Genomic DNA, 57,671 nt, shown 5'->3' with positions numbered 1-57,671 from the left:
GGGGAGTTTTTATTGCGGATGGCAACTCTACAACCGGACTGGAATTTTCTGGGTTTGGAAATTCGGGAACCTTTAGTCAAACAGGCAAATGCTTTCGTTGCAGAGTTAGGGTTGACGAATCTTCACTACCTATTTTGCAACGTCAACAACTCCTTACGTCCTCTTTTAGAGTCTCTCCCCCAGGAAACCTTGCAGCGCGTGACTATTCAATTTCCCGATCCTTGGTTCAAAAAGCGACACGCGAAACGCCGCTTAGTGCAGCCAAAATTAGTTGATGATTTAGCTACCTATTTGCTAGCCGCAGGAACAATTTTTCTTCAGTCTGATGTGAAAGACGTAGCCCAGGAAATGTGCGAGCGCTTTGATGAACATTCAGCCTTCCAACGGCAAGGTAACGATTGGCTGGATACCAATCCCTTACCCGTTCCCACCGAACGAGAAACAGGCACTCTTGCTCGTGGCGAACCGGTTTATCGGGCTTTGTTTGGGAAAAACTCCCCACTCCCCTAAATCCAAGAACGGAACCACATCCGCAAGTGGTAACTTTCAAAGGACAAAGGCAACCCTAAGTAAATAGGCAACCAAAACACAAATGCTAGTAAAATTAACCCAATAACGGCTATAGCTGCATTTTGCCGCTGAGAGCGATCGCTATGCAACCATCGGTCTACAATCCAAGCAAGACTCAACCCCGAAAACACCGATGCCCCCATATAGTGATATAAAAAGGTACAGCGACCAACCTTTACCCAAGGCAGCAAGTTCGCCAACCAATTGAATGTCAGATAAAGAGTCATATAGTTCACCGTCGTTGGCAGAAATTTCCCACGCCAACCCAACCAAAGACGCTGAACCAATAGCAACAGCAACAGTAAAATTGCTGCCGTTGACAGCCACCACAGGATAGGATTTCCCATGGCATGGACATCGTAAATAATTTTTCCAGTCCCAGAAGGTAACGGCGGGTAGGCTGGGACTTGTTCGTTGATACTCTGAGCTGTTTGGTAGAAGTAAGCCACAGGTCGAAGCATGAGAATCCAAGTGTACCACCGCGAACAATACGGATGAACATTAGGACCGTCACCAATTTTTTCGTGAAAGGTCAAAATCTTGTACTGCGCTTCCCAGAATCCGGGGTTTGGATTCATAATCAGGTGAGGAATCCAGAGGAAGCTATAGGTCAGCACTGGAATAAGGGCAAAATTTAAAAGAAAGGGAAAAACCTTCACTTCCGTCAAATTTACCAGAGGCGTTTGGAACAGTTTTGAGTGTTGTGCCTTCGCCGCACTCCAGGGTACAAGCCAACCTCTTGACTCCTGATTTTTAACTTTTAACCGCCGCCAACGCAGCGCCCAAGCCACTCCCCAAATCAGATAAACACCCAAAAGGAACCACAAACCATTCCACTTGATGCAGGCACTACTCCCGAAAAAAATACCCGATAGTGCCAGACTCCGCCAGCGCTCTCCCTTCGGTTGACTCAGTGCCACGAGCAAGTACAACTGTCCCAACAGTCCCAGAATAACTAGGTAAACATTATTGAGGGCATAGCGAGATTCCACTAGAAACAGTCCATCTGCGGCTGCGAAAATAGCAGCAATTAAGGCATAGCTACGACGCCGATTGAGCTGATAGGCAATAGCGGCAACTACCAAGGGAATGAAGGAACCGGTTAGGGCGTTCAGCCAACGGTAACTCCAGGTGGAATGCAGGGAACCGGTTAAACCATTGATGTTATCTTGACCGAAAGGCAGGTGAGAGCCAATCCACATCCCGATGGCGATGAAGTACTGGCTTAAGGGGGGATGGGCATTAAAAAAATGGGTATCGGTTAAGTAATTGTTGGCAAATTTAGCGTAATAGACTTCATCAAATACGAGAGCATTAAATCGCCCCAGTCCCCAAAATCGCAGGACGACTGAGCCTAAAAAAATAGCAGTTAAGCCAATGCTAAACCAAGGAATTGAGGAGTAAGACAGCTTCTTGAAGCCAATCATAGGACGCAACATAGACATCAACCTCTGCATTGGTGGGGCTTTCGCCGTGAGCGTCAGTCGAACGGAGACTCCTCAGTGTAAACCGAGTCGCGGAAAGAGGAAGCCCAAAAGGGAATTTATGGAATCCCCGTGCGTTAACGCTGGGAAGGATGTCAATTATCCCTTAATTAAATCGTTTCAGGGTAAAGCACATGAAATTTCTATTGCGGTGTGGATTCTCGCAGGTATTTTTGTGCTGCGATTTGTGATGATAGGGCTAAAAATCGGGGGGTAAGAATAAAAACCAGAGTCTGTAATTAAGCGATCGCAATTAATTCTTACTGTCCACATCGCGATTCTCCCACACACTTTGTTTTAATAATTTTACCTTTTTTGGAAATTTCACCCATCCCCCAATGCAACTGGGTGTCAGTACTCACCGCTTTCAATACCAATGCGTAGGCGTTCCATTCCGACATACACATTAAACCGTCCACCCCGTAAAAATCCCACTAAGGTAATGCCAAACTCTTGCGCCAGTTCCACTGCCAAACTGCTAGGTGCAGAAACTGCACAGACAATTGGCACTCCTGCTGTCAGACATTTCTGCAAAATTTCAAAGCTGGAACGTCCACTTACCATGACAATATGATTGTTTAACGGCAGTTGGTCACTGAGTAAAGCCGAACCTATCAATTTATCCAAGGCATTGTGACGCCCTACATCTTCTCGTACTGATAGTAACTGTCCTTGAGTGTCGAATAAAGCGGCAGCGTGTAATCCTCCGGTGCTTGAGAAGACTCGTTGAGCTTGGCGTAATTTTTCTGGCAGGCTGTAAATTACTTCAGCAGGTACCTCTAGGCTGTCTGAGATAACCGAACATTTCCGCGATCGCAAAGCCTCCAGACTAGCCTTACCACAAATTCCACAGGCACTTGTGGTAAAAAAGTGGCGTTCTAAAGGTTGCAAATCTACACTTAACCCTTCCTTGAGTTGCACATTCACAATGTTGTAGCGCTGTTCTCCATCCACATCCGGATCGACACAGTAGCTGATACGCTGGATATCATCTCGACTTTTTACCACGCCTTCACTGTAGAGGAAACCTGCTGCCAGTTCAAAATCAGGCCCTGGTGTCCGCATGGTGACAGCGACTGTCTGCTGAGGAGAAACTAAACGAATTTCTAAAGGTTCTTCTGTTGCCAAGTAGTCAGAATACGATCGCACGTTGCCATTCTCCACCACCCAAACCCTAGCTTTCGTCTTGCTTCTAATTGGCGTTTTCATGTTTGCCCTTGAAATTCCTCTGGATCAATGCCCCAATTCACCCAGCGTATTGCATTGATTCTGGGGTAAGTTTGTCGATCATCCTTCAACCTTTTCCAGACACACCAAAGCGTTGTAATTAGGAATATCGACTTCAGGCGATCGCTTATTTGTATCTAACAATACATTCCCTTCGGGCCAATGCACCTGCAAATTCCCCGGTTTCATGGGTGCAGTGTAAACGTGTCCCTTCAACTCACCAAAATCATTCTTGAGAATTACCCCATCTCCCTCTTTCAATCCCAACTTAGAAATATCCTCTCGACTCATCAATACCGCCTCTCGCACCGCACCCGTAATCGCGTCTTTCTTTTCCTGCACCATACTGTTAAACTGCTTACCGCGCCGAGTTGTAACCAAGAAGTATCCCTCTGGTAATTCTTGCTTGGGTGGAGACAATACTGAAAAATGGGCTTTACCATCCGGTGTCGGAAAATTCCAGCCAAAGCAGAGGTGAGAACCGCCATACTGAAATTGGTTTCCCGCTTCTTTTAGGTGCTGAATTCCCGCATACTGAGGGATAATTTGGGCAATTTCTTGACGAATAGCAGCAGTTTCATCAAACTGCAACTTATCGGCTAAATCGAGACGCACTTGCCGCGCCAATTCCATAAATACTTCCCACTCCGGACGCGCTTCAGTGCTGCTTTCACATAATCAGGTTCTGGCAGAACTTCTAAGAAATTCCCACCTACAGAAAACAATACATCCAACTGTCCGGTATGAGCAGCATGAATCATTTCTGAAACGGTTAATCCCTGACAGGTAGGAACCTCAAACCCCCATTGTTCACTCAACTGTGCTGCATTTTCTGGGGTAATTGCCTTGCCACCGGGAAATACCGTCGCGTAGCATCCCATCTCGGCACCCCCTTGCACGCCAGAGTGTCCGCGAATTGGCATTAACCCGCACCCTTCCCTGCCAACAAATCCTTTCGTCAGTGCCAGGTTAATAATTGCTCGCACATTATCTTCGCCGCATTCATGCTGAGTAATTCCCATACTCCAAACAAATACAGCTTTTTCCGCGTCTCCCACCATCTTGGCAAAAGCCAGCATCTCGTCACGGGTTGCGCCGGAAATTTGTTCTAATTCCTCCCAGGATTGGTGATCAAGGGAGGCTTTTAATTCGTCAAAATTTCCGGTATAGTTTTTTATAAAGGAAAAGTCTACCCAATTATTGGCAATTAGATGTTTAAGAGTGCCATTTAAAAAGGCAATATCCCCTCCCATATTGACCAAGAAAAAGTCTTCGGCAAATTTAGTACCGAATAAAGCACTCTCCAGAATCGAAGGCACCCAGTAGCGTTCCATCCCCGGTTCCCGGTAGGTGTTGATCACAGCGTCCAGTCTTTCATTCCACTTGTTCCCAAAGCGCAACCGTCACAAACTCCCTTGTTTAGAATTTCCCAAGCATAGGGTAGTTGCTCGCGGTTTACCCAGGCGGCACGAAACACTTCCCAGTAATTATTAGGGTATTGTTCGCCAATGCCGAAAGGTTTCCAGCTAGCCCAATGGGAGGGAGTCCAGCGCTTTTTAGGTTGACGTATGCCTGGGTATTCCATGGCAGTGCGATCGCTTTCTTCGGGTCAGGCTCACTTTACCATGGAGTTTTCGACCTATCGACAGGTTCGTGCAACTCAACAAATGCAGTTGGTTGCGGTAATGTAGTTAAAGGAGAGATCCCCGACTTCTTTAAGAAGTAGGGGATCTGAACCGCTATCTCTCCTTAAAAAATCATGTAAAGACTTGCTGAATAAGTACGTTTTGAAGAGATTGCCACTCTACAATGACCTACAGCAATCACTAAAGCTCTAACAATGATCAAAGCTTATGCGGCTCATGAACCGGGTGGAGAACTAAAGCCCTTCGAGTATGATCCGGGTTCTCTTGGCGATGAAGAGGTAGAGATTAATGTCGAGTACTGTGGGCTTTGTCACAGTGACTTGAGTATGCTAGACAATGAGTGGGGGATGACGAAGTATCCCTTTGTTCCAGGTCATGAGGTTGTTGGTACAATCGCAGCGTTGGGAGATAGAGTAAGCACGCTGAATGTGGGACAACGAGTTGGATTAGGTTGGTATTCTCGTTCCTGCATGACTTGCGAATGGTGTATGTCTGGCAATCACAACCTCTGTTTGACCGCAGAAGGTACAATTGTCGGTCGTCATGGTGGATTCGCTGATAAGGTTCGCGCTCATCATAGTTGGGTGGTTTCCCTACCAGAGGGGGTTAATTCTGCTACCGCAGGTCCGCTATTCTGTGGCGGCATCACTGTATTTAACCCTATTGTCCAGTTTGATATTAAGCCGACAGATCGAGTGGGTGTGATTGGCATTGGGGGATTGGGTCACATGGCGCTCGGCTTCCTCCATGCTTGGGGATGTGACGTGACGGCTTTTTCGACGAGTCCTGACAAAGAAGCAGAAGCACGGAAGTTGGGAGCCAATCATTTTGTCAACTCTCGTGATCCTAAAGCGCTGGAATCGGTCCAGAATTCCTTTGACTTAATTCTCTCTACGGTTAATGCTGACCTAGACTGGAATGCTTACATTGCGGCATTGCGTCCAAAGGGTCGGTTACACTTAGTTGGGGTAGTTCCTAATCCGCTATCCACTCAGCTTTTCCCCATGATTGCAGGTCAGAAGTCGATTTCGGGTAGTCCACTGGGTAGTCCGGTAACAACTGCTCGGATGATCGACTTTGCGGCACGGCACGGTGTCGAACCGATTACGGAAACGTTCAGCTTTGAGCAGGTGAATGAGGCGATAGAAAAGCTTCGCAATGGTAAGCCCCGTTATCGCTTGGTTTTGAAGCATTATTGACATCCTCACCAAGCGACACCTTAAACCCGAAAACCCACCCAGAGTTAAAACTCCGGGCTAATAGCTTAAGTCCACGCTTTGTGGACTAAAACTCTTATCCAGTCGTATGCCAGACGAATGCCAGCTATGAGCCAGTGGTTTAAACCACTGGCGGTTAGTGAGACTGGTGCAAGATGTGAGTTTAACCCGACATGACATTAAGGGCATATTGTCGAAATCGCTCTAAATCTGCCTCGATAGTAGACTCAACAATACGACCTAGAAACAGATTATCCATTAGCTGACCGAGAATTCCAGGAATATCATAAGCCACAGTCAGCTTAACAATACTGCTGCCATAGCGATCATAGAAGCGAATAGCACCCCGATTGGGTAAGCCATCAATTGATTCCCACTGGATGATCTGGTGAGGCTCCACTTTCAGAATGCGAGAGAGCCAACTAAATTCAAAGCCACCACTGGCAAGTTTCCAGCGGGATAGCTCCGGATTATCTTCTAATATCTGTACCGAGTCAATCCACTTCATCCACTGGGGCATTTGTTCTAGATCAGACCAAAGATTCCACACCACATCAATGGGAACCTCGACTTCAACCTGTACGCTGTGTTCTAACCATTTGGACATTGGAATAGGGAGTGAGGAATAGGTGAAAAAGACATGGATAGACTCAAACGCTGATCGCAGGCGATCGCTCTACTAGGTTCGGAGCATTTTCTAGAATAGCTTTGGCAGCACAACGCCCAGATAGGGTTGCTCCTTCCATACTATCGATATAGTCTTGCTGGGTGTAGCTGCCAGCTAGGAAGAAGTTGCTGATTGGTGTTTTTTGAGCGGGACGGTAGGCATCTGTACCGGGGGATTCTCGATAGAGAGACTGAGCCAACTTAACTACACTGTACCAAGTCATGTGTAGTTCACGAGAGGAAGGGAACAACTCCTGGACTTGCTGAAGAACGTGTTGAGCGATCGCTTCGTTACTCTGTCGGATAAACGGATCACCGGGAGTGAGTACCAATTGCAAGAGTGAGCCCTCTCCCTGGCGGTAATAATCACCGGGACTCGTTAAGGCTAAGTCAGCAAAACAAGAGAAGTCCGCATCAGCGGTATAGAGGAGATTATCGATCCCCACTGCTTTTTCAAGTTGCTTTCGTTTCTGGGCATCGTCAAGTTCCGTTACCCAACCATCAAACCGCAGTTGCACCGTTGCCACGGGTACTGTATCCAGCTTATAGATATTGTCAAACTCCGACCACTTGCGCCATGTTTGGGGTAACAAGCGTTGTACACCAGGGACATCAGAGGCGCAGACGTAGGCATCAGCGACGATAGTTTCTTCGGTGTCACCTTTAGCAATCATCAAACCCGTGACTTTAGCTTGTTCCCTCGCTTCGGTATAGAGGATTTCTCGCACGCGGCGTCTGGTATAAATTTTTGCCCCTCGCGCTTCTAAGTAATTAATAATGGGTTTGTGCAGGTACTCGTGGGGAGAACCTTCCAGCATCCGCAACACTGAAGCTTCCGTTCTAGCGGCAAACAACTGGAAAATCGTCAGCATACAACGGGCAGAGATATTTTCCGTATCAATAAAACCAAGAGCATAGGCGATAGGATTCCACATCCGCTTCAAACTGCCATTAGAACCCCCATGACGCCGAAACCAATCAGCGAAGCTGATCGAGTCGAGTTCTCGAATGGTTTCCATCGCCCCATCAAAGTCAACCAACCCACGAATCAAAGGACTTGTACCGAGAGCGATCGCATTTTGCAACTTATCTTTTACCGATAGCTGAGAAGTGGTAAAAAAGGCTTTCAGTCCGTTGAAAGGCGCACCCGTAATGAAGCGAAAATCCAGCGCCCCCGTGCGTCCGCCTTGATTAATAAAGGTGTGGGAATGCTCTTTCAGGCGCAGATTCTCAAACGCCCCCACCTGCTTCATTAAATCAAACACGTTGTAATAGCAGCCAAAGAAAACGTGCAATCCCATCTCGATAGGATTGCCATCAGCATCAATCCAGCTACCCACCTTTCCACCAACAAAAGGACGGGATTCAAAGAGTTCGACTTCATGTCCGGCATCGACTAATTCAACAGCCGTCGCCATTCCAGCGAGTCCCGCCCCAACAATCGCTACGCGCATTCAGCCTTTCCTTTTCAGTTTCTTTACAGATTGTAATAGAATAGAGCGTCTGAATGCAGCAGATTCCCCACTCCCTACTTAACTTAAGTCCGGCTCAACATCTTAACCAGATTCGGCATACCGGCTCCTTGGTGGTAGCGATCGCGTTTCAAATCCGTACAATGGGACAGAAGAATCTCTTTAACTCGATCAGGATAGCCAATGAATTCCTGACGCACTGAGAGGAAGGCGGCAACAACACCGGAAACATGGGGACAAGCCATACTCGTACCACTCATTCCCACATAGAGGTCTTGTTCCTCTGAAAAATTAGCATTGCACGAAATAATTTGTTCTCCGGGTGCTACCACATCCGGTTTGGCGCGTCCGTCTGCCGTTGGACCACGGGAGGAAAAGTAAGAAATGCCGTAAGTATGAGGTTGTTGCTTATGAACCGAACCCACTGCGATCGCTTCTTCTAAATTAGCCGGATCACCAATAGATAAGTCAAGATTGAGTTCGCTAATGCCTTGTGCCGTTTGAATAATCAGACGCCCTTCATTCCCAGCAGCAATGCAAACTACTACCCCCTGACGCCAGAGACGGCGAAGTTCCCGGCAGATGGGAGAATGACCGCAACCGTACACCGTGGGGTCAAAAGGACCTCCCAGACTCAGATTGACGCCATGAATTACTAAATTGGGCGAGGATTCATTGACACTGGCAATGTGATTGAGTGCTTTGATAATCCAAGCATCGTTGCCATAGCCCTCATCATCCAAAACTTTATAGATATGCAACTGGGTTTCGGGTGCCATACCTCGGAATTTGGCATAAGGACTATCTTCCTTACCCATCCCAGCAATAACGCCAGCAACGTGGGTGCCATGTCCGTGTACGTCTAAGGCTTTACCCTGTCGGGGTTGCCCTACTCCAGTACAATCCCACTGTTGCGCAATGTTTTTATGGGTTTGGAAATGGGGATGGTTGGGTTGAATGCCCGTATCTAGTATCGCCCAGTTAATATCTTTACCCGTTGCCCCATAGCCGAGCTGGGCAGTATAGGCTTGCACTTTGTGAATCGATTGATCCAGCAGGGCAACCTTCCGGGAGTTTTTCCAGATACGGGCAAAGGGCAGATTTTTATAACGGGCTGCTAGCCGTTCAATCTCGGCTGGGGTTAACTCTGCTGCCACGTAGCGCTGCAAGGGGTCAATTTTCGCCTCTTCTTGATTATGGGTAAGTTGCTGAAGTTCTTGAACCAGCGTCTCTCGCTTGGTGTCTAGGGTGGTCGCTGAGGCCCCTCGAAGCGTTGCACCAGTTATCTCGTCACTGAGTTCAATTAGCACAGGCAACCGTTCCACAGGTCCTGCCATCTCCTCTGCTACATCCTTAGCAATCACAAAGGATGCAATGGGTTGGGCAAAGGTTGAACCCACTACCTCTTGTACCGCCCGTTGAACTTCTTTTGTGCCTAAATAGCCAGTTCCAGAATGGGGGTCAAAGTCAAGAAGACTGTCACTTTTGAGATTACGGACAATCGAATCCTTAATCTTGCCAATGGGTGAAAAATCATTGGAGATTCCTTTATCAAAGGCTACCGGATCGAAGCGGTCGGCAAAATTCTGCCAATTCGTCACTCCTGTTGGCACTTTCCAAGGGTGTCCGAGATTGTCTTTAACCGCCTCAATACCCAGAGGGGAACCAATCGTCAGGAATAAGGGAATCGGAATGTCTGAATTCTCTAGCTGACGCAGCACGTCATAGGCGATAATGGAACCCATGCTATGTCCAATGACTAGATACAGTCCGTTTTCGGGAATGAGAATTTGGCGCAAGCGATCGCGAATTTTCTCCCGCTTTTGCTCGTTATAAAAATAAGCGGCTGTATCTTGAATAAAGCTTTTGGTCAGCCATTCGGTAATTTTGCGACGAATGGAGTCAGGCAGCAAACGGAGATCACCACCAAAGAACTGAGTGCTTACCCCACGGCTGGGAGCGTTATTAGCTAGCATTTCCTGCGCTAACTTCTCAGCATAAGCGTGCGCTTCGTTGCTCTCGGGAACAAGCTGTTGACTTTCCTCAATCACTTCCGTATCGGATAGAGGACGTTCGGTTTCCAACGCGGCTATTGCAAATCCTTGGGTTTTGGCAGCAGCAATTGGCTGTGGATACTGAATGTCCGACCAATAAGCCAAGCGGGTACGCGCTCCCATATCTATTCCAAACAGCGCCTTATCCCAACTTCGCTTCAGGACGGCAGGAGCCGGCTGCTCTCCTATACCATGAACGTAAACTACAGTCAAATTATCCATTGTTCAGTGTTTGCTTATCTACGGTTGTGAGTTAAACCCTTCCCCAGCTCAACTGCTGATGAAAGGCTATCACTACCTTAGACAAAAGTCTGACGAGCATGAACGAATTCTCGTTGTTTTGAGCATTGGTGGAGAAGCTGGAAGCCTGATTATACGGTTACTGATTTGCCTTAGTGCGTAAGTCCTGTCCCATTAGGTGTAATATTTCAGTGCTAGGGTAGGGTGAATTAAAGTTTTTGAAAGTATTAGTACAAGCGTTCTATGATAAGTGTATGTAAGGGATTTAATTCCACTCTGATGTATGGCACGTGGCGAAATCCTCAGAAAACTCTTCAGGAGCTTCTCTCACAACGAGAGAGAAGAGTTTTTGGCTGCCGCGATGGAACTTATCGAAGAAGAAAAAAGTAAAAACCATACCCTGCTTGCTAGAGATCTCGAAAAGCTGCTCCACAATGGGAACGGATACACCAAGCGCTTAGCCGCTAACCTTGCCCCCTGGAACCAGTTTCCTGAATTGCCCAAAGACAAAGAAACTGGACTCTCTTTGCTTGAGGTGAAACAATTCGATCTCACTTGGGATCGCATTATCCTCAGTGAAAAAATCTTTGATGTCCTGCAAGAAATTGTCCTCGAAAATCGTAAGCAAGATATCCTCGCAGCCTATAGCCTTAGACCCAAAAGCAAACTTCTCTTTTGTGGGCCTCCTGGCTGTGGCAAAACCCAAACTGCAAAAGTCCTTTCCAGCGTATTGGGACTGCCACTGATTTATGTGAATCTGACGGCTGTATTCTCTTCTTACTTGGGCGAAACGGCGACTAATCTCCAGAAAATTTTCGCCTATATTGAGAAAGGGGAATGGGTTGTTTTATTTGATGAATTTGATGCCATTGCCCGTGATCGCAACACGCAAAATGAACATGGAGAAGTTAAACGACTAGTCAACAGCCTGCTACAGCTCATCGATAATTCAACTAATAATGGTCTGTTTATTGCCGCGACTAATCACGAGAAACTACTTGACAGCGCTATTTGGCGGCGATTTGATGAAGTCCTCTTCTTTGATAACCCATCCGTTGAACTCCGGACGGCTCTTTTGGGTCGTTACCTATCTGCTATACGTTATAGCGGAATTGATCTATCTGCTTTTGCTGCTCGGATTGAGAATGCTACTGGAGCCGACATAGAACGCATTTGCGCTGATGCAACTAAAGCAGTAATTTTGCGGGGCGATCGCATTCTTACGGCTGATGATTTAGAAGTTGCGATTGGGCGCTATCTAGATAGACAACTTATAATATCGAACTCAACAGAATTCTCTACGCCGAGCCAAAATGGTGAGTCAGTTTGAACACCTGAAACTGCCAAAAATCAATATCGAACTTCCAAGGCGCTCTACGGGCGGTGGCGGTGGGATGAAGCGTTCTGATAGCAGCACCCACGGTAGGCAGCTATTAGATCAAATCTCTACCCTGATTCAGCCTATCAAGCAAAAGACTAGTCCCTTTCGTCTTGACCCAAAATTAATTTTCAAGATCAAACTTGCTAAGAAGGGTAATCTTTCAGAAGATGAGTTGACTAAAACAGGGCTGACTTTTCTAGCGCGTGAACCAAATCTCAATAAAGCAATCGTCGTTTTCTCATCCGACAATGAACTTACAGAATTCAAGAAGCGGTTAGAGAACTACAGTGGAATTAAAACTGATTGTAAGTATGAATATTTGGGGGCAATTGATGAGCTAGTACCCCTCGAACCACAGGATCGCATTGGTCGCTTATTGGAACTAGAGCCAGTCCAACCGGGAGAACTAGCTCCTCTAGACTTGGAACTTTGGCACACTGGTGATCGCCAAGAAATGAAACGATCTCTGGATACCATCGCCGAAGTGTTAGAAGGCTTGTCTAGTGATACCACTCAAATGCGAATGAGCGATCGCTATATTGGCAACTATCTATGTATTGCTCGGATTAAAGTTACCCACGACGTTTTAGAGCTTTTGTTACAAGAGGAAATTGTTAAGGAAATTGATCGTCGTCCCAAACCTGCATTTGAGAGTACGGCTGACTATAATCTACCAATTTCCAGTTTTCCGGAAGTGATTCCTCCACCTGAAGACCATTGTGGCGTTCTCGTCATTGACTCTGGTGTGCAACGTGGTCATCCATTAATTGCTCCGGTTCTGGGTGAAGCTGACGTCTTTCCTGACGCACAACGCCAATTTATCAAAGGTGGACCTGATGATGAAGGAGGGCATGGCACCAATGTTGCTGGAATTGCTATCTATGGGAACATCGAGAAATGTATTGAAAAGCGTTCATTCGATCCAACTGCTTGGCTCTTCTCTGCCCGCGTGACAGACGAAAATAACCAATATGACGAAGATCTCCTCGTAGAAACTCAACTTAGTGAAGCTATTCTTGCCTTTATTAAGCAGTATCCAAACTGTAAAGTCATTAATATTTCACTAGGGAATGCTGAACAAATTTACCGAGATGGACTCAAACAATTTCGCCTAGCTGCCAGAATTGATGAAATTGCCTATGAGTATCAATATAAGAACATTGTTTTTGTGGTTTCAGCAGGAAATGCTTATTATCCAGAGGCAACTTCCATAGAACAACTGCGAACTCACTACCCAACTTACCTATCGAATGAGAGCGCTCGAATCATCGATCCTGCAACTTCTGCAATCTCGCTCACTGTTGGTTCTCTCTCTCTTGGTCGCAGCAGCATGACGTACCCTTTAGATGCTCGGCGCAATGCAGTTACTAAACTACCAGGATACCCCTCTCCTTTTACAAGAACAGGTTTTGGGGTTGATGGCATGATTAAGCCTGAAGTTGTAGATCTAGGAGGAGATTGGGTTCTTGATGGCAGCAGGGTAGTTCAAGATAATCAAGCAGGAGTTTCTATTCTGACGCTATCAAAAGATTACGCAACCTCATTGTTTCGACTGTCTAGTGGCACAAGCTTTGCGGCTCCTCGTGTTGCCAACTTAGCCGCTCAACTTTTTACAAAATATCCAGATGCTAGCTCGAATCTAATACGGGTACTTATTGCAAACTCTGCTGCCCTGCCCCCCAATATTCCTCCTGAGTTTCAGGGGAAACAGCCCAAACAAATCAAGCAGCGACTAGCCATCTATGGCTATGGACAGGCTGATTTGCAACGTGCAATGTATTCTGCTGAAAACTATGTGATTTTGCAAGAAGACAATATCTTGATTCCTGTCGGTAATTTTCATATTTATGAGATTCCCTTACTCCCACCTGAGTTTTTTCAGACCGAAGGCACCCGAATTTTATCTATTGCTCTAGCATTTGACCCACCGACTCGACCGACTCGTGGAGACTCATACTTAGGAGTCACAATGGAATTCAACCTTTTCAAGAGGATTGATCGTGAAAGTATTGTGAATGCTTATGTAGCTGCTGGTAAAACAGCTTCGCCTGAGCAGTTTACAGAAATCTCTATGAAAAACTTAAAGAAAAAGCATGGCTCTGGCATTGTTGTCGAGTTATCCCCAGGTGCTAACTTGCGAAAAAAAGGAACCTTGCAAAGGGGACAAATCCAAATTATCAAATCAAAGGGCTATGAAAATAATCCCATGTACCTGGTTGTAAGTTGTAATCGCAAATGGGCAAAGCCAGATGAAATTGATATGCAACGCTACGCCTTAGTTGCTTGCATTAGTCATTCCGATCCTAAAGTTGATTTATACAATCGTTTGAAACTTCAGGTTGCCCAGAGAGCGAGGAGCCGAGGGAGAGTTTAACTAAACCAACAATTAAGCTATTTGCTAGAGTGGATTAGTAGGTAATTAAGTAATCAAATTCTGAACTTCTTACTCATTCATATTCCGATAAGTAGCCACCGCTGAAGGAGATATCCGATTTAAGTAGCGGAAAATCCAATATTTAATCACGGAATCTAAGATCACGGGAAACGTGGCAATAAACAAAAAGATGAAGTCCCGACTTTCAGGTATTCCCAGATGTCGGGAAACTGCTTCAAGAATGACTTCCCATCCGTGGGGTGAGTGGAACCCCACAAACATATCCGTAAACAAAATAATGATAAAGGCTTTGGCACTATCGCTCAAGCCGTAGACAATATCATCCATAAAGGATTTTAAAATAGCCAAATCTGGTTTGCTATTAACAATTACTAATGCAAACGCTAATAAAGAAAAAAGGTCTGCAAAAATATTTTTAATAGCATTAGAACTGCGACTGCGATATTCTTCTGCCAGTTCACCTGCTTTTTCTTTAACTTGTTCTTTCAGTGCTTCCTCTGACAGTTTAGGAGTGAGTCCTAGCATACTTTTGAAGTGTAGTTCTTCTTCAAATCTATGTAACTCACTCAACGCCTCTTCTTCCATATCTATATTTAAAAAGATGGTGGCTTCTGGTTCACGCCTAAAGTTTTCAACAAGTGGACTAATTAAGAAGGTTTTAGTCACCTGTTGAGTTAAAATAGGAACAATGATTAAAGTCAGGATAAATTTAATAGAAATTAAGGTTTTATCTCTAGAGCTGCGAAATTTTTTAACGACTTCTTCTTCAGCTTTAGGGTCTAATTCTCGCTGAAGTCTGCTGACTGTCCTTAAAATCGAGCGAGGAACTACTCCAGTTTTATCAGAGATGGTTTCAATCTTTTCCAGGGGATCTCCGTTGACATTCCTATCGTCTTGCCAAGAGCGAGAATCATTTCTAAAATTATTACCAGCCACTTGCTTAGAATTAGATTTAATAACATCGGTTTGCGATAGCGGGATTAGTGAAACTGATCGTTTCAATTGGGGACGAGGTGAATATTTTCTGAGTATCTTATCGATGAAATCTAATTTTTCAACAATAATCGACTGTTTTTCACTTAAATCAACTGGCTCGTATCGTCCAAAATTAGTCATTGTCTCTCCATTGAGAGTCTCAACCCCTTGAGAATTCAAATTATTAAAGACAGACCGATACGCTCTAAATTCTGTAAGTCTGACCTTAATGGTTTTTAAATATTTGTTTAAGTCAGCATCGAAATATGATAAAACACTGTCACTATAGTTACTGGAATCAGCCGATATTTTTTGACCATTAAAATGCTCATCTTCAATGGCTTTAATCATTAAAGCCGCTCTGTATGCTTGATCTAATGCTCTGTCCGGTGTATCAGAGAACCATTGATTGGCAAGACGAAAAATAGCTTGTAGCTTCATTGAAACAGCTAATATCTCATTCAAGAAAAAACACTACCAACGAGTTCTGGCTTGTCGGACTGCCAGAAGCTTTAATTCCTGTTTATTGTGGTATGTTAGCAGATTTAACTAAAGGAAAATTCATGCTTCTCACTTCGCTCTGGATTGTCGGCTCGACTCGCAGCGGCAAAACGGCTCGACTTGTTGCTCAGTTTTGTCAATGGGTGGAAGCGGGATTGGGACGATCGCCTCAGCTATCTCGCTCAACCCCACGCAGGACTTGGCGCGATCGCCAAATGGCACCCGCTATCTTAGTTTTGGCTGCGAATGACGATAATCGCCGGAGTTTTGCCGATCGCCTCACGGCAGCGCTACAGGGGCGGTATCCGGTGCTTTGCAAGACGCCATTGGGTTTTTTTCAGGATGAAGTGATGTTATTTTGGCCCTTGATCATCAAGCGGCTGAATCTGAGGGCGCAATTTCCAGTACGGTTGCGCCCAGAAACTGAGCAGGAGTTAGCCACTCAATTATGGCGCGACAACCTGGATAATGATCTTCTCCAGCTACCGGGTGCGAACGAATCCGTGCGAGTGCGCCGCCTCCTGGACTTATTCCAGTTAGCCGCCGTGAGTGGGACACCAGTTGAAGACATTCCCAGTATTCTCGCAGAAGGAGTGGTAGAACTGGAAAAGACACCAGAACTCTGGCAGTCTATCGGACAACTGCTGTTAGACTGGCGGCACTGGTGCTTGGAGCGGGGATTGCTGACTTACGGTATTATTTGCGAACTGTACTGGCACGAACTCTTATCTGACTCAACCTACCTAGAATACTTGAGCCAGCGCTATCGAGCAGTTTTAGCAGATGATGTGGATGATTATCCTGCGATCGCTCGTGACTTATTCGAGATTCTCTTAGATCAAGGTGCAGTGGGAGCCTTTAGCTACAATCAAGACGGTGAAGTGCGATTGGGTTTAAATGCTGACCCTAATTATCTGGCAGGATTAGCATCTCGCTGCCAAGTGGAAACCCTGACAGGTTCAGGGAATGACTCTTTGGCAGAAGAGTTATCGAGTTTGGCGATTGAATTCATTAGCGACCCCATCGTTCTATCCGGTTTGCCGGAAACCGTACAATCGATTCAAACCACCTCCCGCGCCCAACTGCTGCGGCAAACGGCTGGGGCAATTGTAGAAGCCGTGAAGTTAGGGCAAGTACAACCTGCTGATATTGCTATTATTGCGCCCGGTTTAGATGCGATCGCTCGCTACACCCTCACCGAAATTCTCACCAGCCAAGGCATACCTGTAGAACCCCTCAACGACCAGCGTCCCCTAATTAGCTCCCCAATGATTCGGGCATTATTAACCTTACTGGCTCTAGTTTATCCGGGTTTGGGGCGCTTGGTAGACCGAGACGCGATCGCAGAAATGCTAGTCATCCTCAGTCGAAAACCCGAACTATCGACAGAAACACCTGAAAATTCCCCACTTTCCACTCCCTACATTGATCCTGTACGAGCCGGTTTACTCGTCGATCACTGCTATTCCCCCGACCCCGAACACCCCCGCTTGTTGTCTGTAGAAACCTTTGCCCGTTGGGATAGGTTGGGACATCGGGCAACAACGGCTTACACGGAAATCGTGGAATGGCTGGAGGTGCAGCGAGAACAACAGCAACAGCGTCTAGTTCCCTCCTGCGTCGCCGTTCTCGACCGAGCCATTCAGAAATTTTTGTGGAATGGCAGCCACCTGCCCTATGAGCAACTCGCGGCACTGCGGGAACTCATGGAAACTGCCCAACATTACTGGGAGGTAGACGGACGCTTACGAAAAGTTTCCTTAAGAGAGGGGGAGACTATTACCCCAATTACAAGCATCAGAAGGAATGCCCCCGCCCACACCACCATTGCCCAATTTATTCAACTGCTGCGTTGCGGCACGATTACGGCCAATCCCTACCCCGTCCGTCGTCTTCCCGCCGTAGCCCATAATGGCGTCACCCTAGCCACCATCTTTCAATATCGCGCCTATCGCAGCTTCCATCCCTGGCATTTTTGGCTCGATGCTGGTTCTCATCTCTGGAGTATCGGCGGTGCTGCCACCCTGTTTGCTGCCCCGTTATTTCTCAAAGATTGGTCAGGACGCCCTTTAACGGAGGAGGATAAAATTAAAGCGGATGAGGAGCGCTTGCAGCGGATTTTACGAGATTTATTCGGTCGAGTTGGACAACGGCTATACTTGTGTCACAGTGACTTAGCCGTGAATGGTAATGAGCAGACGGGTCCACTGTTGACATTGGTTCATGCCTCAGTAGATTTGGCGGCTGAGGTAGTCTGAAAGCGGGTTGTAAAGAAGACAGAAGGACAAAAGTGCCTCAAAAACCATGGGCGATAAAGAAAAACACGAGTAACCACATCATCAGACTTATCGGTATTCCCAAGAGAATTCCGGCGATCGCCCAACCCCGTTGATGGGCTTTAAACTGCTCAATACTGTTCCAACGACGGCTTTTCCATGCCCATTCGTTACCCTTGGCTCCCATTGCGATTGCCATCAACCAACCCACTTGCGGCACCCACGATAGCAGTCCCAGCCAAACGTGATTGGTAAAGGGCCAAAACCCAGATAGCAGAAACGCTCCCCAATTCCACCCCTTAATTTCATCGGGTACCGACACCACCGGGTCGAATAAATTACCCTGCCCAGAGTTATTCTCAAAGGGGATTAGCTCTCTTCTGACAACCCTCCTGTTCAGTGTCATGCCCATGCCGTATTCCAATGCTGAAATAGCCTCAGCCGCACTCTTAAATCGTTCCTCTGGGGCAGGTTCGATCAGCTTGCCAAGCCAGTTTACCAAGCTGGGACTGAGACTCACTTGATTTTCAAAGCAAATCCGCAAATTCCGCTGCGGCAAGTCAGCCGGAGCCGTACCGGTGAGTAAGTGAACCAATGTGGCTCCCAAGGCGTAAAGATCAGATGCTGGAACTGCCCTACCCCCAAACTGTTCCATCGGTGCGTATCCGTAAGTTCCCACTACGGTAAAGGTTGCACCTTCCGTTGCTGCCCGATCCTGCACTGCCCCAAAATCCACTAAGTAAATGCATTCATCCTCTCCCCAAATTAAGTTGCTGGGCTTAATATCCCGATGCAGTACTGCCGGATTAAGCTGATGGAGAAACTGGAGGATATTCAGGATTTCGACTGCAATTTGGCGAATTTCCGGTTCGGTGAAGCGCTTGCCCTGCACCAGCAGCTCTTTGAGTGAGATACCGGGAATGTATTCTTGGACTAAGCCAAACCAGAGCGATCGCTCATCAATGTGGAAATAATCGCAATACTTGGGAATTCGACAATGATCGAGCTGTTTGAGAACTTGTGCTTCCCGCTCAAACAATCTCAAATCTTCCCATTGCACCTCACCCCCAAATGCCAGCAGTTTAACAATAACGGGTTGAGGGGGTGACATCGCTAGATCGTCTGCCAGCCATGTTTGACGCCGGGGATTGGAACTTAGTTTTTGCTTGAGCTGGTAGCGATCGCGTAATACCTGTTCGAGTTGCAGCATCTTAGCATAGATTCCTTAGGGACTCATTCTTCTAATCTAGCTAGAACTTCCACAGATATTCGGGAGTAGGGAGTGGGCTTTGCCGTGAGCGTTTAGCCGAACGGGAGTGGGGAATAGGGAATAAAGTCTCAATTTATCTCCTGCTTATCGAGATAATCCGTTGTCCCAGGACTGCAACTCAGTGTTCCATTATCATAGGTTGGCGGTGGAGGTGTCGTTATACCTCGCTTGTTCGCTTCGCACAGGATGGAAATCGTTGTCATTCCCTTCTCAGCCGTTGAAGAATACAATTCAGTCACAGGTACTAAAAAGACTCCTCCTACATAGCTCTTGACGTCAGATCGCTGAGATATAGCATAGTTGAATACAGCTTTAGCCTTGGCATGAGTTGAATAGTTGTAGTTTGCAGTTTGAGTGGAAATGCCGAGTTCAAGCTCTGGAATGGAATTGGAAAAGGTATTGTTTTCTAAATAGTAAGCTTGTTGGGCACGGTTCATCGAGCCAATATAGGTTTTCGCTTCTGATTGTTTAGCTTTATAGGCTCCTCCAAACATCCTAAAATGTATCCAAACGAAAGCACCAACAATAATGAGCTGCATTGATACTAAGCAAAACAGACGACCATACCGAACTGAACTTATAGCTGACTGACTGGCTTGCCTGCCAACCGAGTTTGATTTTTTACAAGTTTCCAGAGCAAGAAGTGCTTGACGGGCTGAGTTAAATCGTCGTTCCGGGGCGGGTTCTGTGAGAATTTCTAGCCATTGGACAAAATTGGGCGTCAGGCTAACCTTGTCGCTAAATTGAATACGCATTTGGCGCTGAGGCAAATCGGCTGGCGAAATACCCGTTAACAAGTGAATCAACGTAGCACCCAGCGCATACAAATCGGAAGCGGGTACTGCCCGTCCCCAAAGCTGTTCGGGTGGGGCATAGCCGTTAGTCCCAACAACTGTAAACGTAACACCTTCAGCCGTAGCTCGGTCTTGGACTGCGCCAAAATCGACTAAGTAAACTTGCCCGTCACTATCTAAAATGAGGTTACTGGGTTTGATATCCCGGTGCAAGACTGGTGGTGAGAGTTCGTGGAGGTAAATTAGAATGTCTAAGACGCTGGTGGCAATTTGACAAACTTCCTTTTCTGTAAATCGTTTACCCCGATCCAATAACGTTTGTATAGAGTCCCCCGTAAGAAATTCCTGTACCAACCCAAACCAAGGTAAACCCTCACCCGCTTGCTGATCAACTGAAAAATAATCAAGATAGCGAGGAATTCGGGAATGGTTGAGATGTTTAAGAACTTGAGCTTCCCGTTCAAACAGTTTCAGTTCATCCCAATGCATCTGGGGATTAAATGCTAGTAATTTTACAATAACGGGTTGGGATGGGGACTGACTCACGTCTAGTGCTAGCCAGGTTTGACGCCCTGCATTCTGCCCCAGTCGGGTTTGGAGTTGATAGCGTCCATGGAGAAGTTGTGAATTTTTGAGCATAATTAATGACTAGGTGTTATGGTGACAAATTTCATCATTCATCATTCATCATTCATCATTCATCAAGCCAGTTTTGAAGCTCATGAGTTAACCAGCGGCGTTCGTTTTCTGTTAATTCTTGACCGAAGGAATAGCTAACCATCTGAGTTTCTAGGACAAGTTCCATAAAAGGAATTTGATTCACCTTTTGTATCTCTGAGGTTTGACCGACATGACGCAGGTAACTTAAGCCAAAAAGTTCCTGTTCGATGATAAAATGTTGTCGATCAAGGTAAAGGCAATGGTGTCCAAAGAGATGGCGGAGTGCGTGAGCCACTTCCTCTTGCAATTTTCCTAACTCTCGATTTGTATCCCGCAACAACCAACCCATCAACAGAATCAAAGGCAGCAATATAAAAAGTACAGCAGGACTATATACTAGGGCTGCAAATAAACCAATTCCTAACACTAGCAGAATAGAACCCAACACTAACAAAAGAGGGAGCGAGCATACTGTTAGAAACAAGTTACCGCCGAGTTTGATAACACTGAGAAGCGATCGCTTGGGCTTGGGAATTTTAATGGATAACTGCCGAGTTGATTTTTTTAACTTAACCCGACTGCCAGGGGGCTGAGGATTGGTGATAATGGCAATTTTGGGGGAACGATTACTGCGGAGGGCTGCCAGCGCCTCAGAAGCATTAGTGAATCGCTGTTCTAAGTCCGGTGCAGTCAGAACTTTAATCCAATCGGTAAAATGAGGGTCGATAGAAACGCGATCGCTAAACTGAATCCGTAAATCCTGCTGGGGCAAATCAGCCGGTGGTGTCCCCGTCAGCAAGTGAATGAGGGTTGCACCCAAGGCGTAAAGGTCGGATGCGGGTACAGCCTTACCCCAAAACTGTTCTAAGGGCGCATAACCTGTCGTTCCCACTACAGTAAAGGTAACGCCTTCGGTTGCCGCACTATTTTGCACCGCTCCAAAATCAACCAGGTAAACTTGCTCATCATCTCCCAAAATTAAGTTACTCGGCTTGATATCCCGATGCAGAACCGATGGATTTAAACCGTGCAGGTAAATGAGAATCTCTAAAACTGACTGAGCAATGGTTTTTACCTCAGCTTGAGAAAACCGCTTGCCCCCGTCTAACAACTGGCGCACCGAAGCCCCAGGAATGTGTTGCTGTACTAAGCCGAACCAGTACAACCCACCCCCTACCTGTTGATCCAGGGAAAAATAGTCGCGATACTTGGGAATCTGGGGATGGTTGAGCTGTTTGAGAACTTGGGCTTCCCGTTCAAATAGTTTAAATTCATCCCATTGCATCGTCGGATTGAACGCCAGCAGTTTGAGGATAACCGATGCTTCTGGGGATGCCCCAACGTCTTGAGCCAGCCAGGTTTGCCGCCCAGGATTCTGTCCAAGTTGTTGCTGGAGTTGATAGCGCCCTTGTATGAGTTGTTGTGCTTGCAGCATAAAGGGATTAGGAATGGGGAATGGGGAATGAGACAATCAAGCCTCTTCCCTTTATTACTTCATTCTCGAGTGCGGGTTTTCAGAAAGTTTCAATGAACTCGCTGTTGGTTACAGCGCGCTCACTCTTCTCAAAGCATAAGTGAGTTTCTTCATCAAATCTTCATCAAGTTTTGGGAAATCTTCGTGAAACCTTAATACTGATCAAAGTAACTAAAGTAACTGGTTGAGTATTTTTATCAAAAAATCATAAAGTATCGGGTAAATCTTTATACAAACTTTACCTAACTTCTATTGACAAAAAAGTATGATCAGAACAAATGCTCGATCGGTTAATCATCTCCACTGCTAAAAAAATGAACAACAATTTAAAAAAAATTGCCATTGTCGGTGCTAGCACAGTTTTAGGAGCCACCGCAGCACTTAGCTTGTCTATTCCTGCTCAAGCTGGCAGTTTGAAAGGTCTAGCTCAAAACTTTAATGTCTTCGTCTTTGAAGATATGAACGCTTACAATACGGATGCTCATGGTAGGGTAGCCGTTGGTAGAAATGCGACACTGACTAATTTTGGGACAGCGAGCCAGTTACCAGCTAACGGTGCAGGTGACACTCTAGTCGTTGGTGGCGAATTAAACTATAGTGGGGGTCAGGTATTTGTCGGTGATGTGGTGGTAGGTGGTAATGTTGTTAGCTCACCTAGTATTCCCAATGGCACGTTAAAATCAGGAAATCCCATTAACTTCACGGAAGCTGCGCAATTCTACAAGAATTATTCAGCCCAATTGGGGGGCATAGCCACCAACAGCACAGCCCAGAATAACTTTGGTACGCTCAACCTAAATGGTACCAGTTCAGACTTAAACGTTTTTGAACTTGATGCATCCATTTTCGACTCTGCAAATGGTTTGAATATTAATTTTGCTGAGGACTCGACGGTGTTGGTTAACGTAACAGGTAACCTCTTCGATCTCAAGAATGGGTTTCAAATGAATCTCAATGGTAATCCCAATGGCGCTGGCGCTAACCGGGTTCTATTCAACTTTGTCGAGGCAACACAGCTAAACTCTACAGGTTTGTCTTGGCAAGGCAGCGTTTTAGCTCCGTTGGCTCAGTACAATGAGTTCTCAAATGGTCATATTAATGGGCAAATGATTGCCAAGTCAATTACGGGAAGTGGAGAATACCATATGGTTGCTCCGAATAATGGAGGAACTCCGGTAGTATTTGACGGAAATTTGCCTGATCCAGAAGCTGTTCCAGAACCGCTAACCGTTCTGGGTTCCGGTATGGCGTTAGGATTTGGTGCTTTCTTTAAACGGCAACAGTCCAAAAAACATAAGAATGCGAAGCAATAATGTCAATTGATTGAGCGGTCTTATCGGCAGGATTTGTAAGGGTACGATATATCGTAACCCTTACGCCGTGTTACCAAGAGACTTAAATATCTAGATCCGTCAAATTCAAACGAGAACCGTAAGTTTCAATGAACTCACGACGGGGTGCAACCCGATCGCCCATGAGTACCGTAAAGATGCGATCGGCTTCCGCTGCATCTTCAATTTCTACCCGCTTCATGGTGCGAGTTTCCGGATTCATGGTTGTATCCCACAGTTGCGTTGGCATCATTTCACCCAAACCCTTAAACCGCTGGATGGTGTAATTGGCGTTTGCAGGGAATTCGTGTTGAACTAAGTTCGTCAGTTCGCGATCGCTGTAGCAATAGTAGTGATTGCGTCCCCGCTCTACTTTATAGAGAGGAGGGCAAGCAATATAGATGTAGCCCTGATCCACAAGAGCGCGTTGATAACGATAGAAGAATGTTAGCAACAAGGTGCGGATGTGCGCTCCATCTACATCAGCATCGGTATTATGACAAGCGATACCACCCGTACCACAAACAAAGTTTTCGTCACCTTCCACCGAGAAATCGTAAACGTATTCGCCAACGGGTTCAATCTCCTCAGCGGCAATAACTTTCAACCCCATCAAATCATCACTAATAGGTACATAGTCTTGCGCCTTGCGAGTTGGGTTAGCGAGATGAGTTTCTAGCTTGTGCGCTAGGGAGTGCCGTTGCCAAATCTGATGATATTGCTTGATCTGCTCCTTACCACCAATCGTGATGGTGTAATAGGAGTGCCGAGTTTGAATAGATGCCTCAGCAGCAGTAGCAGGTTGATGCTCTGTGGTACTGGCAATCAAACCCAATTGCCCGAACAGATAAAGCAACCCATCCTTGAGAGTACCAGAATTGGTGGTAAATGAGAGATTTTTGCCGCCAGTGGTGCCGTCACCGAGAAAATAGCCTTCTAAAAAGGTTAGCTGAAATTCCTCGCCAAGGCTAAACAAAATATCCGGCAGTTGTTTCTGGTGAGCGCACTTCGCCAAACCCCAGGCTTGCAACAACCGCGCTGCGGCAACACTGTGGAAGTAGAGTTTGATGCCGTCGCTATCTGGATCGTTATAACAGCGTGCTGTTTCACCAAATACCGACTCAATAGCAGTGATGAGTTCTGGGATAAACCTCTCATCCTTCTTGCCCAAGTTGAGGCTGACTTGATGCTTACTTAGGGTTCCCTCAGCCACATACCAGCCCAAGAACCACATTAATTCTTGTGTAATCGGCAGGTAGCGATTGAATGCCTTATTACTATGCGCTTGAGGAACGAGTTCCACCTCATCGCCAAGCTGTGCGAGTTCGCTGGGGGTAAAGTAATCAAAGGGCTTGTAACAACTCACCTCACGCCAACGGGCATTTTTGCTCGTATCATCTTGAGCAAGACATTCGTCAATCTTAGAGGGTAGTGTCTCATACACAATATTATCATTCCCACCAATCACCTCAAGATAGCTGAGGAAGTGGGGTAACGTGGGTCGGTTGATACCGCGTTCCCAGTGACTGATGGTAATTGGCTGTTTAACTCCAACTGAAGTAGCAACCTGCTTCTGGGAGACTCCTACTGCTTGACGTTGGGCGATTAGCTGCTGCCATCCGGCTAAATCAAGCTTAACTCGCGGTTCATTCCACTGGTCAGGTCGTGTTACCTTTGCTAGAACGCGCTCACTAGCGATGCGTCGCACATCTTCGCCTTGCAGGTAGAGTGATTGAGTTAATCCTGCTTGGTAGAACGTCTTGAGCAAATCGATCCGCGTGGGATTTTCTGAGGGACGTGGCAAACGCCGACTGGCAACAAGCAAGTCACCGGCTTTAATTTCGTTCCCTTTCTTGAGCCGAACTTCTCCGTTTTCATAGACAAAGACGCTATGGGAAGATGTCACCTTCACCGAGCGATTGTAGCGCGTTGTAATTTTATACATCGGCTCCTCATGTCCGTGACGAATCACAGCTTTCAGAGGACGGAAGCGGGTAGCGTGGGTAGCAGGATCGAAGGAAATAACCTGGTAACGTTCAGTTGTGCGACGCTCTTCAATGCAGTCATCGATAAAACCACCGATTGAGACAAATTCTGTGCGTCCGGTGTCGTCCATCACTAGAGTCGGCTCATCCCCAGCGACGCTCATTATTACGATGCGGTGATAGCGTAGTCCAGAGGCATCAAACTCCTCACCTTTAATGCCTAAACCTAGTGCGGTAATTAGTGATTGAATTTCTGTGTTTTTGTAGATTTTGGCGTCGTCCGTTTTCTCAATATTGAGGATTTTACCGCGTAGGGGCAGAATTGCTTGGAATTGGCGATCGCGTCCTTGCTTGGCACTTCCGCCAGCACTATCCCCTTCCACGATAAAAATTTCTGAGTCAGCAGGATTTCGGGAACTACAATCGGCTAACTTACCCGGTAACGGAGACGATTCTAAGACTGACTTGCGGCGTACCAACTCCCGCGCCCGACGTGCCGCTTCTGCCGCTTTGAACGCTTGAATGGCTTTCTCTAAGACGGAATCAGCGACTTGGGGACGGAACTCTAGGTATTCGGTTAAGACTTCTCCTACCAGAGAATCCACGATACCCCGCACTTCGGTATTCCCCAGTTTAGTCTTAGTTTGACCTTCAAATTCTGGGTCGGGGACTTTTACAGAAATAACCCCTGTCAATCCTTCCCGGACATTCTCGCCACCGAGGTTTGCTTCATTATCTTTAAGTTTATTGCGCTTGCGGGCGATCGCATTCATCGTCCGCGTCAGGACAGTCTTTAACCCCTCTAAGTGAGTTCCGCCATCAATGGTGCGGATGTTATTGGCAAAACCCAAGAGGTTATCGCTGTAGGCATCAATGCACCATTGCAGTGCCACTTCGATTTGGACGTTATTACGTTCGCCCTGAACGTAGATAATTTCTTCGTGGAGGGGTTCCTTCTCCCGATTCATGTATGCCACATATTCCTGGATACCCCCCTCGTAGTGGTAGGTTTCTACCCGTGGTGGTGAGATGCGGTTATCACTAAACGTCATCCGGACGCCAGCATTCAGGTACGCCAGTTCTCGCAGACGCCCTGCTAAGGTGGTGTAGTCAAACTCAATACCATTTGTAAAGATTTGCGTATCTGGCTTAAAGGTAACAGACGTGCCTGTCTGGTCTTGTTTATTCGGCTTGCTGGTAAGTTCAGTAACTGGGACGCCCCGCTCGTAGCGCTGCAAGTGAACCAGTTTCTCTCGCCAAACCGTTACTTCCACCCATTCTGAAAGGGCGTTAACTACAGAAACCCCAACCCCGTGCAATCCTCCCGATACCTTATAGCCACCACCTCCAAACTTTCCTCCCGCGTGTAGCACCGTCATTACCGTTTCCAGTGCTGATTTACCCGTCGTGGGGTGGGTATCCGTGGGAATGCCGCGTCCGTCGTCTGTAACGGTGACAGAACCCTCGGCATTGATGTCAACTTCTATGTGAGTGCAATAGCCAGCTAGAGCTTCATCGATCGAGTTGTCTACAACCTCGTAAACTAGATGATGGAGTCCCCGTGGACCGGTAGTACCGATGTACATACCCGGACGCTTGCGCACCGGATCGAGACCTTCTAGAACTTGAATTTGATCGGCACTGTAACTACTCGTCATGTCAGGGATTCTCCACTATGAGCTTTGAGCCGTTTTGATGCCTCAAAATGGCAAAACACTCAAAAATTCTAACACAAAAGGCTTATAGGCGACCACAGAGCAGTCTGAAGGGGTGTTTGTAAAGGGGATAGACCCATCCAATGGTAACGATAGGGGAAGAGGGGAAGAAAGGAAGAGAAGGGGACAACGAGACAAGGGAACGGCTTCACTGTCCTCTTACCAACCCAAAACTGATTGTAGTTTGTGGTGCCACGGCTACAGGTAAATCAGGATTAGCTTTAGAATTGGCACAGCGATTGGGTTCAATAATTTTAAGTGCAGATTCCCGTCAAGTGTACCGGGAGTTTGATATTGGTACTGCCAAGCCTTCCGTGGCAGAACAACAGTTAGTGCCCCATTACTTCATTGATAGTTGCGCTCCGACAGAAACACTAACAGTAGCAGAGTACCAAGAGCAAGCCCAAGCGTTAATAACCTCCCCCCCACTCCCCCACTCTCCTACTCCGCCTCTTCTATTGGTGGGAGGTACGGGTTTGTATATTAAAGCAGTAGTACGGGGGTTGAAAATTCCGAGAGTGGCACCTAATCTAGAATTGCGATCGCAACTTTCGGCTCTTGGACAAACTCAGCTTTACGCCTTCCTGCACCAAGTCGATCCAACGGCGGCTGAAAAAATTCACCCCAATGATGAAGTCAGAACCTTACGGGCATTAGAAGTCTATTATGTCACCGGATGCCCGATTTCAGAACAGCAAGGAGAAAATCCTCCTGACTATCCGATTCTTCAGATTGGTTTGGAATGCACGGATTTGGATAAGCTGACTCACCGTATCGCACAGCGAACGGAAAAAATGATAGTAGCAGGTTTAGTAGAAGAAGTAGAAACCTTATGTAAAAAATACGGTTGGGATTTACCGCTACTCGATACGCTGGGTTATCGAGAAATAAAACAATATCTGATCAGTAAAATTTCTTTATTAGAGGCGAGAGAGTTAACGATTTTACACACCCGACAATTTGCCAAGCGTCAGCGCACTTGGTTTCGGGCGTATCCTGAAATTGAGTGGTTTGATGCAGATAGTCCGGATTTAGTAGAGAAGGTTTGGAAGCGGGTGCAGGAGTTTATAGAAGAGTAGTGACGTTTCATGAAATGTATCTACAGGGACTGAAATTGCATCCACTGACGAGTACCAAAAAACTGACAGGAACGAGCCGCAACCTCTGCGGCGGCTGCCAGAGTATCCGTAAAATTATGCCGGAGAATAAAATGACAAAAAGCCCCATGAAAAACGTCCCCCGCCCCCAATGTATCAACCGCCTTAATTTCTGGCACGGGTAAGTAACCCGATTCTCCTAAACTGAGGTATTCAATGGGTTTTTCACCGCAGGTAATGGCAATGTGAGGAATTCCCATAGTCTCAAGATAAGCAAAAACTTTGGCTCGGCTGTGGCAATCTGGCGGATAAAAATTAGCCGAACAAACGGCATAATCGACAAAGGGCAAAACCGTTTCAAACCCAGTTTTCCAACTCCCACCGTCAATCACCACGGGAATGTTATTGGCTTTAGCGAATTGGGCGATCGCACGACTAACCTCCATCTGATGACCGTCAATCATGACTAAATCAACCCCAGCCTCGATAGTAGCAGGCAGTTGGTCGCGGCTGGCTTGAATCTTGGCGGCATTGATGGAAATGACAGCACGTTCGCCAGTGGATTGGGTGACAATTATCGAAGAAACGGGTGGCGGTTCTCTCAGGGTAGGATTTAGGTCAGCGATCGCTACTCCCCGACTCTCCAAGTCCCCTCGAATCAGTTGTGTAATGGCATGAGTACCAACTGCACCCAGAATTGTAGCGCGATCGCCGAGATAGCTGAAGGTGACAGCCGCATTCGTTGCAGGTCCGCCTGCGGAGACGGTGTAATCCGATGCGGAAATTTTTTCATTGTTACCTGGAAGCTTGGGACTCAGATAAATCAGATCCAAAGTAACCATGCCGATGAAAAGTCCGTTTTTCGTCATCTATTGTCTGGTTTAACTGTCGTGCCTGAGCCAAGAGTTCTGCATTGGTAAGCTAGTGCTGGTGCGATCGCGTTTGATTGCAAGAAGCCAGAGAAAGGGCGATCGCACGATTTATTGTAGTATAGATGTCACCAATAAAGAAAAGCGTTGTGGCGAGGGATATTTGCGACGTTAACGGGTGCGGGTTTAGTGATTCTCGGCAGCCAAGATGGGGTTTTCCGGCGAACTAATGAGTGGTATTGGCTCATTACTACATTGGCATCACAGCCGCGTTACTGATGGTTTTTTCACTCGCAATTGTTCAAGATATTTACAAAGACCGTTCAAATCGCTGGCGAACCGTTCATGTTCTTTTAAACACGATCGCGGTTCTACTGTTTATCGGACAGGGGATGACAGGTCCACGGGACGTGTTGGAAATTCCCTTAAGCTGGCAGAAACCCTACATTTATAGCTGTGATTTCAATAATAAGACTTGTCCAACACCGCCCCCACCACCACAGACGGGTTCTTGAGAACGGTGTCTAAGGCTGGTGTGCCCACTCTTGAGTTGCTTGGTTAAATTGCGATAGCACTTTAGGAAAAGTTGATAAATCCTTTTTGAGTTTAGCTTCGTATCCCCTATGAACCGTCGTACTGATGAGGATTTTATGAGAGTTAAGTATCTGGCTACACTTGCTGTTGCTTCAATGCTGAGTCTGGGACTTGTTGCTGCTTGCTCTAACCCTTGCGCCGCCAAGACTAACACTCCAGACACGGGTACTACCAACCAAGTTAATCCTTGTGCTGCCAAAGAAAATCCCTGTGCTTCTAAAGCCAATCCCTGTGCCGCCAAAGAGAATCCTTGCGCCTCTAAAGCCAATCCCTGTGCCTCTAAAGCCAACCCTTGTGCTGCTAAAGCTCAATCGGTAGGAAATCCCCTAGCTACAGAACTTCAGGGTAAACCCGTGGTAGTGGATGTGTTTGCGACCTGGTGTGCTAGCTGCAAGAATATTGCGCCCACTCTGACCCAATTGAAACAGGAATACAGCGATCAGGTTAACTTTGTCGTGCTAGATGTAACGGATAAAGCCACACTCGAAGAAACACAAGCCAAGGCGGAAAAATTAGGTTTGGGGAAATTCCTAGAAGATACTAAGAGTAAAACTAGCACCGTGGCAATTGTTGACCCAGCGACTGGCAACATTTTAGCGATGTTCAAAAATAATCCCAATCAGGATGACTACACCCAGATTCTCGACACTGCTCTAGCAAAAAATTAGCTGAGGTAAGGAGAATTTCATGACACAACTACCTCAGTCATCATCTGATCACAAGGCTTCTCGACGTTTTAAAGTTTCAAAAAAATGGTTGATTTACGGGGGATTGGGATTGCTCTCCCTAGTGTTGGTTATCACCCTAGGACCCGTCATCAGCCATCCAATCGAACGGGCGATATCTCTCGTCGAAAACCGCTATCAGCAGTGGTTTGACCAGCAAGATACTGCTAATCCCCTAGTGCTATTGCCCTTGGCATTTATTGGTGGACTGCTTGCCAGTGTATCTCCGTGCATTCTGGCGCTGTTGCCCGTTAACCTCAGTTATATCGGCACGTTGAACATTAAATCCCGTTGGGATGCTTTTACCAAGGCTGGCTTATTTGTTTTGGGGGCTGTAACAATTTTGAGTCTGTTTGGCTTAGTCTCCTCCTTTGCTGGAGCCGTCATGGTGGAGTACCGAGGCTATATCAATGTAGTCGTGGGAGTGATTATGGCTGTGATGGGTTTGTGGTTGATGGGGGTAGTTAAGTTACCCTTACCGCAGATGAATGTGAATCTCCCCCAGGCTGGACCTTATGGAGTAGGGTTAACCTTTGCCTTGGTGAGTTCTCCCTGTGCCAGTCCGGTGCTGTTTGCGGTGCTGGCAGCAGCGGCGGCTACTGGCTCTCAACTCTTAGGCACACTAACGATGGTTAGCTACGCTTTGGGTTACACCATGCTGATTTTCCTGGCGAGTTTGTTTACCGGACTGGCAAAACAAAGCAAGCAGTTATTAAAACATTCGGAGGCAATTATTCACTTTGGCAGTGTGGCTCTGATTTTAACTGGAGCGTACTACCTGTTTACTGGCACTCGATGGTTCTTGGGAGCCTAAAAAAGGCAGAAGCTAGAGGGAGCATCCCATTTTGGAAACACCATTCCCAAAAGCAACGATATTTCAATGGTTTCAACCCTCTAAAAAGAGCTAACGCGCAAAATTGGGATGCTCCCGACCTACCTAGTTCCTTACGCCGTTAACATTCACGGTCAATATATCAGTCGTACAAGGAAGCGCTGACGACATATTCGTCTCACAGGTTCAGCCACAATTCATCTGGCTTTCAGCAAAAACTCATTTAGCTGATATTTAATACCGAAACAGCTTAGGTGATAAACCTCATGGACTGGGGCGATTCAGGAGCGCTCAGTAGGTTTGTTGAGCTGGCGAATCCTCACTAAGGGCTTTATTGATTCGATGATATGAACGATAATTCATATAAATCACCGTTCTATTCATCCCCAAGGGTTAAGCCTATGCTCCTATGCCGTTGCTCAAGAAAATGATGAAATCGACACTCGTTTAGAGACGCACCACGTCGGGGAAAGCGCTTCTCAGAAACTCGCAGGGGAGCAAGAGTTTCTTTCTTCCATAACACCAGAACCGTTAATTGAGGGCAAAGAGAACATTTCCCTAACTCAGGAAAGTGATGAGGAAGAAATTCAAGTCTCACTCCAGGGCGAACAACCTATTGAGCGGGTGCAGGAGAACCTTAACCCGAAAGATGATGGAAACATTGAATTGGCACAAAAAACCTTTTCTCAAATAGAAGAACAGGAAATTCGCCAACAACTACAGCAGTTACTCGAACGACAAGAGCAACTCGAAGCCGAAAATGCTCGCCTCAGAGAAGAGATACAACGCCTAAATCAGCGACTCAATGAATTAGCGCCCAGTGAAGACATCGCAGACACGACTGAGGAACAGATTCAGCAAACCGTCGAAGACGTCATAACCGAACGCGAACAGAAACAACCCCAAGTTGGACTACGCCCAGGAGGAGGAGGTTTTTTCATCGCAGGCGAAAACTACGAGTTGCGTATCCTTGGGTACGTGCAGGTTCTGGGTTCCTTATTTGACAGTGACTTGGAACGAGAAGATGGGAATGGGGATTTTTCCATCCGTCGCGCCCGCATTGACTTTCTGGCTACGCTCTTCGACGATTATCAAATCTTCGTCGAGTTTGATGGCGCACCGGGTACAGCCCAATCGACTGACTCAGATTTTGCGCTAGTTGAAGCCCGTCTTAATTGGGAAATCGCTGAGGAAGCTTTGCAACTGCGAGCAGGCAAATTTACCACACCCTTTAGCACAGAAAACTTTCGCAGTTCCCGCAGCATTGACACCGTTGAGCGGTACTTGGCACTCAATAGTATGTTCTTGCTGCCAGCACTGGACGTGCAGTTTGGGGCAATGCTTCACGGCAAGCTAGGGGAGGAGCAACGGCTGGGATATTTTGTCGGACTGTTCAACGGCAATGGCAGTGCCAATGCTAACCTCTCAGACAATAATGATTCCAAAGAGACTCAGGTCAAACTAACCTATCAGGCAACGGATGAATTAAATCTGGGACTTGGTTTTGACTACAGCATTGAACAAGAGCAGACACTGAGTTTGGTTGATTTGGGCTTTAACCGTTACGTGTCTGTGCCAATTGAAGGAGAGCGTTTCGGAGTCAGCAGCGATTTGTTTTGGGAGAAGGGACGCTGGAGTTTTCGGACTGAAGGACTGGCGTTTTGGTTTGATTCTCCCACAGGTAGCGATGTGGGTTTGTACGGTGGCTTCATTCAACCTGCGTATTTCCTCAGTGGCGATGCCAACGGTGGCGTACAGGCACTGTTGCGAGGAGAAGTCGCCCATCTTGATGCTGACACGGGTTCGGATGGCGATACCCTCTGGGCGCTTACGGCTGGCATCAATTGGTTTGTTAACCCGAATGTGAGGCTGCAAGTGAATGGGGGTCTTCCGTACTTAGTGTGCTAAACTATTAAAGTAAGCCTGAAAATAATAAGCAAAAATGGCAAGAATAAAAAGAGAAATGACTAAGCTCATAAACCTGCCAGGAGTTATAGTAGAAAATATCCAAGATGCCGAAGAAACATTAATTGTCTCTGTTCGGGTACAAGAGAAAACAGCTAAATGCCCCCGTTGTGGTCATACAAGCCGTCGTCTTCATCAAAACAAAAGACATTTACTTCTCGGTTACCTATAGGTAACCGAGAAGTAATGCTTTACGTAAATCGTCGAAGATTTAAGTGTGAAAATTGTCAAAAACCTTTCAGTGAAAACTTGGATTTTGTTGGTAACAAAAAGCCATTCACTCATAGATGTGCTCATGCTATAACCAAACAAGTCATTCACAGTGATGTTATTAATGTAGCCAAAAACAATAAATTAAAGGAGACAATGGAAGAATGGGGAGAAGCGGTTCTGTTACAAATAGAAGAAGTAAGCATGGATATGACGGGAAACTATAAATCGTTAGTACATAAAATATGCCCGAATGCCGTAGTAACCGTGGACAGATTTCATATTAGCAAAATGGTTAATGAAGAGTTAAATAAGGCAAGAATTGACCAAAAGAAAGCAGCCGAAGCCTTGAACGGTAAAGAAAGAGCAAAACTATTCGGTAGCTTAAAGGGAAGTAAATATACTCTCCTCAAATCGGAAATTAAATTATCACAAAAGCAAACTAAAAAATTAAAGCAAGTCAAAGAAGCTTCGCCTTTAATTGGAATAATGCATTCATTAAAAGAAGAATTGTATCAGATATTTGAAGAAAGTAAAAACCTGGGTGAGGGAACTTTAAAAATAATTGATTGGTTAAACAAGGCTCAGAATTACTATAAAAAAAGTGCATCAGCCATAAAAAGATGGTTTGCTGAAGTCGTCGGGTACTTTGAAAGGAGAACAACTAATGGAGTCGTTGAAGGCGTTAACAATAAACTGAAACTATTAAAACGGTGTGGCTTTGGCTTCAGGAATTTTAAGAATTTTACTATACGCGCTTTACTTTTGTGGCATTATCCTAACCCTTTAGCACACTAAGTACGGAAGACCCAAAGATATCAGCTTCTGTATCGAACCTCACACTTTTACCGCCATTTTGGGACCTTCTGGTGCGGGGAAAACTACGCTGCTGCGCTGCATTCTCCAACTGGTGAAACCTGATCGGGGGCAAGTATGGTTTCAGGGACAGGATTTAACCAATTGTTCTGCCAAGGATTTACGTCATAGCCGCACTCAAATTGCTACAGTCGCCCAGCAATTTAACTTAGTCCGCCGCCGCAGTGCTTTGGAAAATTACCTTGGGGGACGCTTGCAGGAGTTACCCTTGTGGCGCTGTTTCCTGGGAGTTTTTCCCATCAGCTTGTTAAATGAAGCAATGGCAGCACTAGAGCGAGTGCAACTACTGGATGTCGCATTTCAACGCGCCGATCGCTTGTCGGGGGGACAGCAGCAGCGAGTTGCGATCGCTCGGGCTTTAACGCAACGGGCGCGTTTAATTCTAGCAGACGAACCGATTGCTAGTCTTGACCCAGAAACGGCTCACATTGTTTTGGGTTTGTTGCGATCGCTCTGCACTCAGGAGGGACTGACAGTTGTGTGCAATCTCCATCAAGTGGAACTGGCAAAACATTATAGCGATCGCATTCTGGGTATTCAAGCCGGAGAACTCGTGCTAGATATACCAACCCGTCAGTTAAGTTCCTCGGATATCAACCGTATCTATCGGTCATGAAAAGATACCCTCGAACCTAAAAATTCTTAGCAGTACAGTTAACTGCATCAAACTCAAATCGCTGCTCATAGTTTGTTTCACCATACAAATTGAAGCTAACCGTCGGTTCGTCACCGAGCGCTTCAACGCTATGAATAGCATCTGGCATCAAACCAATAATTTCTCCGGGATTTAGGATAAGCTCACCAACTTGTTCAATGCGTCCGTTATTATCAGTCCGTCTCCAAAAGGTGTTTTTTTCCTGTCCACTGATCAGTGCTACAACCCCCCAAGTGGCATGATTGTGAAGGGGTGACACTTTACTAGGCAGCCAAACCACTGTCTGCACCGTCAAGGGAAAATCCGGCTCATCATAGAGCATGAGAACCGACCACCCTGTTTCGGGATCGGGTTCTAAATATTCACCTTGCAACCACTCTGAGCTATTCAGCAACCGACGCACGATGGGGTAAATTGCCTGGAGTCGGCGGCGATTGTCGGTAGAATTCAGCAGAATATCTTCAAGATCCGTCAAAAACCGATAGAGCCGATAGGGACTCGTTGATAATTCCGCGTCGCTTACCGAGCCTTCCCAGACTTCATATTGTCCATCATTCGTTACTAACCAATCTCGACTTGCCATATCTTGCCAAACTCTCTACTACACAATTCAAGGACGCTTAGGATCACCATTCAGAGGGAAACTGAATTTTGACCCAACCGGATAAATCCTTTTGAGCGTCAGCTTCGTATCACTGATAAATCCAAGATCAATAGGTTGGAATCGAGCAAAAACGGCAGTCGATGATAGGCGAATTTATCATTCTTTGGCTTTTGTGTCAAGACAAATGGTTATAAATGATGTTATCCAACCAGACGGATGCCGAGGTATTTCAAGCGTTGCGATCGGGCAACCTATTAGCCTTGGGCATCCTTTATGAGCGCTATGGAGAGGTCGTTTACCGCACATCTTTGCGGATGTTAGGCAACCAACAAGAAGCCGAAGACCTAACCCAAGAAGTCTTTCTCACCCTTAGGAGTAGAGGTACTTATGACTCAAAGCGAGGTTCTATGCTCGTCTTTCTATTAACTTTAACCCGCTCAAAAGCAATCGACCGCCACCGTCAGATGCAAGCACAGTGGCAGCGTCTTCAACGATGGACTCGCAGCCTTCCGCCTGAAAGTTGGAGTACGTTGATGGATAAGGCTTCCTTAGAAGAAATGTCGAGCCGTGTGTGCGAAGCACTTTCTGAACTGCCTACTAATCATCGACAGGTTCTGGAAATGGCGTACTATGACGGCTTAAGTCAATCGGAGATTGCCCAAGACTTGAATATGCCGATAGGAACCGTAAAAACTTACAAGCGCAAGGGTCTGTTAAAGCTCAGACAACTATTGCAAGATTTGGTAGAACAGCGATGGTAGACTTTCAAGACTCCGAAGAATTAAATGAACTTTTAGCAAGCTACGTCCTTGGGGATTTGACTCCAGAAGAAGTGGCTTCGGTTAATCAGTTATTGGACTCTAATCCCGAATTAGCCACTGAAGTAAGCTACTTGCAGAAAACTTTGACACTGATTCCTTTAAGTTTACCGGAAAGTTCACCCCCTGCAACACTAGGTTCTCAGATTTTGCAAGCGGCTAGAGATAGCGATACTAGTTCGACAAGAAGAGTATCAAACCGAGTGTGGAGAAGACCAAAAGCTTGGCTTGGTGTTGCAGGAAGTGTTGCTGCTTCTGTTATCGTTGGACTTGGCTTATACAGTTATCGCCTCCATCAAGAACTTGTCACCATTCGTGCTGAATTATCGCAATACGAGGAAGCGATCGCTTTACTTCGTCAGCCTAGTAATCGCTTGGTATCCCTCAAAGGAACGAATGCAATCCCTCAAGCCTCTGGAAGTATGGTGGTTGTGCCAAGCTCTGAGGTTGCAGTATTAACGCTCCAAAATCTAGCGCCCCTACCCAAAGACCAAATTTATCGATTGTGGGCGGTTGCTGATGGGCAAACAATCTACTGTGGTGAATTTAAGCCTGATTCTCAAGGAAAAGTGTTCGTAGAACTCCCATTGGACAATATTATGTCAGGGAATTCTTCAGTTGTAGTTACCGTTGAACCATCACAAGGACTTTTGCAGCCGACTGGGGAAACGGTGATGACCGGGGGAACATCACTGTGAGAATTTCCTAATGATGACATCTCGGCTGGCAAATCCGTTTTGACGTCAACTTCGTATCCTCTAATGAATACCTACTATAGATGAATTGGTTATAATGATGGGCTTCGTTCTTTTTATTGCGACTGTATTTTTAGCTTACTCCAATGGTGCAAATGATAACTTTAAAGGAGTAGCAACGCTTTTTGGTAGCCAAACTACTAACTATAAAGTCGCAATTTTCTGGGCAACGATTACAACATTTTTAGGGTCATTCTGTTCTATTTTTCTAGCTGGAACACTGCTAAAAATTTTTTCCGGTAAAGGATTTGTTCCAGATGCGATCGCAAATGACACTGATTTTCATTTAGCTGTAGCGATTGGTGCTGGGTTAACCATCATTCTGGCAACGCAAACTGGATTTCCCATTTCCACAACTCACGGATTAACAGGTGCCTTGGTTGGGGCTGGATTGATTGCTATTGGAACCCAAGTAAACTTTTTAGCATTGGGTAGCTCTTTTTTTCTTCCTCTGTTACTCAGCCCCATTCTTGCTATTATTTTAGGAACTTTGATGTATGGGGTATTTCATTTCCTGCGAGTTTATCTGGGAATCAACAAAGAATGGTGCGTTTGTACTGGTAATATCCGACAGCTAATTCCAATTCCACAAGCTGATTCTCCTAATCTGTTGGAGTGGAATACGATGCCTGATGTTACAGTCAACACAACAGAGAATTGTACGGAACGTTATAAAGGTAGATTTTTAGGCATCAACAGTCAGCAACTTGTTGATTCTTGCCATTTTCTTAGTGCCGGTATTGTCAGTTTTGCGAGGGGTTTGAATGATACGCCCAAAATTGTATCCCTGATTCTGATGCTACAGGCTATTTCTATTCAGGGGGGGATGTTAGCAATCGCACTAAGAATGGCGGCTGGCGGTCTTCTGAATGCTCGGAAAGTGGCAGAAACAATGAGCAAAAAAATTACAATGATGAATCACGGGCAAGGCTTTTCGTCAAACTTAGTAACGGGAATTCTAGTCATCGCTGCTAGTCAATATGGTTTTCCAGTTTCTACAACTCATGTTTCTGTTGGTTCAATTTTTGGAGTTGGGCTGATTTCCCGAAAAGCCAAGCCAACGGTGTTCTATCAGATTCTTCTTTCATGGGTTCTGACTTTACCAATAGCCGGAATAATAAGTGGGATGGTTTACTGGATATTACATCGTTAACTAAAAAGAACTCAGAAAAAGTAATCCCAAATTCAAAGCAATTAATCAAGCAGTTAAGAAAGAAGGATGGAAAATTGTTCTACTCACTCGCCTATCGCCAATATTCCCGTTTAACTTACTCAATTACGCCTTTGGTGTTACTCAGGTTTCCCTAAAAGACAACGATGATTAATATTAATACCAGAAACTCGCAAAAGTGTTTCAGACTAGCTTTTTTAACATTACTCACGGCTGGCTTTGTCCTAGCAATTTCAGCGAACCCCGCTTTAGCACAAGAATCTGCCAATGGTGGAGGGTTTAATCCTCAAGAATGGTTGCGAAATGCCTTGGAGTGGATTGATAGCCTGGGTGCAGTAGGTGCGATCGCATTTATTCTACTCTACATCATCGCCACCGTTGCATTTTTACCAGGTTCCATCCTCACCCTCGGAGCTGGTGTTGTCTTTGGTGTCATTTTAGGTTCACTCTACGTCTTCATCGGTGCCACGATAGGAGCCACTGCTGCTTTCCTCGTTGGGCGCTATTTAGCACGAGGTTGGGTTGCCAAAAAAATCGAAGGCAACAAAAAATTTCGAGCGATTGACGAAGCGGTGGGCAGAGAAGGACTCAAAATCGTTCTCTTAACGCGACTCTCTCCCATATTCCCCTTTAACCTATTAAACTACGCCTATGGCATCACAGGAGTCTCTCTCAAGGACTACATTATCGGTTCTGTGGGCATGATTCCCGGAACAATTATGTACGTTTACATCGGCTCCCTAGCAGGTAGTCTTGCCACCGTTGGCACTGAGGCTCAACCCGCTAACCCCACGGTGCAATGGGCGATTCGGATTATTGGTTTTATCGCCACCGTCGCTGTCACACTTTATGTGACTAAAGTGGCTCGAAAAGCTTTAGAAGAAGAAGTTTTAGAGTCTAAAGACAATCAAACTGAACCCATCAACCCGAATTAGCCAACAACCCGAACAGAACCTTTTACCCTACTCCAAAACCTCTGCGTACCTCTGCGAAAACCTCTGTGAACCTCTGCGTTAAAATTATTAACTTTTACCTTTAAAGGAGCCAACCATGTCAAATTCAACCTTAAAAAAAGTAGATATTATACCAATGGATGAACATAACCAAAAACTAGTGTCCTATGTTCATCCCCCTGATTGGACTAATCCTCAACCCGCCGATTGTTACGACCTAGTTGTGATTGGAGCTGGCACGGCTGGATTAGTTGTAGCCGCAGGTGCAGCAGGTTTCGATGTAGGATTAAAAGTTGCCTTAGTTGAAAAGCATCTTATGGGAGGAGACTGCTTAAATGTCGGCTGCGTCCCTTCCAAGTGCATTATTCGCTCCTCTCGTGTAGTTGCTGAGATGAAGGATGCTCGCGCTTTTGGCATTCATTCTCCAGAAAAGATAGAGGTTGATTTTCCGGCAGTAATGGAACGAATGCGGAAGCTACGTGCCGGAATTAGTCATCACGATTCAGCTCAACGTTTTCAAAAAATCGGCATTGATGTTTTCTTAGGAGAAGGTCATTTCCTACGAAATAATAGTATTGAAATTGGTGATAAGATTCTGCGATATAAAAAAGCCGTTATTGCGACGGGAGCTAGAGCCGTACATCCCTCAATTGAAGGGATTGAAGAGGCGGGATTTCTCACCAATGAAACAGTTTTTTCCCTCACTCAACCTCCTGAACGCCTTGCTGTAATTGGTGGTGGTCCCATTGGTTGTGAATTAGCTCAAGCTTTCCACCGCTTAGGATGTAAAGTAATTCTATTTCACCGACATTCTCACCTCTTAAATAAAGAGGATACTGATGCCGCAGAAATTGTTCAGAACACCTTTATCCGGGAAGGAATTGATTTAGTGCTAGATTCTCAGCTACAGCGTGTAGAAAAGACTCCTGAAGGCAGAACACTTTATTATACCTGTAATGGAAAGCCAGAATCAGTCACCGTTGATGAAATATTAGTCGGTGCAGGACGTGCGCCTAATGTTGAAGGTCTAAATCTAGAAGCAGTTGGCGTAGAATACGATCGCAAAGGAGTTAAGGTGAATGATTATCTCCAGACAGCAAACCCTAAGATTTATGCGGCTGGTGACATCTGCATGAACTGGAAGTTTACTCATGCCGCCGATGCCGCTGCCCGAATTGTAATTAAGAATACTCTCTTTTCTCCCTTTGGCTTGGGACGTTCTAAACTCAGCAACTTAGTCATGCCTTGGGTAACGTATACTGATCCAGAAATTGCCCATGTGGGAATGTACGAACATGAAGCACAAAAGGCGGGAATTGATATTAGTACCATTAAGATTCCGTTTAGTAGTGTAGATCGAGCGATCGCAGATGGTGAAGAAGAAGGATTTGTCAAGATTCACCACACGAAAGGTTCTGATACAATTCTGGGAGCAACCATTGTTGCTCGCCATGCTGGAGAAATAATTAGTGAAGTGACTACAGCGATTGTTAACAAGGTTGGTTTGAACGGCTTATCGAGTGTAATTCATCCCTATCCAACTCAAGCCGAAGGGATTAAGAAAGCAGCAGATGCTTATCGCCGCACACTTCTTACACCGACCTCGAAAAAAATCTTGGGATTGCTTACGAAGTTGTCTTAACGCTTCTTAGAGATTTAGATATTCTCTGGACGGTTGATAAAGAGCTGTAGTTAATACTACTAAGAACCTGCTCTAATTTCCTCTTAAGAAAGAGAAGGAAAATGTTTGTCAGCTTCATCATGGCTATAGCCTTGCTTTTCACGAACTAGAGCTAAACCTTCCTGGAGTGCAGTAAGGCGATCGTTCATCCAGTGGTGTCCAGGGATTAAACCAGCAATACCCAACTTTTCTAAGCGACCTTTTACCTTCCCTGTTGCGCCAACAACTATCACTCCCCGCCCTTCATCAATAGCCTCTCGGATGGCATTTTCGATTGCCAAAGAAGAGGTTACACCCAGGATAGGAACTTCACTTAAATCAACAATCAAAACATCATAATTAGCAATGGCACTATGTTCTCTGGAAATGGCTTTGGCAACACCAAAAATCATCGGACCACTCAGATGGAACAGTAAAACTCGTCCATTAGCTAAATCTAAAAGTTGCTTTTCTTCGGCAGTAAGGACAATTTGATCGTCAGCATCCGTAATCGCTTTAACAGAATCAGATTGTAGTTGTGAAAGACGATCAATAGTCAAGATATTAGCGATAAATACCCCTACAGCTACGGCTACCATCAAATCGACAAACACCGTTAACAGTACAACACTGTAGACAATTCCGGCTGCCTTCCAAGAAATTTTGTGAACCCGTTTCAGAAAGCCCCAATCAATAATATCAATTCCTACTTTTAAGACAATCCCCGCTAAGACAGCCAGGGGAATAACAGACGTTAAGGGAGCTGCCCACAAAACTACGATCAAAAGAACTATAGCACGGCTAATCCCAGATAATGCAGTGCGTCCACCAGCTTGGATATTAACCACAGTAGCTGTTGTCGCTCCAGAACCAGCAATCCCACCACATAAGCCAGTAATCACATTAGCAACACCTTGCCCAATTAATTCTTTGTTGGATTTATGTTCGGTACGAGTGAGACTGTCAGAGACGAGACAAGTCAACAAACAATCAATTGAACCCACCATGCCCAAGACTACGGCATTAACAAACATTAACTGCAAGTTTCCAGGGGTAAAAGTGGGCATCTGTAGTTGAGGCAAACCGGGAGTAATTTCTCCAATCGTGGCAATCGTGCGAATCTCAACACCACTCAATAAAGTCAGAGAAATTGCCGTACCAATGACTAAAGCAATCAGTTGCGGCGGCACAACCTTTTTAAGTTGGGAAGGGTAAAAGAAAAGAATGGCTAGGGTTATTACCCCTAAAATAGTTTCCCAAAGATTGATATTAGCGATTAAGCTCGGTAGATTCTGAATGACGCCAAAAACACCCCCTTTAGGTGTTTCTTGTCCTATAAAAGGAGCGATTTGCAGAAAAATTAGAATGACACCAATTCCCGTCATAAATCCGGAAATCACATTATAAGGCAACATCGTAATATATCGCCCTAATCGCAATACTCCAAAGAGAATTTGAAATACTCCTGCCATCATCACAACAGTAAATGCCATTGCCAGACCCGTTTCATGATTATTAGCTGTTAGTCCGGCAATGACTGCGGTGATAATTACTGTCATCGGGCCTGTTGGTTCAGAAATTAGACTCGGTGTACCGCCAAATAAAGCAGCAAAAAATCCGACTAATATTGCCCCCCATAAACCAGCAGAAGCACCCGCTCCAGAAGCAATACCAAAAGCTAATGCCATCGGTAAAGCAACAACCGCCGCAGTTAACCCCCCAAGAATATCTCCTTTTACGTTACGGAAATGGATTTGGTTGGTTATGTTCACGAAAAGTTTTCCTCTATTAAAGAATCAAGCTGAATTCATATAAATTGAGTTAACGCAATAGCAATGCAGAAATAAACAATTACAGCTCCTGCCATAATATCTTGCCGAGTGTTAGAACACCACTCCTGCTTCAAAATTGCTCCGTAATCACCCTAGGCAGCAAAGGTCTGCATCTGAAAGGTATGAGTCGATTGTATGCAGTTACAAGACTTAATCACCCGTTTAATGAGGGGAATTTTGCGATACTCTGATGTCTGAGGATCGATTGTTACCCTCTCGCAGCACTATGAAGATGACGACAAAACCCAAAATTATCGTTTTGGATGATGACCCCACCGGTTCCCAAACCGTTCACAGTTGCCTGTTGTTGACCAGTTGGGACGTACAGACACTCTGTTTGGGACTGGCAGATAGTTCGCCGATCTTCTTTGTTCTGACTAATACCAGAGCGCTGACACCTGAGCAAGCCGTCACGGTGACAAGGGAAGTCTGCCACAACCTCAAAATTGCGCTTAAAACTGAAGGGATTGAAGATTTTCTGGTGGTTAGTCGCTCTGACTCCACGCTACGAGGGCATTATCCTATTGAAACCGATGTCATTGCTGAAGAAGTTGGACCTTTTGACGCCCATTTTCTCGTTCCCGCGTTCTTTGAAGGAGGACGAATCACCCGCGAAAGTGTGCATTATCTGATAATTGATGGTGTTCCAACCCCTGTCCATGAAACTGAATTTGCCCGCGACTCGGTTTTTGGTTATCACCATAGCTATTTGCCCGACTATGTAGAAGAGAAGACCAAAAGACGCATTCAGGCGGATGCAGTGGAGCGATTCTTGCTGGAAGATATTCGTCAAGGGACATTAGAGCGCCTGCTGAATTTTACAGATAACCAGTGTGTCGCCGTTGACGCCGAAACTCAAACCGATTTAGACAAGTTTGCGGCAGATGTCCTCAAAGCGGCTGCTCAAGGCAAGCGCTTTCTATTTCGCTCTGCGGCTAGCCTGTTAACGTCCCTTGCTAATCTCGCACCTCAGCCAGTCGCCCCAGCAGATATGGCTCAATACGTGCGAGAGGGGAAACCGGGAGCGGTGATTGTGGGTTCCCATGTTAAAAAGACAACTCAACAACTAGAACGTCTGCTGCAAGTTCCCGATATTGTGGGGGTTGAAGTCGATGTCACCCATTTGCTGGAGGAGTCACAATTGCAGCACTCTGCCCTGCTAGCCGAAATTTTGGCATCTGTTGAGGAGGTGCATCGGGCAAATAAGACACCTGTGGTTTATACCTCTCGAGAGGAACTGGTATTTAAAGATGTGCAAACACGGCTAAAATTTGGGGTGGCGGTTTCGGCTTTATTAATGGATATCGTGCGGGGATTGCCCGGAGATATTGGATTTTTAATTAGTAAAGGCGGTATTACCTCCAATGATGTGTTGAGTACAGGTTTGGAGTTGAGAGCAGCACGGCTATTGGGTCAAATTATTCCTGGATGTTCAGTCGTGCGTACTCCCTGTGATCATCCACTGTTTCCCGATTTGCCCGTGGTGCTATTTCCTGGGAATGTGGGAGATACTGATGCCTTGGTGACGACGTACCAACGATTCCTTCAGAAATAATAGATATCCTCCAGAGGCTGACCCTCCGGGTACAGCGCAGGCTTCCCACCTCACGCATAACTTGTCATGAGTGAGCACGGGATTTATTTACCCCCAAACCCGCCGTTAGCTAAAAAATTTTGTAAAACTTATTACAACAACATCAATCCAATAACCAGTAGCATGAGCCAGCGATCGCAGTTGCTGAGAATTTGCCATTCTTAATCCAGCCGCATTTACTCCCCGTCAGGCTCTGGTCTTTAAGACTATGATTGATTGGGTATGGTCTTTAAGCAATCCTTCCCCGTGACTCTATCTAGTCGTTCCCATTCGTTGCCTAACCCTCTAGGAGCGTGGCATACCCAATCGGCAAACAAAGCACTTTCTGATCTTGACAGTAATGCTCAAACAGGCTTGACATCCCAACAGGCAGCCGAACGATTGCAGCACTACGGTTTAAATGAACTAGAAGAAACTGCTGGTCGTAGTACTTGGGCAATTCTCCTCGATCAGTTCACCAACATCATGTTACTGATGCTGATTGTGGTCGCGATTATCTCAGGGGTAATCGATTTTGTAGATTGGCGGCAAGGGGCGTTAAAAGCTGGTGAAGTTCCGTTTAAGGATACGATCGCTATTTTATCAATCGTGGTTCTCAACGGTGTACTAGGCTATCTCCAAGAAAGCCGTGCCGAGAAAGCCCTCGCTGCCCTAAAAAATCTTGCTTCCCCCAAAGTGCGAGTTCTCCGTGACGAAAAACCAATGGAGGTGGATAGTAAGAATCTCGTACCAGGAGACATCATGCTCCTAGAAGCTGGGGTACAAGTTTCAGCAGATGGACGGCTGATTGAGGTATCGAACTTGCAGGTGCGGGAATCGGCTTTGACAGGGGAAGCCCTGGCGGTGAACAAAGAAGCCGAGGTGGAACTGGCAGAAGATACGTCCTTAGGCGATCGCATTAACTTAGTCTTTCAGGGTACTGAAGTCGTCCAAGGTAGAGGAACCGTCTTAGTTACCGGCACGGGCATGAAGACGGAACTAGGGCGCATTGCTGAGATGCTGCAAGGGGTAGAAAGCGAACCAACGCCTCTACAACAGCGCATGACTCAGCTCGGTAATGTGTTGGTCAGCGGTTCCCTAATACTGGTAGCCTTGGTCATTATTGGCGGCTTGATCCAAAGCGGTGGCAATTTAGCCGTTTTGCAAGAACTCGTGGAAGTTTCGCTATCAATGGCAGTTGCTGTTGTCCCCGAAGGCTTACCTGCCGTAATCACCGTTACCTTGGCACTAGGAACCCAACGGATGGTGCGCCGCCATGCCCTCATTCGCAAACTGCCTGCGGTAGAAACCTTAGGGAGCGTCACCACTATCTGCTCCGATAAAACCGGCACCCTTACCCAAAACAAAATGGTGGTGCAATGGGTGGCTACCCCTAGCCAGACATTTCAAATCACAGGTGAAGGGTATGCCCCAGTCGGTGAGTTTCAACTCGACAACCAGGCAATTTCCCCAGATCAGTATCCAGAACTCGAACCCATACTTCAAGCTTGCGCTCTTTGCAACGATGCCGTTCTTCAACACGAAGAGGGAGATTGGCGAATTTTAGGCGACCCCACAGAAGGAGCACTCATTGCCGTAGCGGGTAAGGGAGGTGTTGATAAGGAACCCCTCAACCGCCAGATGCCCCGTGTGGGAGAAATTCCCTTTTCTTCCGAACGCAAGCGGATGAGTGTTATTTGTCAGAATTCATCAGGGATTGCTCATTGGTTATCCGCAACACAAAGAACCAATGACTCAGGACAAATAACCCATTACATTATGTTTACCAAGGGTTCGCCCGAGTTTGTTTTGGAGCGCTGCCACAGATTTCAGTATCAGAGTGGTACAGAATTGCTAACGGATGAACGGCGAGAACAGATTCTGAAGCAGAATAACCAGATGGCAGGTGCGGGGTTGCGGGTGCTGGGTTTTGCTTACAAGGCTGTGGATAGTCTACCGGATGAAAGTATAGACGATAAGAGTGAAACCGCAGAGCAAGAATTAGTGTGGTTGGGTTTGATAGGGATGCTAGATGCCCCAAGACCAGAGGTGCTTGATGCAGTACGGCGGTGTCGGGATGCGGGAATTCGACCTGTGATGATTACTGGCGACCATCAGCTTACGGCAAAAGCGATCGCTCATGCCTTGGGCATTGCCAATGAACATGATCGCGTCCTCACCGGTCAAGAGTTACAAAGGCTTTCTCAAGATGATTTAGACCAACAGGTAGAGCAGGTTAGCGTCTATGCTCGCGTCTCTCCTGAACACAAACTGCGAATCGTTCAAGCACTCCAGCGCCAGGGTCGATTTGTTGCTATGACTGGGGATGGTGTCAACGACGCCCCCGCTCTCAAGCAAGCAGATATCGGCATTGCCATGGGTATCACTGGTACCGATGTCAGTAAGGAAGCCAGCGACATGGTGCTGCTTGATGACAACTTTACCACGATCGTTGCAGCGACTGAAGAAGGTCGAACCGTCTACGATAATATTCGCCGATTTATTCGCTACATCCTAGGCAGTAATATTGGGGAAGTGTTGACCATTGCGGCTGCGCCGATTATGGGACTCAATGCAGTTCCCCTCTCGCCGTTGCAAATTCTTTGGATGAACTTGGTGACGGATGGATTGCCAGCCTTGGCTCTGGCAGTGGAACCCGCAGAACCCGATGTCATGAAGCGTCCCCCCTTTAGTCCCCGCGAGAGCATTTTTGCCAGAGGACTAGGGTTGTATATGGTTCGCATTGGCATTGTTTTTGCGATCGTCTCCATTGCGTTAATGGCAGTGGCTTACGAATACTTCCCCGACCATTGGCGGACAATGGTATTCACGACTCTCTGCATTGCTCAAATGGGTCATGCCATAGCCGTGCGCTCTAATAATCGCTTGACGATAGAAGTCAATCTATTTTCTAACCCCTATTTACTCTGGGCAGTACTAGTAACTACAGCCCTCCAGCTAGCCTTAGTCTACGTGCCATTCCTGCAAGATTTCTTCGGCACTCAACCGCTAACTTGGACGGAATTACTCATCTGTCTCGGTTTCAGTACCTCATTATTTGTTTGGGTTGAGTTAGAGAAATTGTTTATCCGCTGGTACAGAAGTCGTTAGTCATTTGTCATTTGTAAACAAGCAATGACTAATGTGATCACAAATTTGATAACGGATGTTTTAGTGGTGGTCAATGACCAATGTACCTGAAAAGCCTACAACTCCGTCAGTTTCGTAACTATCGAGATTGTCTGGTCAATTTTGACGCCCCCAAGACAATTTTGCTTGGGAATAACGCTCAGGGAAAATCAAATCTGCTAGAGGCGGTGGAATTGCTATCAACGCTCAGAAGCCATCGGTCAGTGCGCGATCGCGAATTAGTCTTGGAAGATACCTCAATTGCCCAAATTCGGGCTATTTTGGAACGTGCCTATGGTTCGACGGAACTAGGGCTGACTCTCCGCAGTCAGGGACGGCGTACTGTTGCCCTCAATCAAGAAGCCTTACGGCGTCAGCTTGACTTTTTGGGCATCCTCAATGCCGTACAGTTTTCCAGTCTAGATTTAGAACTGGTGCGGGGCAGTCCAGAACGGCGGCGTAGTTGGCTCGATTCTATCTTGACTCAGTTGGAACCTATTTATGCCTATATCTTGCAGCAGTACAACCAAATCCTGCGACAGCGCAACGCTCTCCTTAAAGCCTTCCGTAAGCAGGAAATCGAAGCTAAAACCGATGAATTTTCATCCAGAGATTATCAGGCAGAACTAGCGTTGTGGGATGCCCAATTAGCAACGGCAGGTTCGCGAGTGACGCGGCGGCGTGCCAGAATGCTCGATAGACTGGCACCCTTAGCGCAAGTATGGCACGCCAGTATCAGCGGAGAGACAGAGGTGCTAGAAGTGAGGTATGCCCCTAATGTCATTATTGAGAACGATGACCCAGAAAGGGTACAGCAGGCATTTTTAGAAAAGATTGAGCGGCGTCGCATCCCCGAACAGCGTCAGGGAACAACCCTCGTTGGTCCTCACCGGGATGAAGTAGAGTTTACCATTAACCAAACCCCTGCCCGCTCCTATGGTTCTCAAGGTCAGCAACGGACGCTAGTATTAGCGCTGAAGCTAGCAGAATTAAAACTAATTGAAGAAGTGGTAGGAGAACCACCCCTGCTATTGCTAGATGACGTGTTAGCTGAACTCGACCTCAACCGTCAAAATCAACTCCTGGAGGCGATTCAAGACCGTTTTCAGACCCTGATTACCACCACCCACTTAGGGGCGTTTGATTCTCAGTGGTTGAACTCATCCCAAATTCTTTCGGTTCAGGCAGGGCAAATTAAGGCAGTTGGTTAAGGACTCTCTAAATGAAAAAATACCAGGCTTGGTTGAATTATGTGCTGTGTCTGGGACTGGCGCTTGGTTTGGCAATCCTCTCCCATCCAGCAATTTTTCCCATAAAGTCTTTAGGAAGTCCCCAGACGCTGCCAGCTCTAACGGAGATTCGGGGTGTATGGCTTACCAACGTGGCGAGTGGTGTACTTTTTTCGCCGTGGGGAATCAATCGAGCTCTGTATCAACTGTCTCAACTCAACTTCAATACAGTTTATCCGGTGGTTTGGAACCGAGGACATACCTTTTATCCGAGTGCTGTTGCTGAATCAGTCACCACTCGGAAGCAAGACGCACTGCTAGATATGATGCGACTGGGAGGGGATGTGTTGGCAGAAATTGTTGAGCAAGGACATCGCCAAGGTTTGAGGGTTATTCCTTGGTTTGAATATGGTTTTATGGCTCCTCCCAATTCTGAACTGGTGCAACGCCACCCCAATTGGATTGGTGAGACTCCCAAGTTGGGGAAACCTGCGATCGCTTCAGCAGATATTCTTAATGAGCGGGTACAAGTCTGGCTCAATCCCCTACATCCAGAAGTACAGCAGCTCATTTTCGACTTAATTGTTGAGGTTGTCACCCAGTATGATGTGGATGGCATTCAGCTTGACGATCATTTTGGGATGCCAGTGGAATTGGGTTACGACCCCTTCACTGTTGAGCTGTACCAACAAGAACATGGCGGAAAAAGTCCCCCCAGCTACCCCCTTGACTCCGAGTGGATGCGCTGGCGAGCCAATAAGATTAGCGCGTTTATGCAACGGATCTTCGAGGCAGTAAAATCAATCAAACCCAATTGCCTAGTATCCCTATCTCCTAATCCAGAATCCTTCGCCTACAAATATTACCTCCAAGACTGGTCAACCTGGGTCAAGCGGGGTTGGATAGACGAATTGGTTTTACAGGTTTATCGAAATGATTTGAAAAGCTTTCAATCTGAATTGGTACAACCAGGGGTACAGCTAGCGCGTCGGCAAATTCCTGTCAGTATCGGTATTACAACGGGGACACGACTGCGTCCGGTTGCCATGAAGCAAATTCAAGAGCAGGTGCAGGCAGTTCGCGATCGCGGCTTCGACGGCGTATCCTTCTTTTACTGGGAAACCCTGTGGAGTTACATTACTCCAGAGTCCCCACAGCAACGCCGCAAAGGGTTCCGAGAACTCTTTCCTTACGAGTAAATGAAACCTAGGACGCGGAAAGCCCCTGTCTTTTAAGGAGGGGATGTAAGCGAATTACCTATTATAGTGCTGAGTGTCAACCAGCTAATACTGTAGGAGAGCGGCAAAGCAGAGAGAGGAAAGAAGGTTAATTTCGGTTTTTTCTGTTGAGCCACTCGTTCAGCCAAAATGATAGATTGTTTTATTTGGCTCTTCTACTCCTGTCCCGCCGCTTCCAAATGTCAGTAACAACCAATAATCACTCCGAAGCAAAACCCACAGATATTGGCTGTAACCTTTGGTTGCAGTGGACGTTAATGACGTTTTTAGGTTTTTTGACCAGTTTGTTTTGGATTGAAATTGGTGAAAGACCGGATGTTGGGGCTGTCGAGGGAATAATCGGCGGTAGTCTGATTGGGTTAGCTCAGTTACTTGTTTTAAGGCAGCACATCTCTCGGGCTGGCTGGTGGGTGCTAGTCAGTCTCCTGAGTTGGGGGTTAATTGGGTTCAGTGGACTAGGGGCTTTAGGCTGGTTTGCCCCTCGAACTCTGTATCTTTTTCCTAGGGTACTCTACGGAGTTTTGGACGGAGCAAAGATTGGATTTTTACTGGGGGTTGGGCAATGGATAGTCTTGAGGCAGCAAGTTTCTAGCGCTTGGCTGTGGATCTTGGCAAGTCCCCTATGCTGGTCTATAGCCCTAGCACTGGGTTGGACAATTGGTGGAGCTTTACGCTTGTTCACGCACCTGTTCCTTAGTGAAGTTGTGGGGTTGGCGGTGACGTGGTTGGCAGTCGGTGTCCTGACAGGAATCACCCTGATGGGTTTACTCTGGGAGACGGCAATGGTTAATCAACAGCGGTAAGTATTAAGCAAAATTAATGAGAGGGAAGCTATTGCTTTGGTCTTCATGATGGTAAGGAACGCTGCATTGTGTGTTTAATATGGCTTAGTTTAAGTTTATCAATATTTATTCAATCTTCTTAACAAAACTGAATTAACTTCACAAGATCTACAGACTACAGCCTTATAACTTTACTAGCAAGTTTCATTTATAATAGGTCTAGTTAGCTGATGATTTCAGTCTGCTTTTTAAGCAGTTCGTTTTCATTATTACTTGTATTACTCCTTATAAAAGCGTATTACGCCCAAGCAAAAACTGTTATACAAATGAAAATTTGAAAAATGGCTTTCAGAAGAGTCTTACTAATCTTCACAAATATATTTACCAATGAAACACACTAAGTCATTTCTTAAAGTCTTGCCAAACTTCAGTTCAACACATAGTGAAGGGAAAACGTCCCCAATGAAAGTCAGACAACTTCTCAGACTTTACGAACAGGGAAACAGAAATTTTGAAGGCGCTGACCTCTGTGGAGCCGATTTAAGAGGAGTGACTCTCCTCGGAGTCAACCTTAGAGGCGCTAATCTGGTTGGTGCTGATTTGACTAGAGCCTTTTTAATCAAATCAGACCTAAGTGGTGCTCAGATGAACTGGGCAAATTTAACATATGTTAAATTGAGCGATGCCAAACTCGTAGACACAGATCTGACCAAAGCCACTATTAGCGGTGCTTTTATGGTGAAATCGAAACTACCAGGAGCCAAACTAAGTGGCGCTGACCTCAGTGGTGCCAACTTAAGACGGGCAAACTTGTGGGGTGCCAATCTCTGCGGGGCACAGTTAGAACGGGTCAATTTGCGAGATGCAAATCTTAATGGTGTCAATTTTAAATGGGCTAATTTATCCGAGGCAAGACTAATTGGGGCGAGCCTGTATGGAGCGTCTTTAAGTTTTATTAACTGTAGGGCAGCTTGGTTAAAGGGCTTAGATCTAGGTGGTGCTGATTTAGAGGCAGTTAACTTTAGAGAAGCCAGATTGAGTGGTGCTAATTTAGAAGGAGCTAACTTGACAGCCGCTAATTTAACCGACGCTAAACTGGATCGGGTGAATCTGCAAGGAGCCGACCTCACAGGAGCGAATCTAGCAGGAGCATCTCTAGAGGATGCTAACTTGACGTGGGCAATTTTGAAAAAAGTAGATTTGAGTGACGCAGATTTGAGAGGGACAAAGCTTTATGGGATTGACTTTAATGATGTCCAAGTCAGCAACTCTAGGGTGCCAGAATTGACGAACCGCTCTTTGTACTCGACTGCGGTTTGAACAGAGATCTTGCACCATTCTTAATTAACCTGATAATCTGCCAGGGACTTTATTCCCTGGCGGATTGTTGCGACTGCTATAACAGAACAGCATCTGCACTCCAGGCAAGATCCCCGACTGCTCTAAGAAGTCGGGGATCTCTGTACCGAAACTTCCCTACTTCCCACTGTGGCACTTGAGAGTGCCAAATGTGGGATAAACCCTAAGCATTTTCCACTAAAGCAGCAGCGTGATGGCGGATGTGGTCTTCAATAAAGGTGGAAATGAAATAGTAACTGTGGTTGTACCCTTCTTGAAACCGCAGCGTTAAAGGAACACCAGCTTTTTCACACGCTTGGGCAAACGCACCTGGTAACAACTGCTCTTTTTCTAAAAAGGGGTCGGCTGTGCCTTGGTCGATTAAAATAGGACGCTTGTAGCCCACTTTCAGCACTAGTTCACTAGCATCATAGATACGCCACTTCTCTGAATCAGAACCCAGGTAATGAGTAAATGCCTTTTGCCCCCACGGACAGCGCATCGGTGCGGCAATCGGTGCTAACGCCGAAACAGATTTGTATTGTGCGGGGTTTCTCATGGCGCAGACGAGTGCTCCGTGTCCCCCCATGGAATGACCGAAAATGCCCTGTTGCTCGATTTGGGCTGGGAAATGCTGGGCAATAATAGCAGGTAATTCCTCAACGACATAGCTGTACATTTGGTAATGCACTGCCCACGGTTCAACCGTAGCATCCACGTAAAAGCCAGCCCCCGTACCCAAGTCCCATTCTTCATCTTCACCAGGAATTCCTGTATCCCGAGGACTGGTATCTGGTGCAACTAACATCAACCCGTATTTAGCTGCAAATTGTTGTGCCCCTGCCTTTGCCATGAAATTCTCTTCTGTGCAGGTTAAACCAGAGAGAAAGTAGAGTACAGGCACCCGTTCCAGTTTCCCTAGGGGCGGTTGGTAAACCGAAAACCGCATTTTGCTGTCGCACGTCTGGGAGTGATGGGTGTAAAAGCCAACTCTACCGCCGAAGCATCGATTTTCAGAAACGAGTTTGGGGGCTGTGGACATAGGTTTGACGTGTCAGGATTGAGTAGGTAGATGCAGCGATTTAGGGTGCCTTCTCCTCTATTTTCCCACAGCCCGGTCTGCCTCGTCCTCCGGTGCTAAACTATTGCACGATTTAAAAAGTCAAGAAAACAAGTCAGTGGTGAGTATTGAACCTTCAGGATTTAATAAAATTTCCTCATTTACTCCAAAATCCCCACTAAAATCCTTACCAACTCTGCCAAATCATCTGGCAATGTATACGACCCAATATCCCTTGTAATAATATAGTTACTGCGCTCCAACTTACCAAAAATCCACAACTCTCCAATACTTACCACCCCATACAACACTTCCGGCGATTCCTCCACCATCGCCAGGGCAATCAACTCCACCGCTAATTGTGTAAATCCCCGCGTCACATCATCCCGTTTTGCTTCAATAACGATTAATCCTCGTTCCGACTGGATAAAATAATCCAAATTTCCCTGAAGTTGCTCATTCACCTTCAACGGATATTCAATTCGCAACAGACGGCGACACATCACCGCCACTCGCGTCAACACAGGCGCAATCAAAATTTCCCGCTTCGCCGTCTCGCTGCTGAGGGTGACATAGGGAATCGTTTCTTCTAACTGTTGCTGCAATTCTGGCAATCCGTCAATTTGACGAGTCGTTGTTGGTAACTGGAGGCGCTGACGTTCAAACCGATAGCCAAACTCTGCTAGTACTTCATCCGTGTCATTCGGTAACTCGAAGTACGAACGAAACGTATAACTGACTCCCTCTTGTAAGATTTTTAACTTAGACATGGGGGTTTATGAATTGCTAACCTCATTCAACCACACCAACATTGCCTCTTCACTTCCAAAATTCAATTCGCTTGAGCACGTAACAGAATTTTTCTCTTTTCCCTATAATTTAGAACCCTAGATGGACGCAATAGTTAGCCGCTAGTTTTTATATTCTTTTTTTAGATAGGTTCAACAACAGTAACCCATTACTGACGTTTGGCAACATAATTCCGTTTATTTACGTCTCCTGTAGAGGTACATAGCCGCGTGCCCTGCCAGACAATAAAATCAGGATAGTCCCTGTCTATAAATTGTGAAAGGCAAAAAATCATGGGTATTTTAAACCAAGTAGCTACAACCGTTACTTTAGCTGCGACTGCGACTTTCAGCTTGCTCGGAACACCGACAATGGCATTTACGATTACCCCAAATAACCAAGAGGGAGATTTGCTCAACGCCCTTCTCGGTTATACGACAGGACTGAGCAACTTCTCGCTCTCAACCACAGGAGATGCTGAAGCATTTGGTCTGTTCAATGATGACCCATTTGGTTTGGGTTCAGGCATAGTTCTCAGTACAGGTGAAGTGGGAGAAATACCAGCTACAAACACTGAAGATGGAGGACTAGTCCCCCACATTGACGAAAACGGTGCAATCAATCCCCTCAATGATCTCAGCAAAGATTTTGGCATCCAAGGCATGGGAATTGCAGGAGTGCCAGGGGACGACATGATTTTACAGATCGATTTTGACGCCGACAGTACGGCAGACAAAGTGTTTTTTCAATATGTTTTTGGCTCAGAAGAGTTTGTTGAGTTTGGAGGCAGTGAGTTTAATGACTCGTTTCAATTGCTTCTCAATAATGTCAACTTAGCCCTGTTAAGTGACGGAAATAGCGTTACTATTAATAATCTAATCCCTAACCCTCTAGACCCTTCGTCTTATCACCCCGACTACATCAACAATCCCACAGGTTCTATCACCAACACCAAGTTAGACGGTTTTACTAAGGAATTGACCTTTGAGGGGTTGCTTAACAAAAATGCCAGGAATAGCCTAACTATTGAGATTCAAGATGTGGGTGATGGTCTACTTGATTCTGTTGTATTCCTAAAAGGTCAGTCGCTAGGAACAGCACCACCGCCGCCGAAAGTAGTCGAACCTGTTGTTGAGCCTGTTGTTGAGCCTGTTGTTGAGCCTGTTGTCGAACCCAAAGATGTTCCAGAACCGAGTTCAATCCTTGGCTTGTTGGGACTCGGCGCTGTCAGTATAGCGGTACATTTCCAGCGCAAACACAAGTCTGGCTCTTAAACCCGAATTTTTTACAAGCTGACTTTATCCTTCCCCATCTCCCCCATTGTGAAAGTACGCTGCCATTGCGATCCCCTATGGGTGATAAGCTAGAGAACGGTATTGTTAAGCTTTAATACGATCCAACTGGATCGGTAAAAACAACAGACACCAATCACACTGATAGACGCAAGCATGGTAGCCACCACAGAAAAGACAAACACTGGCGTTCTTAGCCAAATCATCGGACCCGTTGTCGATGTTGAATTTCCCACCGGCAAGATGCCGCAGATCTACAATGCCTTGAAAATTGAAGGCAAGAATGCAGCGGGGCAGGATGTCTCGGTTACTTGCGAAGTCCAGCAATTGCTGGGTGACAACAAAGTTCGAGCTGTTTCCATGAGCGGTACAGATGGTCTGGTACGGGGCATGGAAGTTATTAATACAGGTGCCCCTATTAGCGTACCAGTAGGCACCGCCACTCTGGGTCGAATTTTCAACGTGCTGGGTGAACCTGTAGACAACCAAGGACCTGTCAATACTCAAGAAACATCTTCAATTCATCGCTCTGCTCCCAAATTCACCGAATTGGAAACCAAGCCTTCGGTATTTGAAACTGGGATTAAGGTGATTGACCTACTGACTCCCTATCGGCGCGGTGGAAAAATCGGTCTATTTGGTGGGGCAGGCGTTGGCAAAACCGTCATCATGATGGAGCTGATCAACAATATTGCTACCAACCATGGCGGAGTATCTGTATTTGGCGGTGTGGGTGAGCGCACCCGCGAGGGCAATGACCTCTATAACGAAATGATGGAGTCAGGGGTCATTAATAAAGACAATCTAAACGAATCGAAGATTGCGCTGGTTTATGGTCAGATGAACGAACCACCCGGAGCTAGAATGCGTGTGGGTCTTGCTGCTCTGACGATGGCAGAGTATTTCCGGGATGTGAACAAGCAGGACGTGCTGCTGTTCATCGACAATATCTTCCGGTTTGTGCAAGCGGGTTCGGAAGTATCCGCGCTACTGGGTCGGATGCCTTCAGCGGTGGGATATCAGCCAACGCTGGCAACGGACATGGGTGATTTACAAGAGCGCATTACTTCAACAACAGAAGGTTCAATTACCTCCGTTCAAGCAGTTTATGTGCCAGCGGATGACTTGACTGACCCAGCACCCGCTACAACCTTTGCTCACTTGGATGGAACAACGGTGTTGTCTCGTGGTTTGGCATCTAAGGGAATTTACCCGGCTGTAGACCCACTGGGTTCGACTTCGACCATGCTGCAACCCAATATTGTGGGTGATGAACACTACAACACCGCTCGTGCAGTTCAAGCTACCCTACAGCGCTACAAGGAACTCCAAGACATCATCGCCATTCTTGGCTTAGATGAACTGTCTGAGGATGACCGCTTGACCGTAGCTCGCGCCCGGAAGGTCGAGCGCTTTTTGTCTCAGCCCTTCTTTGTTGCGGAAGTCTTCACCGGCTCTCCTGGTAAGTATGTGAAGCTAGAAGAAACCATTGATGGTTTCCAGAAGATTCTCGCTGGTGAATTCGACGATTTACCGGAACAGGCGTTCTACCTGGTGGGCAATATTAACGAAGCGATCGCTAAAGCTGAGAAAATCAAGTCAGGTAGCTAATCATGCGGGTAAGGGTTAAAGGGAAAAGGGTGTAGAGAAACGGCTCACCTTTTCCCCTTCACCTTTCCCTCCTCTATAACCCCTAATTACTAACCATTAACTGATGACCTTAACTGTTCGCGTAGTTTCTCCCGACAAATTGGTCTGGGATTCTGAGGCTCAAGAAGTTATTCTGCCCAGCACCACCGGTCAGCTCGGTATATTAAGCGGTCACGCTCCTCTGTTATCAGCCCTCGATATTGGTGTGATGCGAGTTCGTCCTGGCAAAGAATGGGTGCCTATCGCCCTAATGGGAGGATTTGCTGAAGTCGAAAACGACGAGGTGACGATTCTCGTTAACGCTGCCGAACAAGGCGAAAAAATCGATAAAGAAGCTGCCCGAGCAGCTTTCTCCCAAGCTCAAGAGCGCCTCAATCAAGTACAAGGTAGTGACAACCGTCAAGAGAAAATTCAAGCGACTCAAGCCTTAAAAAGGGCGAGAGCTCGTTTTCAAGCTGCTGGCGGGATGGTTTAAGAGGCTGTTTCTCTCATAAGGTCTAAATGCCTGGAGCTCCCCCTGTTCTATCCCCCCTTTTTAAGGGGGGAGTCAAATCTTGCTGCGCAATGGATATCACGGCGGACTTTGACTGGATTCTCCCCCTCGTTTCTAACGTCCCCCCGAACCCAAGGGGGGATTAGGGG

At 46.3% G+C, this 57,671-nt stretch carries 42 protein-coding genes and 4 pseudogenes (1 of these 46 running past the window's edge); 30 read left to right on the top strand and 16 right to left on the bottom strand.

Translation table 11 applies throughout. The features are described from left to right. A protein-coding gene (gene trmB, locus IQ257_RS06545) for a tRNA (guanosine(46)-N7)-methyltransferase TrmB (protein WP_193877013.1) crosses the window boundary here: on the top strand, positions 1 to 510 show its 3' portion. The gene continues 135 nt to the left of window position 1, outside the view; 510 of the gene's 645 nt are visible here — the last part of the coding sequence; its start codon lies beyond the left edge, outside the window; its stop codon occupies positions 508 to 510. Here trmB and IQ257_RS06540 read toward each other — a convergent pair. The 3 genes and pseudogenes from IQ257_RS06540 to IQ257_RS31405 form a co-directional block, all read right to left on the bottom strand. Then, on the bottom strand, positions 507 to 2,009 hold the full coding sequence (locus tag IQ257_RS06540) for a dolichyl-phosphate-mannose--protein mannosyltransferase (RefSeq protein ID WP_322744219.1): 1,503 nt from the start codon (positions 2,007 to 2,009) through the stop codon (positions 507 to 509). The genes trmB and IQ257_RS06540 overlap by 4 nt on opposite strands. 396 nt (positions 2,010 to 2,405) lie before the next feature. After that, a complete protein-coding gene (fdhD, locus tag IQ257_RS06535) occupies positions 2,406 to 3,263 on the bottom strand; it encodes a formate dehydrogenase accessory sulfurtransferase FdhD (protein WP_193877011.1) in 858 nt (285 codons plus the stop codon). A 78-nt stretch (positions 3,264 to 3,341) separates the two neighbouring features. Beyond that, a pseudogene (locus tag IQ257_RS31405) lies at positions 3,342 to 4,866 on the bottom strand (molybdopterin dinucleotide binding domain-containing protein). Between IQ257_RS31405 and IQ257_RS06525 the strand changes: the two are divergent. Continuing rightward, a complete protein-coding gene (locus IQ257_RS06525; RefSeq protein WP_193877009.1) occupies positions 4,850 to 4,972 on the top strand; it encodes a hypothetical protein in 123 nt (40 codons plus the stop codon). The pseudogene IQ257_RS31405 and the gene IQ257_RS06525 overlap by 17 nt on opposite strands. A gap of 149 nt (positions 4,973 to 5,121) precedes the next feature. Continuing rightward, positions 5,122 to 6,126 carry an NADPH-dependent aldehyde reductase Ahr gene (gene ahr / locus IQ257_RS06520; protein ID WP_193877007.1) on the top strand — a complete coding sequence of 335 codons (1,005 nt, stop codon included), beginning with the start codon at positions 5,122 to 5,124 and terminating at the stop codon, positions 6,124 to 6,126. Positions 6,127 to 6,307: 181 nt separating this feature from the next. On the opposite strand, the gene IQ257_RS06515 is transcribed toward ahr, so the two are convergent. From IQ257_RS06515 to IQ257_RS06505, 3 genes are all read right to left on the bottom strand, one after another. Then, on the bottom strand, positions 6,308 to 6,751 hold the full coding sequence (locus tag IQ257_RS06515) for an SRPBCC family protein (protein ID WP_193877005.1): 444 nt from the start codon (positions 6,749 to 6,751) through the stop codon (positions 6,308 to 6,310). A gap of 43 nt (positions 6,752 to 6,794) precedes the next feature. After that, complete coding sequence (gene zds, locus IQ257_RS06510; RefSeq protein ID WP_193877003.1) at positions 6,795 to 8,264, bottom strand: 9,9'-di-cis-zeta-carotene desaturase; 1,470 nt, start codon at positions 8,262 to 8,264, stop codon at positions 6,795 to 6,797. Between the two features lie 83 nt (positions 8,265 to 8,347). Continuing rightward, on the bottom strand, positions 8,348 to 10,558 hold the full coding sequence (locus IQ257_RS06505) for a S8 family serine peptidase (RefSeq protein ID WP_193877001.1): 2,211 nt from the start codon (positions 10,556 to 10,558) through the stop codon (positions 8,348 to 8,350). Positions 10,559 to 10,859: 301 nt separating this feature from the next. On the opposite strand from IQ257_RS06505, the gene IQ257_RS06500 reads away from it, so the two are divergent. Together IQ257_RS06500 and IQ257_RS06495 are read left to right on the top strand one after the other, a co-directional pair. Beyond that, a complete protein-coding gene (locus tag IQ257_RS06500) occupies positions 10,860 to 11,906 on the top strand; it encodes an AAA family ATPase (RefSeq protein WP_193876999.1) in 1,047 nt (348 codons plus the stop codon). Next, on the top strand, positions 11,890 to 14,331 hold the full coding sequence (locus IQ257_RS06495; protein WP_193876997.1) for a S8 family peptidase: 2,442 nt from the start codon (positions 11,890 to 11,892) through the stop codon (positions 14,329 to 14,331). Before IQ257_RS06500 ends, IQ257_RS06495 begins: the two co-directional genes overlap by 17 nt. Positions 14,332 to 14,400: 69 nt before the next feature. On the opposite strand, the gene IQ257_RS06490 is transcribed toward IQ257_RS06495, so the two are convergent. Then, a complete protein-coding gene (locus tag IQ257_RS06490; RefSeq protein WP_193877023.1) occupies positions 14,401 to 15,768 on the bottom strand; it encodes a proton extrusion protein PcxA in 1,368 nt (455 codons plus the stop codon). Positions 15,769 to 15,890: 122 nt separating this feature from the next. Between IQ257_RS06490 and IQ257_RS06485 the strand changes: the two genes are divergently transcribed. After that, a complete protein-coding gene (locus tag IQ257_RS06485; protein WP_193932969.1) occupies positions 15,891 to 18,086 on the top strand; it encodes a recombinase family protein in 2,196 nt (731 codons plus the stop codon). A gap of 37 nt (positions 18,087 to 18,123) precedes the next feature. Here IQ257_RS06485 and IQ257_RS06480 read toward each other — a convergent pair whose 3' ends face one another. The 3 genes from IQ257_RS06480 to IQ257_RS06470 form a co-directional block, all read right to left on the bottom strand. Then, positions 18,124 to 19,314 carry a serine/threonine protein kinase gene (locus tag IQ257_RS06480; protein WP_193873893.1) on the bottom strand — a complete coding sequence of 397 codons (1,191 nt, stop codon included), beginning with the start codon at positions 19,312 to 19,314 and terminating at the stop codon, positions 18,124 to 18,126. Between the two features lie 128 nt (positions 19,315 to 19,442). Next, the gene (locus IQ257_RS06475; RefSeq protein WP_193873892.1) at positions 19,443 to 20,807 is read right to left on the bottom strand and encodes a type IV pilin-like G/H family protein; all 1,365 of its coding nucleotides are present in this window, start codon (positions 20,805 to 20,807) and stop codon (positions 19,443 to 19,445) included. Positions 20,808 to 20,862: 55 nt separating this feature from the next. Next, on the bottom strand, positions 20,863 to 22,263 hold the full coding sequence (locus IQ257_RS06470; protein ID WP_193873899.1) for a serine/threonine protein kinase: 1,401 nt from the start codon (positions 22,261 to 22,263) through the stop codon (positions 20,863 to 20,865). Positions 22,264 to 22,616: 353 nt separating this feature from the next. Here IQ257_RS06470 and IQ257_RS06465 point away from each other — a divergent pair, with 353 nt between their 5' ends. Then, a complete protein-coding gene (locus IQ257_RS06465) occupies positions 22,617 to 23,615 on the top strand; it encodes a PEP-CTERM sorting domain-containing protein (RefSeq protein ID WP_193873891.1) in 999 nt (332 codons plus the stop codon). An 82-nt stretch (positions 23,616 to 23,697) separates the two neighbouring features. On the opposite strand, the gene IQ257_RS06460 is transcribed toward IQ257_RS06465, so the two are convergent. After that, on the bottom strand, positions 23,698 to 27,276 hold the full coding sequence (locus IQ257_RS06460) for a DNA gyrase subunit B (protein WP_193873890.1): 3,579 nt from the start codon (positions 27,274 to 27,276) through the stop codon (positions 23,698 to 23,700). Between the two features lie 140 nt (positions 27,277 to 27,416). On the opposite strand from IQ257_RS06460, the gene miaA reads away from it, so the two are divergent. Continuing rightward, the gene (gene miaA / locus IQ257_RS06455) at positions 27,417 to 28,412 is read left to right on the top strand and encodes a tRNA (adenosine(37)-N6)-dimethylallyltransferase MiaA (protein WP_193873889.1); all 996 of its coding nucleotides are present in this window, start codon (positions 27,417 to 27,419) and stop codon (positions 28,410 to 28,412) included. Positions 28,413 to 28,432: 20 nt separating this feature from the next. On the opposite strand, the gene IQ257_RS06450 is transcribed toward miaA, so the two are convergent. Next, complete coding sequence (locus IQ257_RS06450) at positions 28,433 to 29,299, bottom strand: sugar kinase (RefSeq protein ID WP_193873888.1); 867 nt, start codon at positions 29,297 to 29,299, stop codon at positions 28,433 to 28,435. A 138-nt stretch (positions 29,300 to 29,437) separates the two neighbouring features. Between IQ257_RS06450 and IQ257_RS31400 the strand changes: the two are divergent. The 7 genes and pseudogenes from IQ257_RS31400 to phnC form a co-directional block, all read left to right on the top strand. Beyond that, positions 29,438 to 29,814: pseudogene (locus IQ257_RS31400) on the top strand (DUF4079 domain-containing protein); the annotation flags it as partial. A gap of 135 nt (positions 29,815 to 29,949) precedes the next feature. After that, positions 29,950 to 30,561 (top strand): TlpA family protein disulfide reductase, encoded by a 612-nt coding sequence (locus IQ257_RS06440; protein ID WP_416207923.1) that lies wholly within the window; start codon positions 29,950 to 29,952, stop codon positions 30,559 to 30,561. Positions 30,562 to 30,580: 19 nt separating this feature from the next. Next, positions 30,581 to 31,432 carry a cytochrome c biogenesis protein CcdA gene (locus IQ257_RS06435; RefSeq protein WP_193873887.1) on the top strand — a complete coding sequence of 284 codons (852 nt, stop codon included), beginning with the start codon at positions 30,581 to 30,583 and terminating at the stop codon, positions 31,430 to 31,432. Positions 31,433 to 31,534: 102 nt separating this feature from the next. Then, positions 31,535 to 31,615, top strand: coding sequence for a nitrate/nitrite transporter NrtS (gene nrtS / locus IQ257_RS31395; RefSeq protein ID WP_369076432.1), 81 nt, complete (start codon positions 31,535 to 31,537; stop codon positions 31,613 to 31,615). A 459-nt stretch (positions 31,616 to 32,074) separates the two neighbouring features. Further along, entirely contained in the window at positions 32,075 to 33,358 is a 1,284-nt protein-coding gene (locus IQ257_RS06425; protein WP_193873886.1) for a porin, read from the top strand. A gap of 55 nt (positions 33,359 to 33,413) precedes the next feature. After that, a pseudogene (locus IQ257_RS06420) lies at positions 33,414 to 34,423 on the top strand (transposase). Between the two features lie 19 nt (positions 34,424 to 34,442). Continuing rightward, positions 34,443 to 35,117 carry a phosphonate ABC transporter ATP-binding protein gene (phnC, locus tag IQ257_RS06415; RefSeq protein ID WP_193873896.1) on the top strand — a complete coding sequence of 225 codons (675 nt, stop codon included), beginning with the start codon at positions 34,443 to 34,445 and terminating at the stop codon, positions 35,115 to 35,117. A 16-nt stretch (positions 35,118 to 35,133) separates the two neighbouring features. Here the strand turns inward: phnC and IQ257_RS06410 are convergent, their stop codons facing one another. After that, the gene (locus tag IQ257_RS06410; protein WP_193873885.1) at positions 35,134 to 35,739 is read right to left on the bottom strand and encodes a cupin; all 606 of its coding nucleotides are present in this window, start codon (positions 35,737 to 35,739) and stop codon (positions 35,134 to 35,136) included. Positions 35,740 to 35,957: 218 nt separating this feature from the next. Here IQ257_RS06410 and IQ257_RS06405 point away from each other — a divergent pair, with 218 nt between their 5' ends. The 6 genes and pseudogenes from IQ257_RS06405 (at position 35,958) to IQ257_RS06380 (ending at position 41,099) form a co-directional block, all read left to right on the top strand. After that, positions 35,958 to 36,521, top strand: a complete 564-nt coding sequence (locus tag IQ257_RS06405; RefSeq protein ID WP_193873895.1) for a sigma-70 family RNA polymerase sigma factor — start codon at positions 35,958 to 35,960, stop codon at positions 36,519 to 36,521. Next, the gene (locus tag IQ257_RS06400; protein ID WP_193873884.1) at positions 36,515 to 37,276 is read left to right on the top strand and encodes an anti-sigma factor domain-containing protein; all 762 of its coding nucleotides are present in this window, start codon (positions 36,515 to 36,517) and stop codon (positions 37,274 to 37,276) included. The genes IQ257_RS06405 and IQ257_RS06400 overlap by 7 nt, the downstream gene beginning before the upstream one ends. Before the next feature lie 94 nt (positions 37,277 to 37,370). Then, the gene (locus IQ257_RS06395) at positions 37,371 to 38,486 is read left to right on the top strand and encodes an inorganic phosphate transporter (protein WP_193873883.1); all 1,116 of its coding nucleotides are present in this window, start codon (positions 37,371 to 37,373) and stop codon (positions 38,484 to 38,486) included. Between the two features lie 22 nt (positions 38,487 to 38,508). Continuing rightward, positions 38,509 to 38,646 (top strand): annotated as a pseudogene (locus tag IQ257_RS06390) (VTT domain-containing protein); the annotation flags it as partial. A 4-nt stretch (positions 38,647 to 38,650) separates the two neighbouring features. Then, the gene (locus IQ257_RS06385) at positions 38,651 to 39,439 is read left to right on the top strand and encodes a TVP38/TMEM64 family protein (protein WP_193873882.1); all 789 of its coding nucleotides are present in this window, start codon (positions 38,651 to 38,653) and stop codon (positions 39,437 to 39,439) included. A gap of 115 nt (positions 39,440 to 39,554) precedes the next feature. After that, positions 39,555 to 41,099 (top strand): mercuric reductase, encoded by a 1,545-nt coding sequence (locus IQ257_RS06380; RefSeq protein WP_193873881.1) that lies wholly within the window; start codon positions 39,555 to 39,557, stop codon positions 41,097 to 41,099. Positions 41,100 to 41,182: 83 nt separating this feature from the next. Here the strand turns inward: IQ257_RS06380 and IQ257_RS06375 are convergent, their stop codons facing one another. Then, positions 41,183 to 42,889 carry a SulP family inorganic anion transporter gene (locus IQ257_RS06375; RefSeq protein WP_193873880.1) on the bottom strand — a complete coding sequence of 569 codons (1,707 nt, stop codon included), beginning with the start codon at positions 42,887 to 42,889 and terminating at the stop codon, positions 41,183 to 41,185. Between the two features lie 292 nt (positions 42,890 to 43,181). On the opposite strand from IQ257_RS06375, the gene IQ257_RS06370 reads away from it, so the two are divergent. The 6 genes from IQ257_RS06370 (at position 43,182) to IQ257_RS06345 (ending at position 52,220) form a co-directional block, all read left to right on the top strand. Then, positions 43,182 to 44,504, top strand: coding sequence for a four-carbon acid sugar kinase family protein (locus tag IQ257_RS06370; RefSeq protein ID WP_193873879.1), 1,323 nt, complete (start codon positions 43,182 to 43,184; stop codon positions 44,502 to 44,504). Between the two features lie 261 nt (positions 44,505 to 44,765). After that, positions 44,766 to 47,633 carry a cation-translocating P-type ATPase gene (locus IQ257_RS06365; protein WP_193873878.1) on the top strand — a complete coding sequence of 956 codons (2,868 nt, stop codon included), beginning with the start codon at positions 44,766 to 44,768 and terminating at the stop codon, positions 47,631 to 47,633. 80 nt (positions 47,634 to 47,713) lie between these two features. Beyond that, positions 47,714 to 48,862, top strand: coding sequence for a DNA replication/repair protein RecF (gene recF, locus IQ257_RS06360; protein ID WP_193873877.1), 1,149 nt, complete (start codon positions 47,714 to 47,716; stop codon positions 48,860 to 48,862). Positions 48,863 to 48,873: 11 nt separating this feature from the next. After that, on the top strand, positions 48,874 to 50,079 hold the full coding sequence (locus IQ257_RS06355) for a glycoside hydrolase family 10 protein (RefSeq protein WP_193873876.1): 1,206 nt from the start codon (positions 48,874 to 48,876) through the stop codon (positions 50,077 to 50,079). A gap of 218 nt (positions 50,080 to 50,297) precedes the next feature. After that, complete coding sequence (locus tag IQ257_RS06350) at positions 50,298 to 50,921, top strand: hypothetical protein (protein ID WP_228060471.1); 624 nt, start codon at positions 50,298 to 50,300, stop codon at positions 50,919 to 50,921. A 441-nt stretch (positions 50,922 to 51,362) separates the two neighbouring features. Then, positions 51,363 to 52,220, top strand: coding sequence for a pentapeptide repeat-containing protein (locus tag IQ257_RS06345; RefSeq protein ID WP_193873875.1), 858 nt, complete (start codon positions 51,363 to 51,365; stop codon positions 52,218 to 52,220). 202 nt (positions 52,221 to 52,422) lie between these two features. On the opposite strand, the gene fghA is transcribed toward IQ257_RS06345, so the two are convergent. Both fghA and IQ257_RS06335 read right to left on the bottom strand, forming a co-directional pair. Beyond that, positions 52,423 to 53,280 (bottom strand): S-formylglutathione hydrolase, encoded by an 858-nt coding sequence (gene fghA / locus IQ257_RS06340; RefSeq protein ID WP_193873874.1) that lies wholly within the window; start codon positions 53,278 to 53,280, stop codon positions 52,423 to 52,425. 179 nt (positions 53,281 to 53,459) lie between these two features. After that, positions 53,460 to 54,068 carry a hypothetical protein gene (locus IQ257_RS06335; RefSeq protein WP_193873873.1) on the bottom strand — a complete coding sequence of 203 codons (609 nt, stop codon included), beginning with the start codon at positions 54,066 to 54,068 and terminating at the stop codon, positions 53,460 to 53,462. Positions 54,069 to 54,380: 312 nt separating this feature from the next. Between IQ257_RS06335 and IQ257_RS06330 the strand changes: the two genes are divergently transcribed. The 3 genes from IQ257_RS06330 (at position 54,381) to atpC (ending at position 57,504) form a co-directional block, all read left to right on the top strand. Next, positions 54,381 to 55,361 (top strand): choice-of-anchor L family PEP-CTERM protein, encoded by a 981-nt coding sequence (locus IQ257_RS06330; RefSeq protein ID WP_193873872.1) that lies wholly within the window; start codon positions 54,381 to 54,383, stop codon positions 55,359 to 55,361. 174 nt (positions 55,362 to 55,535) lie between these two features. Then, entirely contained in the window at positions 55,536 to 56,990 is a 1,455-nt protein-coding gene (gene atpD, locus IQ257_RS06325; protein WP_193873871.1) for a F0F1 ATP synthase subunit beta, read from the top strand. A gap of 103 nt (positions 56,991 to 57,093) precedes the next feature. Further along, positions 57,094 to 57,504, top strand: coding sequence for an ATP synthase F1 subunit epsilon (atpC, locus tag IQ257_RS06320; RefSeq protein ID WP_193873870.1), 411 nt, complete (start codon positions 57,094 to 57,096; stop codon positions 57,502 to 57,504). Positions 57,505 to 57,671 lie beyond the last annotated feature (167 nt).

The organism is Coleofasciculus sp. LEGE 07092, assembly GCF_015207375.1.
Lineage (GTDB): Bacteria > Cyanobacteriota > Cyanobacteriia > Cyanobacteriales > Coleofasciculaceae > LEGE-07092.
Note: the sequence above shows the minus strand (reverse complement) of the source record. Positions and strands in the feature narration are given on the sequence as shown.

Bases quoted from the DNA above. Each gene is read 5' to 3' on its own strand.
- IQ257_RS06460 (WP_193873890.1), bottom strand. From the start codon at position 27,276: ATGACGAGTAGTTACAGTGCCGATCAAATTCAAGTTCTAGAAGGTCTC.
- IQ257_RS06345 (WP_193873875.1), top strand. From the start codon at position 51,363: ATGAAAGTCAGACAACTTCTCAGACTTTACGAACAGGGAAACAGAAAT.
- IQ257_RS06465 (WP_193873891.1), top strand. From the start codon at position 22,617: ATGAACAACAATTTAAAAAAAATTGCCATTGTCGGTGCTAGCACAGTT.
- atpD (WP_193873871.1), top strand. From the start codon at position 55,536: ATGGTAGCCACCACAGAAAAGACAAACACTGGCGTTCTTAGCCAAATC.
- IQ257_RS06350 (WP_228060471.1), top strand. From the start codon at position 50,298: ATGTCAGTAACAACCAATAATCACTCCGAAGCAAAACCCACAGATATT.
- IQ257_RS06515 (WP_193877005.1), bottom strand. From the start codon at position 6,751: ATGTCCAAATGGTTAGAACACAGCGTACAGGTTGAAGTCGAGGTTCCC.
- IQ257_RS06365 (WP_193873878.1), top strand. From the start codon at position 44,766: ATGGTCTTTAAGCAATCCTTCCCCGTGACTCTATCTAGTCGTTCCCAT.
- IQ257_RS06380 (WP_193873881.1), top strand. From the start codon at position 39,555: ATGTCAAATTCAACCTTAAAAAAAGTAGATATTATACCAATGGATGAA.
- IQ257_RS06330 (WP_193873872.1), top strand. From the start codon at position 54,381: ATGGGTATTTTAAACCAAGTAGCTACAACCGTTACTTTAGCTGCGACT.
- IQ257_RS06385 (WP_193873882.1), top strand. From the start codon at position 38,651: ATGATTAATATTAATACCAGAAACTCGCAAAAGTGTTTCAGACTAGCT.
- IQ257_RS06450 (WP_193873888.1), bottom strand. From the start codon at position 29,299: ATGACGAAAAACGGACTTTTCATCGGCATGGTTACTTTGGATCTGATT.
- IQ257_RS06480 (WP_193873893.1), bottom strand. From the start codon at position 19,314: ATGCTGCAACTCGAACAGGTATTACGCGATCGCTACCAGCTCAAGCAA.
- zds (WP_193877003.1), bottom strand. From the start codon at position 8,264: ATGCGCGTAGCGATTGTTGGGGCGGGACTCGCTGGAATGGCGACGGCT.
- ahr (WP_193877007.1), top strand. From the start codon at position 5,122: ATGATCAAAGCTTATGCGGCTCATGAACCGGGTGGAGAACTAAAGCCC.
- IQ257_RS06405 (WP_193873895.1), top strand. From the start codon at position 35,958: ATGTTATCCAACCAGACGGATGCCGAGGTATTTCAAGCGTTGCGATCG.
- IQ257_RS06540 (WP_322744219.1), bottom strand. From the start codon at position 2,009: ATGTTGCGTCCTATGATTGGCTTCAAGAAGCTGTCTTACTCCTCAATT.
- IQ257_RS06435 (WP_193873887.1), top strand. From the start codon at position 30,581: ATGACACAACTACCTCAGTCATCATCTGATCACAAGGCTTCTCGACGT.
- IQ257_RS06370 (WP_193873879.1), top strand. From the start codon at position 43,182: ATGACGACAAAACCCAAAATTATCGTTTTGGATGATGACCCCACCGGT.
- IQ257_RS06485 (WP_193932969.1), top strand. From the start codon at position 15,891: ATGCTTCTCACTTCGCTCTGGATTGTCGGCTCGACTCGCAGCGGCAAA.
- recF (WP_193873877.1), top strand. From the start codon at position 47,714: ATGTACCTGAAAAGCCTACAACTCCGTCAGTTTCGTAACTATCGAGAT.
- IQ257_RS06500 (WP_193876999.1), top strand. From the start codon at position 10,860: ATGGCACGTGGCGAAATCCTCAGAAAACTCTTCAGGAGCTTCTCTCAC.
- IQ257_RS06525 (WP_193877009.1), top strand. From the start codon at position 4,850: ATGCCTGGGTATTCCATGGCAGTGCGATCGCTTTCTTCGGGTCAGGCT.
- IQ257_RS06395 (WP_193873883.1), top strand. From the start codon at position 37,371: ATGATGGGCTTCGTTCTTTTTATTGCGACTGTATTTTTAGCTTACTCC.
- IQ257_RS06490 (WP_193877023.1), bottom strand. From the start codon at position 15,768: ATGAAGCTACAAGCTATTTTTCGTCTTGCCAATCAATGGTTCTCTGAT.
- fghA (WP_193873874.1), bottom strand. From the start codon at position 53,280: ATGTCCACAGCCCCCAAACTCGTTTCTGAAAATCGATGCTTCGGCGGT.
- IQ257_RS06440 (WP_416207923.1), top strand. From the start codon at position 29,950: ATGAGAGTTAAGTATCTGGCTACACTTGCTGTTGCTTCAATGCTGAGT.
- IQ257_RS06335 (WP_193873873.1), bottom strand. From the start codon at position 54,068: ATGTCTAAGTTAAAAATCTTACAAGAGGGAGTCAGTTATACGTTTCGT.
- IQ257_RS06355 (WP_193873876.1), top strand. From the start codon at position 48,874: ATGAAAAAATACCAGGCTTGGTTGAATTATGTGCTGTGTCTGGGACTG.
- miaA (WP_193873889.1), top strand. From the start codon at position 27,417: ATGGTAACGATAGGGGAAGAGGGGAAGAAAGGAAGAGAAGGGGACAAC.
- IQ257_RS06400 (WP_193873884.1), top strand. From the start codon at position 36,515: ATGGTAGACTTTCAAGACTCCGAAGAATTAAATGAACTTTTAGCAAGC.
- IQ257_RS06470 (WP_193873899.1), bottom strand. From the start codon at position 22,263: ATGCTGCAAGCACAACAACTCATACAAGGGCGCTATCAACTCCAGCAA.
- fdhD (WP_193877011.1), bottom strand. From the start codon at position 3,263: ATGAAAACGCCAATTAGAAGCAAGACGAAAGCTAGGGTTTGGGTGGTG.
- IQ257_RS06505 (WP_193877001.1), bottom strand. From the start codon at position 10,558: ATGGATAATTTGACTGTAGTTTACGTTCATGGTATAGGAGAGCAGCCG.
- IQ257_RS06475 (WP_193873892.1), bottom strand. From the start codon at position 20,807: ATGCTCAAAAATTCACAACTTCTCCATGGACGCTATCAACTCCAAACC.
- IQ257_RS06495 (WP_193876997.1), top strand. From the start codon at position 11,890: ATGGTGAGTCAGTTTGAACACCTGAAACTGCCAAAAATCAATATCGAA.
- IQ257_RS06410 (WP_193873885.1), bottom strand. From the start codon at position 35,739: ATGGCAAGTCGAGATTGGTTAGTAACGAATGATGGACAATATGAAGTC.
- atpC (WP_193873870.1), top strand. From the start codon at position 57,094: ATGACCTTAACTGTTCGCGTAGTTTCTCCCGACAAATTGGTCTGGGAT.